Raw genomic sequence first — 55,862 nt, 5'->3', positions numbered from 1 at the left:
TCCTGCGGCCGGAAGAGGCGGTCCAGCTGATGCACCTGCTGGGGCGGCGACAGCACGTAGCCATAATCTCCGGCCTTGAGCGCACCCGCAGCTTCGGGCGTGAGGGTCTGCCGGCCGCGCACCACCATCACCAGCCGCGCCCAGGCGGGCAGCTGCCCCTGCCCCACCGCCGGCGTGCCGTTCATCACCGGATAGGCCACAAGCTCCATGTCGACCTGACCGGGCAGGTCGATCTCGAAGCGCCGCACCCCCGGCGCGGGATCGGAGAGCGCCACGTCGAGCCTGCGGGCGGCAAAGCCCATGGTCCAGCCGTGCAGGATGAGGGAGATGAGCACCACCGCGAAGGCGATGTTGAAATAGACCTCGGCCTGCGGCAGGTGCGCCAGCATGGGAATGGTGGCGAGGAAGATGGAGACCGCGCCGCGCAGACCCGCCCAGGACACGAACAGCTTCTCCTTGGTGGAGAAGCGGAACGGCGCGAGGCACAGGAACACGGCGGCGGGGCGGCCGACGAGGATGAGGAAGGCCGCGACGCCGAGGGCCGGCAGCCCGTACTGCATGATCTTGTCGGGCGAGACGAGGAGGCCGAGCATCACGAACATGACGATCTGGCACAGCCAGGTGAGGGTATCGAGGAACGAGGTGATGGAGGCGATGGCCCGCACCGGCCGGTTCCCCACCACCAGACCCGCGAGATAGACCGCGAGAAAGCCCGAGCCGTGCATGAGCGAGGTGAGGGCGAAAACCAGCACCGCGACGCCCACCACCATCACCGGATGCAGGCCGCCCGGCAGGTCCACCCGGTTCAGCAGCGCCACCAGGGCATAGCCGCCGGCGAGGCCCATGCCCGCGCCCACCAGCAGCTCCCTGAGCGCGCCGAGCACCACCACGAGCCCGGGATCACCCATGTGGCTGGTGAGCATCTCCACCAGCAACACGGTGAGGAACACCGCCGCCGGATCGTTGGTCGCGGATTCGATCTCGATCACCGAGGCGACCCGGCGCCCCAGATGCAGGCCCTGCGCCCGCACCAGGAAGAGCACCGCCGCCGCGTCGGTGGAGGCGACGATGGCACCCACCAGAAGGCTCTCCATGGTCCCGAGCCCGAGCAGCAGCGCGGCCACCAGCGCCACGAGGGCGGCGGTGAAGCCAACGCCCACGGTGGACAGCGCGATGGAGGGCAGGACGGCGCCGCGCATGCTCGCAACCCGCATGCGCAGCCCGCCGTCGAACAGGATCACCGCGAGGGCGGCGGAGCCCACCATGTAGGTGGCCCAATAGTCATCGAAATGGATGCCGCCCGGCCCGGCCTCGCCGGCGGCGACGCCGATGATGAGAAACACCAAAAGGATAGGCGCGCCGAAGCGGGCGGCGAGCAGGCTCGAAAGGGTGCCGACCACCACCAGCGCTGCAACCACGAGCAGGACAAGATTTGAGACAACAACCGAACCCATGAACCGCGAGCGCCTTGATCCGAGAAGCGTCGATGAGAGTCGCGACAATGCAACAGTAGCGCCCGAATGAGCCAAGGCGTAAGGTTCCGATCGTCGCGGTGCCGAGGTGCCGAAGGTGCGCGGCACGGACCGATCCGGGGGCGGAAAGGGACGCGATAATGTCGTTTACCGGCTCTCCTTGCGCATACCTCGTGATGGCGATGGTACGCGAAGGAGGCAGCTTGGTCCTGGAGAGCGAAACGATTTGTTTCGATGAGGACCTGGCGATTTCGATGGCCACCGGCGACGGGGCCCATTGCACTTGGGTCGGGGTCTACGCGCTGGACGCGGAGGGGCGCTCCTTGCAGGACAGCGCCCTGTTCTCCGTTGGCTCGCTGGATCAACGCCGCCCGTCCGGCAGCGTCTATGGACCGGTGCGCGGAGCCGAAAATTGCGCTCCCCCATCCTGAGCCATCGCGCGGCCACTGGCCCCGGCGGACCGGTGATGACGCTGGGGCAGCAGCTGGCGGATGGTTCAGCGCGCCGCAGATGATCCCCGCCCGTTCACGAACGCCACGGCTTCGAACAGCGACTCGAAATTCCGCACGCTGACCCTCCGGCTTCCGCACAGGTCGCAGCGCAGGCGCACGCCTTCACCCTCCGGCCCGGCAAGGACCGGACGGTCGACGGCTGGGCGCTCGGTCATGGGGTCCTTGGCGGAGAGCATGGAACGGCGACCGCATCGGTCGCATTGGGCGCAGATCATCGACGAAGAGAGCACCTCAAAGGCGGTGGGATCAAGGCCCGTGTCCGGAGCGCGCTGCCGGGCGCGTCAGAGCAGCGCTTTGGCGCGAAAGAACAGGCGCACCTGCCGCTCGGCGAAGGCGATGTCCTCCGGACGCCCCGCCTCGGCCGCGCCGATCAGGGCCTTCAGCGCCGAATCCAGCTCTGGCCCGCTCTCCCCTTCCGCGAAAAGCTGAAGCAGGAGGCGGCCGCAGTCGGACAGCGTGACCAGCCACGAGCCGTCGTGGAGCCAGATGGGTTGAGAGAGTTCGCGGGTCCAGTAGCGTGCCATAGTCTTGGATCAACCGCGCCGGCTCATCTTTGTTTCGCGCCGACGCGAGCATCTTGCGTAACGAAAGGTTGGCACAGACAGGCGGTCTTGCCGCATCCGGCGCGACGAAAAGGCCTCCCTTGAGGGAGGCCTCCATCGTGCTGCGCAGAAGCGAGGGTGCCCTCACCGCCGCTCCAGCATCGCCACCGCGAACCAGCCGCGGGAGTCGGTCCACACCGCCCGCTCGTGCCATCCCGCCGCCTGCGCCATGTCGAGGAAGACCGGCACGGCGTATTTGTGGGAGTTCTCGGTGTGGATGGTCTCGCCCGCCGCGAAGGGAAAGCGCTGGCCGCAGACGCGCACCACCTGGGAGCGCCGGCTTTCCAGATGCATCTCGATGCGGCTTGCTTCGGCATTGAAGAAGGCGCGGTGGCCGAAGGCGGCTGGGTCGAAGTCCGCCCCGAGTTCCCGGTTCATCCGCGCGAGCAGATTGAGATTGAATGCCGCCGTCACGCCCTGCCGATCGTCATAGGCCGCTTCCAGCACGGCGCGATCCTTCGGCAGATCGAAGCCCACCACCAGAGCCGAGTCCGGGCCCAGCACCTCGCCCGCATGGGCGAGGAAACTGCCGGCGGCCTCCGGGGAGAAATTGCCGATGGTGGAGCCCGGAAAGAAGCCGAGCCGCCGCCCGCCCTCGAGCGCCGGCAGATGCAGCGGACGGGTGAAATCCGCCTCCACCGGCGTCATGGCGACGTCCGGATAATCCGCCGCGAGCCGCGCGACCGCCGCCCGCATGTGGGGGCCGGAGATGTCGATAGGCACATAGGCGGCGGGCCGCTCAAGGGCGTCGAGCAGGAGGCGCACCTTCACGCTCGAGCCGGAGCCGAACTCGACAAGACTGGCATGGGGGCCGGCAAACGCCGAGATCTCACCCGCCCGCGCCGTCAGGATCTCAAGTTCGCTGCGGGTCGGATAGTATTCCGGCAGACGGCAGATCAGATCGAACAGCCGCGAGCCGGCCTCATCATAGAAATACTTCGGCGAAAGCGCCTTGGGGCTGGACGAGAGGCCTTCGATGACGTCGGCGCGGAAGGCGTCCAGCTCCGGATTTTCCTGATCGGGCGCCACGCAGGCAAGGGCACTCTGAGCCATCACGCGTCCTCCGCGAGCCGCAGGCCGGCGAAGCACCAGCGCTGGTGGGGATAGAAGAAGTTGCGGTAGGTCGACCGGATATGGTCGGCCGGGGTGGCAAAGCAGCCGCCGCGCAACACCATCTGCGACGACATGAACTTGCCGTTGTACTCGCCGAGCGCACCGGGCGCGGGGCGATAGCCGGGATAGGCGACATAGGGGCTCGCCGTCCATTCCCAGACGTCACCATACATCTGCGCCGGCCGCCCCTCGCCCGCCGGCATCGGGCGCAGGGCGCCGGTGTCGAGGAGATTGCCGGCGACGGGCACCTCGCGGGCCGCCACTTCCCATTCCGCCTCGGTGGGCAGGCGCCGCCCGACCCAGCGGGCGAAGGCGTCGGCCTCGTAATAGCTCACATGCACCACCGGCGCGGCCGGGTCGACGGCGCGCAGACCGCCTAGGCCCATGGCCTGCCAGCCCGCGTCGCCATGCTGCCAATAGAGCGGCGCTTCATATTCACCGGACTTCACCCGCGCCCAGCCATCGGCGAGCCACAGCTCGGGGCGGCGGTAGCCGCCGTCCTCCATGAAGTCGATCCACTCGCCATTGGTGACCGCGCGGCTGGCGAGGCGATAGGGGCGCAGCAGCACCTCATGGCGCGGGCTCTCGTTGTCGTAGGAAAAGCCCGAGCCATCGTGCCCGATCTTGAAGATGCCGCCGGGGTGATCGATGAAGTCGAGGGCAGCGGCGGGGCGCGCCTCGTCCATGCGAAACGTGCGATAGGCGGGGTGGAGCGGGTTGGCCGAGAACAGGTTGAGGATGTCCATCAGGATCAGCTCCTGATGCTGCTGCTCGTGATTGATGCCGATCTCCACCAGCGGCGCGAGGCGGGCGAAGGCCTCATCGTCCGCGCCTTCCAACAGCCCGGCCATGGCGTCGGTCACGTGGCGGCGATAGCCCGCCACTTCCTCGACGGTCGGCCGGGTGATGAGGCCGCGGGCGAACCGCGCATGGCGGGGGCCGGCCGCCTCGTAATAGGAATTGAACAGGAACGCGAAGTCGGCGTTCGCGACCTCATAGCCGGGCGCATGGGGCACCAGAAGGAAGGTCTCGAAGAACCACGAGACATGCGCCATGTGCCATTTGGTGGGGCTGCAGTCGGGCATGGACTGCACAGTCTGGTCTTCGGGATGAAGGCCCGCGGCCAATTCCTCGGTCCGCGCGCGCACATCGAGGAAGCGGGTCAGCATTGCGCCGCGCGGGGATTGCGGCGAACGCGTCTTGGGGAATGTACTCATCTCACCTCGCGCCTCGGGAGCGGATCGCGCTCCCGGCATAAACGCCGAAACCCACTGATGGGTTCTACGGCGGGCTTCGTTGGGTGGAAGCAGATCGTTACCGCCGCGGCGCGGATCTGCGCACACGAAGTCGCGAGCTTCTCCCCCGACCTTACGGAACAACAAGCGCCAGCACCGCATCGATGGAACGCCGCGAGGGGCTGGCGGGACGGAACACCGCCATGGTCCGCACCTGCGCCTGATCCGGTGGGAGGGCGCGGGTCGTAACCTCCCCCGCCGAGCGCCACCGCTCCACCGCGGCAGCCGGCAGCAGGGTGCGGCCGAGGCCGGCGGCGACGCAGCCCATGATGCCGTCGAGGGTGCCCATCTCCAGCGCGGGCAGGTCGCCGAAGAGGGATTGCAGGCGCGCGCGATAGCAGCAGCCGGCACGGAACACGATCGCCGCCCCGTCCGGCTCCGCGGCCGGCGGGCGCACCTCCACCAGCGTCTCTTCCCACAGCGGCTGGCAGGAAAAGCGCGCGTCGGCCGCCTCTTCCGCCACGAAGGCGACGTCGATTCCGCCTTTCGCCAGCGCCGCCATCAGCGCGCCGCTGGTGCCGGTGGAAATGTCCAGCCGCAGGCCCGGCAGACGCGTGCGGATGGCCTTGAGCAGCGGCGGCAGGCGCACCGCTGCGGTGGTCTCCATGCTGCCCAGGCGCAGGGGCGGCCACAGGTCCGCCGCGCTTCGCAGGCGATCCTCCGCCTCGGTGCAGAGGCGGACGATGCGCGCGCCATAGTCCAGCGCAAGGGTGCCGGCGGCGGTGGGCACCATGCGGCCGTCCACCCGCTCCACCAGCTTCTGGCCCAGACGGTCCTCCAGCTTGCGCAGCCGCGCCGTGACATTGGACTGCACGCAGCCCAGCCGTGCGGCGGCGCGGGTGACGCTGCCGGTCTCGGCCACCGCCTCAAGGAAGCGGAAATCGCGGATTTCCATCATCAGAAGTGAACTAAATCATCTCAATCTTTCAATTTCAATGATGATGATCGTCGCCATAATGCACCCGCCCCGCCCGTGCCCGAGGAGACCGACAGTGACGCAAACGCCCGATGCCCTCTGGCCCGACCGGCGCATCCTCGACCTCTTCGGCATCACCCATCCCATCCTGCTGGCGCCGATGGCGGGGGCCGGAACGCCGGAGCTTGCCATCGCGGTGGGGTCGGCCGGCGGTCTGGCTTCCCTGCCCTGCGCCATGTACGCGCCGGATGACCTCGAGGCGGCCGCGCGACAGGTGCGCGCCGCCGTGCCGGGCCGTCCGCTGAACCTGAATTTCTTCTGCCATGTTCCGCCGCAGCCCGATCCCGCGCGGGCCATGGCCTGGCGCGCGCGCCTCGCCCCCTATCACGTCGCCGAAGGGCTCGACCCCGCGGCGGCGCCGCCGGCCGGCGGCCGCGCGCCCTTCGACGACGCCTTCTGCGCCAAGGTGGAAGAGCTGCGGCCCGAGGTGGTGAGCTTCCATTTCGGCCTGCCGGAACCGCGTCTGCTGGACCGGGTGAAGGACAGCGGCGCCCGGGTGATCTCATCCGCCACGACGGTGGCGGAGGCGCGCTGGCTGGAGGCGCGGGGGTGCGATGCCATCATCGCCATGGGGCTGGAGGCCGGTGGCCATCGCGGCCTGTTCCTCGGCGACGACGTGACGGGGCAGGACCTCGCCCGTCAGGTCGGCACCTTCGCTCTGGTGCCGCAGGTGGTGGATGCGGTGTCGGTCCCGGTGATCGCCGCCGGCGGCGTCGCCGACGCGCGCGGCATCGTCGCGGCGCTGGCGCTGGGCGCGGCGGCGGTGCAGATCGGAACCGCCTTCCTGTACAGCCCGGAGGCCCGCATCCCCGCCGTGCACCGGGCCGCCCTCGCCGCGGCCACCGACGATGCGACGGCGGTGACCAACATCTTCACCGGCCGGCCGGCGCGGGGCATCATGAACCGGGTCATGCGCGAGGTCGGCCCCATATCGGCCGAGGCGCCCGCCTTCCCTCTGGCCGGCGGCGCCCTCGCGCCGCTGCGCGCCAAGGCCGAGGCGGAGGGGCGCGACGACTTCACCAATCTGTGGAGCGGCCAGGCCGCCGCCCTCGCCCGCCCCCTCGCCAGCGGCCTGCCCGCCGCCGACCTCACCCGCCGGCTGGCGCAGGAGGCGCTGGCCCGCCTCGCCTGACGCTGGGGCATTTCCAGTGACCGGCGGACCCCGCCGGTTGGCCCCGGCCTTGCAACGCTCTTCCGCACAAGCGTTCCGTGCGGATGGAGGATGCGATGTCGGACGAGGCCCTGAGCCCGGTTATCGTGAAGCGCAAGACGATCGAGGCAGAGAATATGGCCTCGTTCGAACTCGTCCCTGCGGAGGGCGATGAGCTCCCCGCCTTCACTCCCGGCTCCCATGTGGACGTGACCCTGCCCGGCGGGCTGGTGCGCCAGTATTCGCTTTGCAACAGCGCTAGCGAGCGCCACCGCTACGTGATCGGCGTGTGGAAGGATGCGAACAGCCGCGGCGGCTCCAAGACCTTGTTCCAGCAGGTGAACGAGGGCGACCGCCTGGCCGTCGGCACGCCGCGCAACCGCTTCGAGGTGCCGCGCGACGTCAAGCGCGCCCTGCTGTTCGCCCGCGGCATCGGCGCGACCCCGGTGCTCAGCATCGCCGACCATCTGAAGGCGAAGGGCATCCCCTTCGAATTCCATTACCTCTTCGCCGGTGGCTCGCCCGGCTCGTTCCGCGCCACCATCGAGGCCTCGGCCTATGCCGAGAACACCTCCTTCTATTTCGAGGCCACCGAGCCGCGCCTCAATGCGGTGTCGCTCCTCGCCGACCGGCCCGACGACACCCACATCTTCGTGTGCGGGGTGGACTGGTGGCTCGATCCCATTCTCATCACGGCCCAGCAGAAGGGCTTCGGCGTCAACCGCATCCATGTGGAGCGCTTCACCGCCAAGGCCGCCGCGCCGCTGCTGGACAAGGTCTTCGACGTGAAGATCGCCAGCACCGGCAAGGTCATCAAGATCCCCGGCGACCGCTCGGTGACCACGGCGCTGGAAGAGGCCGGCGTGAAGGTGCCCACCGCCTGCGAGCAGGGCGCCTGCGGCACCTGCAAGGTGAAGATCCTGGAGGGCGAGGCCGACCATCGCGACAAGCGCCTGAAGCCGGAAGAGAAGGCCCAGGGCTATTTCCTTGCCTGCGTCTCGCGTGCCAAAGGCGACCTGCTGGTGTTGGATTTGTGACAATTCCAGCACGCTTGCAGGGGTCTCTGGCGCAGGGAGGATCGGTCCATGGTTACTGAAGAAGATGTCTGGCGCACCGCCTTCATCATCGCCGAGCAATATGGCCCCGAGGGCGTCGCCTTCGCCCAGCGCATGGCGGAGAGCTTCGAGATCGGCGCAAAGGTGGAGGAGCACCGGGTGTGGGTCTCCATCATGAGCAAGGTCTCCGCCCTCACCCAGGAAGAGGACGACGCCGAGCGTCCGAACTGACGCCCGGCGGGCCTGTGCCGGCAACGGGCTGCGGCCTTTGCCGCGCCCTGTGGCCAATGGCATTCAGCCCCTTGAAATTGCCGATCGTGGCGCGTAGGTTCCGCCCTCTCTTCCGGCGCCCGCGGGCGCCGGAGCCTTGCAGGTGTAGCTCAGTTGGTTAGAGCGCCGGTCTGTGGAACCGGAGGTCGGTGGTTCGAGCCCACCCACCTGTACCATCGCAAATCCCTCAGAAATCCAGGTAATCTATCCTGACACCCGCTCCCGGATGGCGCATCCGGAGCCGTGAGTCGCGACCGAGTCGCCACGCCACCAAATGCCTGAGTCCTCTGCGGATGCGTAACCTATCCGGCTTCGCCTTGAACGCGACGCAATGGTTCCCCCTCCCCTACAGCACCTCTCACACCATTTGAGGTTCTGCGCAGCGAGCGCGGCCTTGTCCTGCGGCAGGAACCGGCCGTAATGGCTCGCGACCATCTCCGGCTGTCCTGAATGGCGTATCTCGCCCGTTCGCAGGAGCCCGTTGCCTTCAAAAAAGAGACGCCAGCATGTCTCGTATGTTGTGCGGCCCATGCGGCAGCAGATCCTTGATGGCCCCGCCCTCGGTAGAGGGGTGGTAGATGCCATAGCGCTGTATCGTCTGTCCTTAACGCTGGTCCATTGATCTCGCCGCCCCTGATTGGATCTGGGGCGTCCTCTTGTCATCCACCGCCGCCGCGCTTGCTATGGATTGAAAATCTTCGCACTCCTCGGTTCCATGACGACCTGACGCCAGCTGGCCCCGACGTGTGGCCGGCGGGAAAATACGGAGCCTGTCTGCGTGCCGGACATTGATGACTTCCGTCTGTTTGTCGCGGTGGCGCAGTCGGGCAGCTTCGCGGCCGGCGCGGAGGCATTGCGGATATCGCCGTCCCTTGCCAGCCGGCGGATCGCGTCGCTCGAAGAGACGATGGGCGCGCGGCTTCTGCGCCGGTCAACGCGAAGGGTGCAACTGACCGATGCGGGCGCGCGGTTCTTTCGGTGGGCTGAGCAGACCATCGCCAGTTACGAGGACATCAGCGGCGAGATCGGCATGCAGGCGCAGGAGCCGGTCGGCACCGTTCGCATCGCCGCGAACGACTATATGGGGCCTCGATATCTGCTCGACGCGGTGACCCGGTTTCGCGAGCAGCATCCCCGGGTCCGGCTCGTGCTCTCCCTCCAGGAGGACCCGATCGCGGCGATCAAGCTGGGATACGACATCGCCATCCATGTCGGTCCGATGCCGGAGGAGACGCTGGTCGGTCGGCGGATCCACACTTATCGCCGGCTCATCTGCGCCGCGCCGGACTATCTCGCGTCACACGGGACGCCGACCTCGCCCGACGACCTGGAACGTCATAACTGCCTCGTGCACAGCCTGAACGACACGCAGCGCTGGACCTTTCGCAATCAGGAGGGGGCGTTCGTCACACGCGACGTGGGTTCTGTGATCGAGACGAACAGCTATCCGGCCCTGCTGAACCTGGCGATACGCCGGCTGGGGCTGATCCGGATCGCCGACATGATGGCGGCACCGGCGATCGCCCGAGGCGATCTGCAGGAGGTGCTTGCCGATTTCAGGAGTGTCGATCCTGATGGCCGGGATCCTGCGGTCTGGCTCACCTATGCGGAGCGGCCGCGCTTGCCGAGTGTGCGCCTCATGGCCGACTACCTGCTCGAAACCCTGAAGGCCCTTTCGGAACCCGCTACGGATTGATGTAAAATCTGCACGCCAGTCCGTAGCCGCGCGGCCTTTTTCGCTTTTCCCCCTTCGCTAGGTTTGGCGAAACAGGAAGGGCGGGATGCGATATCTCATTGCGGCAGACACGGGCGGGACCTTCACGGATCTCGCCGTACACGACACCCAGAACGGCCAGACTCACTTCGGCAAAACGCTCACGAACTACGGCGATCTCGTCGCCGGAGTGCTTGAGGGCCTGTTTGATACGTCCGCGGAGCTCAGCGAGGCACGCCTCGTCAAGCACGGAACGACCCATGTCATCAATGCGCTGATCCAGAGGAGCGGCGCGCGCGTGGCGCTGGTGACCACCGAGGGGTTTCGCGATGTGGTCGAGATGGCGCGCGGAAACAGGCCGATCCCGTTCGAAATCGGCTTCCGCCGCAATCCCCCGCTGGTGGAGCGGTCGCTCTGCTTCGAGGTGCCGGAGCGGATAGATCACAACGGCGCGGTGCTGCTCCCTCTGGATGAGCCGGCGCTGGAGACGGTGGCGGAGGCGATCCGGGCGGCGAACGTGGAGGCGGTGGCCGTCTCCTTCATCAACGCGTATCGCAATTCGGACCACGAGGATCGCGCCGAGGCGGTGCTGGCCCGTCTTCTGCCGGGCGTGTTCGTCACCAGCGGAACGCGCCTCAGCCGGGAATGGTCGGAGTTCGAGCGGGCGACCACCGCAGTCGCCAACGCCTATGTCGGCACCAATATGGACCGCTACATCGCCGATTTCGTTGCGCGGCTGCGGGAGCAGCGGTTCGACGGCCCCCTGTACATGATGGGCTCGAACGGCGGGATCATGTCGACGGCACAGGCGCGCCGGCAGCCCATCGCTCTGCTGGAGTCCGGCCCCATCGGCGGGTGCATCGGGGCCGGTGCCTATGCAACAGCCCTCGGCCTTGACCGCCTGATCGCGTTCGACATGGGCGGCACGACGGCCAAGTGCGCGCTGGTGGAGGATGGCAGCTTCGACGTCCAGAGCACCTATTATGTCGGCGGCTACGAACGGGGCTTCCCGGTGCGCACGCCGGTCCTCGATATCGTGGAGGTGGGCGCCGGCGGTGGGTCGATCGCCTGGATCGATGCGCAAGGCCGCCTCAGGGTCGGCCCCCGCAGCGCGGGGTCTGATCCCGGCCCGATCGCCTTCCGCCGGGGTGGCGTCGAGCCCACCGTCACCGACGCCAACGTCGCGCTCGGCCGCATCGGTCCCGACAGCTTCATGAACGGGCGTCTGCCCCTCGATCTGGATGGAGCCCGGGACGCAATCCGCGATCGCCTCGCCGCGCCCCTCGGCTTCGAGGGTGAGGGCGGCACGGATCGTGTCGCGCAGGGCGTCCTGGACCTCGCGGTTGTCACCATGACCGGCGCCATCAAGGAGATCACCATCGAGCGCGGACGCGATATCCGAGACTATGCGCTGTTCGTCTTCGGTGGCGGCGGCCCGATCTTCGGTAGCGAGCTGGCCCGCGAGTTGGGGATCGGCCTTGTGGTCGTGCCTCCGCAGCCGGGCGCCTTCTCCTCGCTGGGGATGCTGATGGCGGAGGCGCGGCTCGACCTCGCACGCACCATACTCACGCGCCTCAGCGACGCCGGAATGGAGGAGGTCCGCTCCGGCTTCGAGGCACTGACCGCCGAGGCCTCGGACAATGCCGCCGCCGAGTTCGGCGTGGCGGGCGCGACCTTCGAGTACGAAGCGGACATGCGCTATCGCGGCCAGAAGCACACCGTGCGCGTGCGCCTGGAGCAGCCGTTCACCACCGCGTCGGCGCGACGGGCTTTCGAGGCCGGCTACAAGGCCCGCTACGGGCGGCTGAATGACGGCGGCGAAATCGACTTCGTGGTGCTGCGCGTCGGCGCGCTGGTGCCCATCCCGCGCCCGAACCTGTCTGACCTCGTTCCCGAGGTCGGGGCTACTGCGGCACCCGTGCCGCGCTTGCGGCAGGTGCACTTCGAAGCCGTGGGCGGGCGCCTCGTCACGCCGATCTATCGGCGGGCGGAACTGCCGGTGGGATTTGCTGCCGAAGGGCCGGCGGTGATCGAGGAATACAGCGCGACCACCATCGTCGGCCCCCTCGACCGGATCGAAGTGGGCCGGCTCGGTGAACTCCGCATCACCTGCCCGGCGGCTTCCAGGAGATAATCGTGACGACCCTCGCAACGCGCACCACAGGTGCCATGGCGGCCAGGCCGCCGATCGACTCGATCACCCTCGAGATCATCCGCCACCAGCTCGCCGCGATCCCCAACCAGATCGAGCGCAACATCGAGCGCACCGCCTTCAGTCCGCTGGTCTACGAGTACAAGGACTATTCCGTCGGCTTCGTCGATCCTGTCGGCCGCCTCGTCGTGCAGTCGCGCGGCAGCCTGCCGATCTTCGTCGCGAACGCCCTGGGAACGGCCGTCCGCGAGGGGCTGGAGGTTCTGGGACCGGACCAGATCCATGACGGTGACATCGTCATCACCAACAATCCGGCCTGGCTGGGTCAGCATCTCAACAATGTGGTCGCCTACACGCCTGTCAGGGTCGAGGGTGAGCTGATCGGGTTCTTCGCCGTGCTCGTCCATTGGGTCGACGTGGGTGGCTCGGTGCCCGGCTCGTGCGTCGCGAGCAACACGACCGACGTGTGGCAGGAAGGACTGCAGCTGCCGACACTGAAGCTGCTCGAACGCGGCCGCAAGCGGCCGGAGCTGTTCAGGCTCATCGCCGCCAATACCCGCTTTCCGGCCTTTCTGCTCGGCGATGTAGAAGCTCAGATCTCCGGCTGCCAGACTGGCCACGATCTGGTTCAGGAGATCACCGCGCGCCACGGCCTCGAAGCCATCAAATCCGCCATCGTGGCCATGTGGGACGGCGCGGACCACGCGGTGAAGGCTGCCCTCGCGCGGGCCAGGCCCGGAACCTACATCGCGCGCGCGGAACTCGACGACGACGGTGTCACGCCCGGCCGCCGGGTTGCCGTCGACATCTCCGTCACGCTGAGCGCCGAGGAGATCCTCGTCGACTTGTCCGGCCTCGGCCCCCAGACTGCGGGCCCGTTCAATGCCGGTCGCAACGGCGGCGCGATCGCCGCCGCCCGCATCGCCTGCAAGTACTTGTTCTCCCCCGACACGCCGGTGAACGATGGCGATTTCAGGCGCTTGCGGGTCGAGATCCCGGATGGCCGGTTTCTCAGCGCATCGCCCGATGCGGCCATAGGGCATTCGGGATCAACAGTCCCGACTGTCGTCGACGCCATCCTGAACGCTTTCGGTCAGGCTCTCCCAGAGCGGGCAGCGGCGGCACATCACGGCATCTACGGCATCCACGCCTTCGACGGCCGCAATCCCGAAACCGGCGAGCGATTCCAGCACCTCGATACGGTGACGGGCGGCTGGGGCGCGACGGCAGTCGCCGACGGACCAAGCCCGTACCGCTCCAACGGCCACGGCGATGTGCCTGATGTGCCGGTGGAGATGCAGGAGAGCTTCTTTCCCTATCGCATCGAGGCCAAGCGCCTGCGTCCCGACAGCGGCGGTGTGGGCCGGTGCCGCGGTGGACTCGGGGTCGAGAAGGTCTATCGCATCCTCGGTGACTGCCGTCTGGTGGTCGGGTTCGACCGAGTCGCCTGCCCGCCCTGGGGTGTGCATGGGGGCGGCGCCGGCCTGCCCGCGAGCGTGGAGATCCTCCGCGCGAACGGAACGCGCGAAAGCTTCAGCAAGGGCGAACGCCGGCTTAGCGCGGGTGACTTCGCCTATGTCCGCAGCGGCGGCGGCGGCGGGTTCGGCCCCGCGGTCGAACGATCCGTGGAGGACGTCCTGCGCGACGTGCGCCTCGGCTATGTCAGCCGGGAGGGCGCCGAGCGGGACTACGGCGTCGTGCTGAGCGACGACGGCATCGACGAGGCGGCTACCGCGGCACGCCGAAGTACCATGTCGAGCCGATAAAAATTCAAATATAAACTGGGAGGAAACAAAATGAATCTGCGATCCAGATGGGCCGCTCTTGTGCTTTCATTTGCGGCCCTGTCCGCGAATGCGGCCGCTGCGGCCGAGCCGATCAGGATTGGCGTGCTTTCGGACATGAGCGGGGTCTTCTCCGACTTCTCCGGTCCCGGCTCGGTCGTGGCCGCGCAGATGGCGGCGGAAGAGTTCAAGGATCTCGGGCCGATCGAGATCTTGCGGGCCGATCATCTGAACAAGTCGGACGTGGGGGCGGCGATCGCGCGGCGCTGGTTCGACGTGGACAAGGTCGACATCATCGCCGACACCATCGGCTCGGCGGTCGGCCTCGCGGTTGCGGCCGTGGCGCGAGAAAAGGGGAAGGTCGCGATCTTCTCCGGCGCCGGCGCCAACGACCTGTTCGGCGTCGCCTGTTCCAAGGGCGGTTTCGTGTGGGCGTTCAACGCCTATTCCAACGCGCATGTCATTGCGTCTGCCTTGATGGATAAGGGCTTTAAGAGCTGGTACCTGATATCCCAGCAATCGGCCTGGGGCCGATCGACCGAGGAGACGATGCTCGCGGACCTCAACAGCCGCGATGCACGGGTCGCAGGCGTGGTCCGCATTCCCATCCTCACCGAGGACTTCACCTCGTTCCTGACGACCGCCCAGGCCTCCCGCGCAGATGTGGTTGCGATCCTGGGCGGGGTCGTCGCCAACCAGGTGAAGCAGGCGACCGAGTTCGGCGTTCGCCAGGGAGGCCAGCAGCTCACCAATCCCATGATCTGGGAGCATCAGGTGTTCGGCGCCGGACTTGAGAACGCGCAGGGAATGTACGTCGCGGCGCCCACCTATTGGGACCTCGACGAGGGCACGCGGGAATGGGCCAAGGCGTTCAGCAAGCGGACGGGCTACGCGCCATCCATGACGCACATGGGGACCTATAGCGGCGTCCGACATTTCCTGCAGGCGGTGCGCAAGACGGGCAGCCGCGACCTGTCCGTGGTGACCGAGGAGATGCGGCGCACGCCGGTCGAGGACGCGACAACCCATGGCACTATCCGCCCCGACGGTCTGGTTTCGCGTGACTACTACCTGTTCCAGGTAAAGTCCCCTGCGGAATCCAAGCAGCCCTGGGACATCTACAAGGTAATCAAGAAGATCTCCGCAGCCGACGCCATGCCGCCCCTCAAGGGCAGTGCCTGCCCGCTGGTCCACGACTGAGACGCCGAAAGGACGCATCATGAAGCTTGCCACCTATCTGACGGACAACGGACAAAGGCTAGGCGTCGTCGACACGGAACGCTCGATCATCTTGGATCCCTACGCCGCCACCAGCGCGCAGGCGGGCGGGCGGGATGAGCGGCTGCGCACCATGGAGGCGCTGATAACGGCCGGACCGGATGCCCTCGCCGACCTGCGACGGCTGGTGGCCGCCGGCACGTCGCAGGGCGACTTCACCACCCCCCTTTCGGAGGTCCGCCTTCTCGCGCCATTGCCGGTTCCGGCGCAGTTCCGCGACTGCTCCGTCTTCGAGCGGCACATCCGCGACGGCGCCGCCGGCATGGCGCGCGTCTCCGCGAGGCTCCAGGGGCGGTCGCCGCCCGAGCCGGCAGGTGGAGACGGCGTCCCCGCCGTCTATCGGCAACTGCCGGTCTACTATATCAGCAACCGCTTCAATGTCGTCGGGCCCGACGTTGAGATCGTCTGGCCGGGCTACAGCAAGATCATGGACTTCGAGCTGGAAATCGCCGCGGTGATCGGCCAGGGTGGGCGCAATATCGACGCATCGCAGGCGGCTGGACACATCTTTGGATACACGATCTTCAACGACTTCTCGGCCCGCGACCGGCAAAGCGTAGAGATGACCGGCTGGCTGGGTCCGGCCAAGGGCAAGAGCTTTGACGGCGGCAATGCCTTCGGGCCGTGGATCGTCACCCCGGACGAACTCGGCGACTACCGCGATCTCAAGGTCTGCGTGAAGGTCAACGGCGAGGAGTGGATCCGCACGGACATGCGCGGAATGCTGCACGGCTTCGAGGACATAATCGCCTACATCTCCTGTGACGAGACCTTGCATCCCGCAGAAATCATCGCGTCTGGCACGGTCGGCGGTTGCTGCGGGCTTGAACTCGACCGCTTTCTCGCGGATGGAGACGTCATCGAACTGGACGTCGACCGGATCGGCATCCTGCGCAACACCGTGCGGATGAGCCGGGACAACGCAAGCCATAGGGCAACCTAGGCTGCATCGTTGGCCGCAAATCACCCTGGCAGATCCCCGTCAACGCGTAGGCGGGGGTTCCGGCAAGGAGGAGGCCAGAGCCTATATGCGCCATTCACAAGGCGAGCTGGTGCTCGAAGGAGGATGTTCCGCGGCCAAGCCCTAATCCAACGCCGGCTTCGGTTGTGGCATGGCAGTTATTTGCCACGCGCGCCCGATTGCCGGCGCAGATGGCGCAGAGGCCTGGCTGCGTCTCTCCGAGAAGTACGGGTGTCCAGGAGAGGCTAGGCTCCCCGGAATTTGTGCCAACGCACCGGGTGTGGTCGTCTTGGTCGTCAAGAAACCCCTGGCGCGTTCGCATGTCAGCCAAGTTCAAGACTGAATGGCGCCTCGCCCGCCGTCTCAAAGGTTCTGCTCGGCCGGCTGCATCAGTATGGCGGCTTCGTTGGCGAGTTCCTGTGTGATGAAATCTGCTGTGATGCGCACCCGCGCGATGTTCTTCTGCTCCTCATGCACGATGATCCACCATGAGCGCACGAGGCGTACCGCTTCAGGCAGCACCAGCTTTAGGTCCGGACAGCCGGACGCGAGGAAGTAGGGCAGGATGCAGACACCGAGTCCAGCCCGCGCCGCATGCATCTGGGCAAAGAGGTTCGAGCTCTGGAAGGCTGCATCGATACCGGTGGCGACTTCGCCGAGATAGTCCAGTTCGCGGGTGAAGATGAGGTCGTCGATATAGCTGATGAAGCGATGGCGGCGCAGGTCCTCCACGCTGCGGATCGCGGGATTGGCTGCGAGATAGGCGGCGCTGGCGAACACGCCGAGGCCGTAGGTCGCCATCTTGCGGGTCACGAGGCGCCCGCGTTCCGGCATGGTCAGGGCAATGGCGATGTCCGCCTCGCGCTTGGTGAGGTTGAAGGAGCGCGGCGTGGCGACGAGCTGCACCTTCAGCGCCGGGTTTTGGTCCAATAGGCGGGTGAGGCGCGGTGACAGGAAATAGGCGCCGAAGGCATCCGGCGCACCGATGCGCACCGTTCCGGAGATGGACACGTCGCGCCCCGCTATCTCGTCCTGCGCGGTCTGGGCCTGAAGCTCCATGGCCTCGGCCGCCTCCAGCAGGCGCAGGCCTGCGTCGGTGAGCGTCAGACCGCCCGGCGCGCGCACCACGAGGCGGGTGCGGATGTCCGCCTCCAGGTCCGCGAGATGGCGGCTGACCGTGGAATGCTTCACCCCCAGAGTCTTCGCCGCAGCTGAAAGCGTGCCACCTCGCGCCACTGCGATGAGCGCCCGCAGATACTCCCAGTTCATGCCACGCCCCGCTGCCCATTTCTGCACAACTATGGCGGAAACATAAGCAGCGCCTGTCCATGAAGGAACAGCTAATCCTCGTTGCCGCACATTCGCGCACCGCTCTTCAAGGCATCGGCCGCGCGAGAAGGGGAATTTTCGGCGTGGCACATATCGTCTTCATCGGCCTCGGCAACATGGGCCGTCCCATGGCGGCCAACCTCCAGAAGGCCGGGCATTCGGTCACCGGTTTCGACCTGTCGGCCGAGGCGCGCACGGCGGCTACCGGGGCGGGGCTGAAGGTGGCGTCGTCGCAGGATGGCCTGTTCAACGGCGCGGACGTGGTCATCACCATGCTGCCGAGCGGCGCGGCGGTGCGCGAGGTCTGGGCGCGGGTGGTGCCGCAGATGGCGCCGGGAGCGCTGATGATCGATTCTTCCACCATAGATGTGGCGAGCTCCCGCGCGGCCCATGATCTGGCGGCGTCCGCGGAACTGCTCTCCCTCGATGCGCCGGTCTCCGGCGGCACAGAGGGCGCGACGGCAGGCACGCTGACCTTCATGGCGGGCGGCACGGACGAGGCCTTCGCCGTCGGCCAGCCTCTGCTTGCGGCCATGGGGCGGCGCATCGTGCATTGCGGCGGGCCCGGCAACGGCGAGGTGGCCAAAATCTGCAACAACATGATCCTCGGCGTCTCGATGATCGCCGTCAGCGAGGCGTTCAACCTCGCCGAGTCCCTCGGCCTCTCCCATCAGGCCCTGTTCGAGGTGGCTTCCACCTCCTCGGGCCAGTGTTACGCCCTCACCACCCATTGCCCGGTGCCGGGCCCCGTGCCCACCGCCTCGGCCAATCGCGGCTATACGCCGGGGTTCGCCACCGAGCTGATGGCGAAGGACCTTCGCCTCTCGCAGGAAGCCGCCGACGCCAGCGGCTCCCGCACCCCCCTCGGCGCAGCGGCGGAGGACATCTTCGGGCGCTACGCGGCCAATGGCGGGCGCGGTCGGGACTATTCCGCGGTCATCTCCTATCTGAAAACCCTCTGAACTTCGGCGCCAAACGAAGTTCACGGACATAACGGGGAAGCCGCAAGCAGAACGAACAAAAACAATGGAGGAAACAAGATGAAATCACGCATCCTTATGGGACTTGCCATTCTTCTCGCCGCAACGACAGCAGCGGGCGCGCAAGCCCCGACGACGGTGAAGATCGGCGTCCTCAACGACCAGTCCGGCGCCTATGCCGACATGGGCGGTGTCGGTTCCGTCGTCGCCGCGCAGCTCGCCATCGAGGATTCCGGCCTGAAGCAGAAGGGCTGGACCATCGACGTGGTCTCCGCCGACCACCAGAACAAGGCCGACATTGCCGCGAACGTTGCCCGCGGCTGGTTCGACGTGGACGGCGTCGACATGATCACCGACGTCACGAATTCGGCGGCGGCCCTCGCGGTCAACCAGATCACGCGGGACAAGAACAAGGTGATGCTGGCCTCCGGCCCCGCCACCTCGGATCTCACCGGCAAGGCCTGCTCGCCCAATACCGTGCACTGGACCTCCGACACCTGGGCCTTCGCCCATGGCACCGGACAGGCCATCGTCAAGACCGGCGGGGACACCTGGTTCTTCCTCACCGCCGACTATGCCTTCGGCCAGGCGCTGGAGCGCGATACGGCTGACGTGGTGGAGACGAACGGCGGCAAGGTGATCGGCCGCGTGCGCGTTCCGCTCGGCACGTCCGACTTCTCTTCTTTCCTCGTGCAGGCGCAGGGATCGAAGGCAAAGATTGTCGGACTCGCCAATTCAGGAGCGGACACCACCAACTCCATCAAGCAGGCAGCTGAATTCGGCATCGTGGCCGGCGGCCAGAACCTCGCCGGGTTGCTCATCTACATTTCCGATGTGCACTCCATGGGCCTTCCCGTCGCGCAGGGGCTGATCCTCACCTCGCCCTTCTACTGGGACATGAACGACAAGACCCGCGCCTTCTCCCAGCGCTTCGCCGAGAAGATGCGCGGCGCCAAGCCGACGATGGTGCAGGCCGGCGTCTATTCCGCGACCCTCAACTATCTGAAGACGGTGGCGGAGTTGGGCGATGCCAAGGACGGCCGCAAGGTGGTGGACGCCATGAAGGCCAAGCCCATCAAGGACCCCCTGTTCGGCGAGGGCCGCATCCGCGCGGACGGGCGCAAGATCCACGACATGTATCTATTCGAGGTGAAGAAGCCCGCCGAGTCCAAGGCGCCGTGGGACTACTACAAGCTGCGCGCCACCATTCCCGCCGAGGACGCCTTCCGGCCGCTCTCCCAGAGCGAATGCGCCCTGCTGAAGAGCTGACCGAGGTTTCGCCCGTCATCCAAGTCCGAAGGAAATGTCATGTCATTGCTGAAGGTGCGCAAGCTCGTGGTGCAGGTGGAAGAGACCCATGAGGAAATGGGCCGCGCGGTTTCCCCGCCCAGCCGCAAGGTCACGGTGGCGGCTGTCATCGCCAATCCCTATGCAGGAAAGTATGTGGATGATCTGACCCCGCTTTACGATCTCGGCGCGGAAGTGGGCGGCCTGCTGGCGACCCGTGGCGTGGCGGCACTGGGGATCGCGCCGGATGAGGTGGTGAGCTACGGCAAGGGCGCCGTGGTCGGGGTCAACGGAGAGCTGGAACACTCGGCCGCCCTGCTGCATCCGCGATTCGGCGCACCGGTCCGGGCCGCGGTCGGCACCGGCAAGGACATCATCCCCGGCACCAAGAAGATGGGCGGGCCGGGCGCGCCGCTCCTCATGCCGCTGACCAACAAGAACAACATCTGGAGCTTCGACGACATGGATTCGACGGAGATCGCCATCCCCGACGCGCCGCGGCCGGACGAAATTCTCATCGCCCTGTGCCTCGGCGTGGGCGGGCGCCCGCTCCACCGCATCGGCAAATAGCTCTTCGATGGTTGCGGCGGCGTCGGCGATGGGGAGGCGGTTCCCCACCCTTCCAGACGTCCCTGGCGCCCCCGCTCAGCCGGGGCCTGCGCGCGATTGCTCGCGCGCAGGCCCGGGTTTTCGCTTTTGGGGCCAGTTGCGTGGCGACGTACCGTACCTCGCTCCGCCGAGGCTTTTGCGCCCCAGTCCATTCTCGCTTTTCGCATTTTCGTACGAGGCGGTAGCAGGCAGGACAGCCGCGACCACCGGCTGCCCTCAGGCCGCGCCGCCTCGATATCGCGCACCGAACAAGCGGCCATACTCCCGCGTGAACTGGGGCACGCTCTCGTAGCCGACGTCGAAAGCTGCCGAGCTCGCGCTCATGCCCTCCCAAAGCATGAGGCCTGCGGATGTCCCGGGCGTGCGCCGGCGAGAGTGCGGCCGATGCCTTCATCGTGGGGGACACCGACCCGAGGCGACGCCCCCACGTCGCCTCCGGCTCAGGCGGGCACCGTCTCCATCGGGCGGCGGCCGCGGCGCAGGATCAGGGCGAAGGCGAGGCCTGCGAGGGCGGTGGCCGCGCCGGCCAGCGACACTGCCGGATAGCCGAGCCCCGCGTCGATCACCGCCCCGCCCAGCGCCGCGCCGAGGGCGTTGCCCAGGTTGAAGGCGCCGATGTTCATGGCGGACGCGAGATGGGGCGCCTCGGCGGCTTCGTGCACCACCCGCATCTGCAGCGGCGGCACCAATGCGAAGCTGGCAATGCCCCACAGGAAGACCAGCGGCACGGAGGCGACCTTGGAGTCCATGCCGATGGCAAACAGGGTCAGCAGCACCACCACGGCCACCAGCGACCCGATGAGCGTGCCGTCCGGCCAGCGGTCGGCGAAGCGCCCGCCCATCCAGTTGCCCACTGCGAGCCCCAGACCGTAGATGACGAGCATGGCGGTGACGAAGGCGGAGGCGGCTCCCGTCTCCAGGCGCAGGATGGGCGCGATATAAGTGAAGACGGTGAACATGGCGCTCGCGCTCACCACGGTGAGCAGCAGCGCCGCGAGCACCGGCCCGCGCGCCAGCACCCGCAGTTCCGAGCGCATGTCGGTTTCCCCGTCGGTCTTCAGCGGCGGCAGGGAGAAGCGCAGGGCCAGCATGGCCACGGCGCCGATGAGGGCGATGCCGAAGAAGGCGGTGCGCCAGCCCACCGCCTCGCCCACCCACGCCGCGAGCGGCACGCCGCCGATGGTCGCGATGGTGAGGCCGGAGAACATGGCGGCCACCGCGCCCGCCCGCTTCTCGGGCGGCACGATGTTCGCCGCCACCACCGCTCCGACGCCGAAGAAGGCGCCGTGGTTGAACGAGGTGACGATGCGGCCCGCCAGCAGCGTCCAATAGCCGTCGGCAAAGGCGGAGATGAGGTTGCCGACGGTGAAGATGGCCATGGACAGGATGAGGAGCCGGCGGCGCGGCATGCTGGCGAAGGTGAGCGTCATGATGGGGGCGCCCACCAGCACGCCGAAGGCGTAGGCGCTCACCAGCAGGCCCGCCGCGGGGATGGAGACGCCAAGGTCGTCGGCGATCACCGGCAGCATGCCCATGGGCGCGAACTCGGTGACGCCGATGCCGAACGCGCCGATGGCGAGCGCCAGCAGGGGGAGATTGATCTTCATGGCCGAAAAGCTCCGCCGAATTGTTCCATGGCGGTATATGATCCACCCTGCGGTGGCGCAGTAGAGCCCCGTCCGGTCAAGCATCTTTGCGTCGGAGTCACGAATGGAGCGTGCCGATCGCGCGGGCGAGATGGCCATCTTCCTCAAGGTGGCGTGCGCCGGCAGCCTCTCCGGCGCGGCGCGGGAGCTCTCCCTCACCCCCTCGGCGGTGAGCCGCATCGTCGCCCGCATCGAGGCGCGGCTCGGGGTGCGCCTCATGGTGCGCACCACCCGCCAGCTGCGCCTCACCGCCGAAGGGGAGGCCTATGCGCGGGCGGCGCGGCGCATCCTCGCCGATCTCGACGAGACCGAGAGCGCCCTCGCCGACCGGGCCCGGCCGCGCGGCCGCATCCGCGTCAGCGCCGCCATGGCCCATGGCCGCCTCGTCATCGTGCCGCTGCTGGGCGCGTTCGTGGCGCGCTACCCGGACATCGCGGTGGAAATGGAGATCAGCGACGAGGTGGCGGACGTGATCGGCGGGCGGGTGGACGTCGCCATCCGCTTCGGGCCGCTGCTGGACAGCCCCTTGACCGCGCGGCGCCTGGGCGAGACCGGACGCACGGTGATCGCCTCGCCCGACTATCTCGCCCGCCACGGCACGCCGCGGGTGCCCGCCGACCTTGCCGATCACAACTGCCTCGACTTCAGCTTCCGTCGCATCGAGCCGGGTTGGCCCTTCCGCGAGAACGGACGCGACTACATGCTGGCGGTGAAGGGCAACATTACCGCCAACAATGGCGAGACGCTGGTGCAGCTCGCCGCCCAGGGCGTCGGTATCACCCGGGTGGGCAATTTCCACATCGACGAGGCGAGCGCCCGGGGGGAGTTTGCCGAGGGCGCGCTGGTGCCGTTGCTGGAGGACTTCAACCCGCAGGATCGCGAAAGCATCCACGCCGTCTTCGTCGGAGGCCCGAATACACCGGCGCGGGTGCGGGTGTTCGTGGATTTTCTTTCCGAGCATCTGCGCGGTGGCAATGGCGATCCGGCCTGACCCCCGCAGCGCGAGCGGCTAGATGCGCTCGCGCAGGCGGGTGATGCCGGCCTCGATCTGCTCCTCGGAGAGCGAGGCATAGCCCATCAGCAACCAGTCGTTGCTCACGTCTGCGGTGCCGTATTCGTGGCCGCCGCCGGTCTGGATGGTATAGACGCCGACGTTCCGGCTCTTGGCCAGCGCCGCCATCTGGTGGGCGCGCGGCAGGCCGGGCGGGATCTTCCACGCGAGATGGGTGCCGGCCTCGGTGCCGCGCACCTCCACCCGGCCGAACTGGCCGCGCAGGGCGGAGAGCAGCGCGTCGCGCCGCTGCTGGTAGCGCAGCCGCACCCGCCGCAGATGGCGCACGAAGCCGCCGGTGAGCAGGAATTCCGCGAGCGCCGCCTGCTCCAGCCACACCTGGCCGTTGTCCAGCAGCGCCTTGGCGGCGGCGGCCGCCGGCGCCAGATGCTCGGGGAAGATGGCAAAGCCCGTGCGCAGCCCCGCCCCGAGGGATTTGGAGAAGGTGCCGAGATAGATCACGTTTTCCGGGCTCATGGCCTTGAGCGCCGGCAGAAGCATGCCGCCGAAATGGAATTCGTTGTCGTAATCGTCCTCGATCAGATAGGCGCCGGTGCGGTCGGCCCAGCTCAGGAGCTCGCGCCGGCGCTCCAGCGAAAGCACGCCGCCCATGGGATACTGGTGGGACGGCATGACATAGGCGAGCTGCGCCTCCACCCCTGCGAGCCGGCGGGTGTCGATGCCGTGCTCGTCGGTGTCGATCGGGGCGAGGCGCATGTTTACGCTCTCGAACAGATAGGCCGCGCCCTGGCTGCACGGGTTCTCCACCACGATGGCGTCGCCCTCCCGCGACAGCACTCGGAGGGCGAGGTTGAGGGCGAGCTGCGCGCCGGCGACGATCACCACCTGCTCGGGCCGCACATGGATGTCGCGCAGCACCGCCACATGGTCGGCGATGGCGCTGCGCAGCGCCATGAGCCCGCACGGATCGCCGTATTCGGTGAGGTTGTGCCCGGCCACCGCGAGGGAATGCAGGATGAGCCGGCGCCATGTCTTCAGCGGAAAGGCGCGCGGATCGGTGCGCTGGGGCCAGAAGTCGATGGGGATGCGGCTGTTGTTGAGGATCGAGTGGGGCCGGCCGGTGAAGGCGGCGGGGGCGAGGCGCTCCGGCGAGCGCCGCTCGGCGGCTGGCACGGCATCGGGCATCGCCGCCACGCCCGACGCACCCCCGACGGTGCTCATGGCCTGCTCGGGGAGCACGGTCGCCACATAGGTCCCCACCATCGGGCGGGTGATGAGATAGCCCTCGTTGATGAGCCGCTCGTAGGCGAACGTCACCGAATTGCGGGAGATGCCAAGCTGCTGGGCGAGGTGGCGCGAAGACGGCACCGCCGCCTCCGCCTTCAGCCGTCCGTCCAGGATCTGCTGGCGGATCTGCTCGAAGAGCTGCTCCTGGAGGCTCTGGGCGGAAGTTCGGTCGAGGGAGATCAGCACGTCGCGCCCCGGCTGGTTGGACCACCCGAAATCCTAGAGCGTGATGGGGCCAGTTTCGAGAGGGCCAGTCGATGACGGCCTTTTGGGGCCACGCCTTCCCCTTGCTTGACTTGCCGCAGGCCGGGAAACCATTTTTCCCAAGATAAGAGCGTGCTTCCCGCGAAGCCCTTCCGCACCAAGATGCCGCTCTCCGACGTTGCCGCTCAATAACACTGCCGCTCCAAGGACAAGGCCACGCGTATGCCGGACACCGCCCTGCTCGCCGCGGATGAAACCCTCTTCCCCCCTGCCCTGCTGGACCTCGCGGCCGAGGTGCTCGCCGCCGCCCGCGCCCGCGGCATCCGCCTCGCGGCGGCCGAGACGGTCACGTCCGGCCTCGTCAGCGCCTGCCTGACCTCGGTCTCGGGCGCCTCGGAGATCTTCGAGCGGGGCTATGTGCTCTATCATTCCTCCGCCAAGGCCACCGGCCTCGACGTGCCGGAAGCGGTCTCGGCGGCCCACGGTGCGGTCAGCGCGGAAGTCACGCGCGGGCTCGCTCTCGGCCTCCTCGACCATTCCCAGGCCGGCGCCACTGTGGCCATCACCGGCTATGCGGGGCCGGGCGGTGGCAATGCCATCAATCCGGTCGGCACCATCTTCGTCGCCGCGGCGACCCGCGACGGCGGCCTGGCCGAAGAGCGGCACGTCTTTCCCGGCAGCCGCGACAACGTGCGGCTGGAGGCGGTGCGCGCCGCCCTCACCCTGCTGAAGGGCCAGCTTTCGGCATGAGCGACATACCGGTCGTCCTGCTCTCCGGCTTCCTCGGCGCCGGCAAGACGACCCTGCTCAACGACCTGCTGAAGCGCCCCGAATTCCGCGATACCGCGGTCATCGTCAACGAGGCGGGCGACGCCGGCATCGACCACGCCTTGCTCGAGACCGGCAGCGACGACGTGCTGCTGCTGGAAGGCGGCTGCATCTGCTGCCGCATGAAGGGCAGCCTCAACACCACCCTCAACGGCCTGTTGCGCCGCCGCGCCCTCGACGGCCTGAGCTTCGCCCGCGTGGTGGTGGAGGCGAGCGGCCTCGCCGATCCGGCGCCCATCCTCCATGCGCTGATCGCCGATCCGCTGTTCAACCGGCATTTTTCCATCGCCGGCGTGACCACCGTGGTGGACGCCGCCAACTTTCCCACAACCCTCGCCCACCACGCCGAGGGCGTGACGCAGGTGGCGCTCGCCGACCGCATCCTCGTAACCAAGACGGATCTGGCCAGCGCCGACCAGATCGCCCTGGTGGAGACCGAGGTCGCGGCCCTCAACCCGCTGGCGGAGCGGCATCTTCTGTCCGGCGCGACGCGCGACGGCTCGCTGATCTGGATCGACCCGCGCGAGGCGCCGCGGCCGCTGCGCCGGCGGTTCATGGCGAGCGCCGTGACCCATGCCGTTACCACCTCCTCCCTGGTGTTTCCCGGCCGCCTGACGCAGGACGACGTGGACGCCTGGCTCGACCGCGTCGGCGATTTGTTTGGCGGCGCTCTGCTGCGCCTGAAAGGCATCCTGCTGCTGGAGGAAGTGGCGGAGCCCGTGGTGCTGCACGGCGTGCAGGGCCTCGTCTATTCGCCCGGCACGCTGCCGGATGCGGCGCGCGCCACGGCGGGCGAGAACCGCATGGTCCTCATCGGCCGCGATCTCGAGGAGCAGGACCTCGTCGATGCCCTGACGCTGCTCGCCTCCATGGCCCGCGCTCCGGGCTGAGGCGCGCTGCGGCGGGCGGCGGACTGGTCCCACGGCGCTGCGATCCGCCACTGGCTCCATAAGCCCGACATTCACAGGCGCTACCTCGCCGCACGGACCCCGCCTAGCGTCCGATCGCAGGATGAAAAGCCGCGAGGAACCAATGGCCAAGGCATTTTCCGGCAGGGTGGGACTGGTCCCCGCCCTCGACATCGAGACCCAGGAGCGCTTCGACGCGGTGGTGAAGGCCACGTCCGGCGTGGAAGGCGTCGCCGGCTACAAGCTCGGGCTCACCAGCGTGATGCGCCACGGCCTCAAGGAAGCCATGCGGCGGGTGCGCGACCTCACCGACCTGCCGATCCTGTACGACCACCAGAAGGCCGGGCCGGACATGCCCGACATGGCGAAGAAGTTCACCGCCCTGTGCGCCGAGGCCGAGGTGGATGGCCTGATCCTGTTTCCCGTCGCCGGCCCCACGGCGGTGGACGGCTTCGTCGGCGAAGCGCTGAAGGCCGGCATCGCGCCGGTGGTGGGTGGCGAGATCCCGGTCGCCGATTACGGCGTCTCTGGCGGCGGCTACCTGCTCGACGACGCGCTGGACCGTATCCTCGCCCGCTCGGCCGCTGCCGGGGCGGACCATTTCGTGCTGCCGGCCCACGACATCGCCAAGGTGACGCGCTGGTCGCAGTGGATCGCCGGCAATGTGAAGGATCCGCTGGTCTTCCTCACCGGCTTCGGCTCCCTCGGCGGCACCATCGCGGGCGCGTTCGCCGCGGCCCAGGCCTGCCCGCGCCGCTTCGCCATCGTCGGCCGCCTCATCACCGACGCGCCGGACCCGGCCGCTGCCGCCGCCAAGCTCTATGCCCAGATGCAGGAGCAGGAACGGGTGGCCTCGTGAGCCGGACGGCCTCCCTGCCGCGCGACCTGCCGTCGACGCCCTTCGTCGACGGCGCCTTCGCCCCGGCAGCGGGCGGCGGCGAGACCCTCGTGTCGCCCTGGACCGGACGGCCCCTGGCGCAGGTGGTCATGGCCGGCGCGGCCGAGAGCGAGGCCGCCATCGGCGCGGCCCGCCGGGCCTTCGACGCCACCGACTGGCCCCATCTGCCTCCGGCCGACCGTGGCGCCATCCTCCACCGCATCGCCGCCGGCATCCTTGCCCGCGCGGACGACTTCGCCGCCGTGGAAGCGCTCAACGGCGGCAAGCCGGTGTCCGGCGCCATGCGCGAGGTGGAGGGCGCGGCCCGTGTCTTCACCTACTACGCCGGCGCCATGGACAAGGTGTTCGGCGACACCATCCCGCTCGGGCGGGACCTGCTGGATTTCACCCTGCGCGAGCCGCTCGGCGTGGTCGCGCAGATCGTGCCGTGGAATTTTCCGCTGCTCGGCGCCTCCTGGAAGCTTGCCCCGGCGCTCGCGGCAGGCTGCACGGCCATCCTCAAGCCGGCGCCGCTCACCCCGCTCAGCGCGCTGCTGCTCGCCGAGGTGTGCCGCGCCGCAGGCGTGCCCAACGGCGTGGTGAACATCCTGCCCGGCGGCGCGGACGTGGGGCGGATCCTCGCGGAGGATCCGCGCATCGACGGCATTTCCTTCACCGGTTCGACGGCGGTCGGCGCCGAGGTGATGCGCCTCGCGGCCACCTCCATCAAGCGCGTGGCGCTGGAACTGGGCGGCAAGAATGCCGCCGTGGTCTTCGCCGACGCGGACATCGCCAAGGCCGCCGCGAGCGCGGTGGCATCGGGCTTCGGCAATGCCGGGCAGTCCTGCTCGGCGCGCTCGCGCCTGCTGGTGGAGCGTGCGGCGATTCCCGCCTTCTCTGCCGCCTTCGCCGCAGCGGCGGAAAAGCTGCGGACCGGCGAGCCCCTCGACCCCGGAACGAGCCTGGGCCCGCTGATCTCCGCCGGCCACCGGGAGGCCGTGGACCGCAGCGTGACGCTCGCCCGCGACGCCGGCGCCAAACTGGTCACCGGGGGCGCGATGCCCGCGGGCGACGGCTTCTTCTATCCGCCGACCATTCTCGGCGAGGTGGGGCCGGACAATCCGGCATTCCGCACTGAGATGTTCGGCCCGGTCTGCTCCATCACACCCTTCGAGACGGAGGCGGAGGCGATCGCCCTCGCCAACGACAGCGAATATGGCCTCAACGGCTCGGTCTGGTCCCGCGACATCGGCCGGGCGCTCAGGGTGGCGCGGGGGGTGCGGACGGGCATGGTGGCGGTCAACGGGCTGCCCAGTGCGTCCAAGACCTCGGTGTTCGCGCCTTTCGGTGGCTACAAGCGCTCCGGCATCGGCCGCGAGCTGGGCCTCAGCGCGCTCGATTTCTACTGCGAGATCAAGAACGTGGTGGTGGACCTCACGTAGCGTGAACGAAATGGGGCCACAAACTTGGCCCTGGACCCATCGATGCGACGGCCGCTGGCTCTCAATGCCCAGCAAGTCGCCTTGCTAGCTTTTTAACCAGACCAGAGAGGCTCAGAGCGTATGGCCATCGCAATTGTCGGCGGGACCATGATCGACGGCACCGGGGCGGACCCGGTGCGGGACGCCGTGCTGGTGATCGAGGACGGCCGCATCACTGCCGCCGGCCCGTCGAGCCAGGTGCGGCTCCCGGCCGATGCCACGCGGCTCGACGCGGCGGGCCGCACGGTGCTCCCCGGCTTCATCGACACCCACGTCCATGGCACCTACCGGGCGCGCGACATGCGCCAGCATCTGCTCAACACGCCCACCTACAATGTGCTGAAGTCCATCGAGGTGTTCCGCGAGACGCTGGCCTGCGGCATCACCACCGCGCGCGACATGGGCGGCGCGGATGCCGGCTTCCGCCAGGCCATCGAGGAAGGCGTCATCGACGGGCCGCGCCTGCTGATCTCCCTCGGCATGGTCTCCCAGACCGGCGGCCACGGCGACTACTGGCTCCCCGCCGGCATGCGCATCCAGAAGCGCGCCTGGCTCCCCCACATGGTCGCCGACGGCGTGGAGGAGATCCGCCGCCTGGTGCGCGAGCTGCTCATGCGCGGCGCCGACTTCATCAAGATCTGCGCCACCGGCGGCATCACCTCGGTGACCGACAGCTGGGACGAGCCGCAGTTCACCATCGATGAGATCTCCACCGCGGTGCGCGAGGCGGCAGCCAAGGGCAAGAAGGTGGCTGTCCACGCGGAAGGCCTCGCCGGCATCCGCAACGCGGTGCGCTCCGGCATCCATTCACTGGAGCACGGCTGGTTCATGGATGAGGAATCCGTAGACCTGATGATCAAGGGCGGGATCTGGTGGGTGCCGACATTGGCGCTCGTGCCGCTCTCCATCGAGCACCGCCGCAAGAATTCCGCCTGGGCGAGCCACCAGCTCGGGCAGGAGGACGTGAAGGACGCGCAGATCTACTCGCTCATGCAGACCCAGATCCCCCTGTGGAAGGAGGCGGTGAAGCGCGGCGTGAAGGTGGCCATGGGCACCGACCAGTCCCACCGCCTGCTGGTAGGCGAGAACATGGTCGAGCTCGGCTTCATGGTGGACTGGCTCGGCATGTCGCCCATGGAGGTGATTGTCGCCTCCACAACCAAGGCGGCCGAATGCATCGAGCAGGGCGGCGTCGGGGCGCTGAAGGCCGGCATGCACGCGGACGTGCTGGTGGTCGATGGCGATCCGCTCACGGACATTCGCATCCTCGAAGAGCGCGAGCGCCTTCATCTGGTCATGAAGGGCGGCAAGGCCTTTACCAACCGCCTCGCCGCGTGAGGGGGCCGTCCCCAAATAAATGTACTAACTCAATTGAGTTAGTTGAAATTGAGTGCTAGGCCGTAACCAAGACCGGGCCGCAAGATGCCCGAGGAGCCCGCGCGATGAAGTTGAACCGCTTTATGATCCGTCCGCTCATCGAGATGGGCCTGCGCGAGGAGCTCAGCTCCGGCGACACGACCGGCGGGTTCCTGGTGGGCGAGGATCCGATCCAGACGGCGAACATCTATGCCAAGGGCAAGGGCATCGTCTGCGGCATGCTGTTCGCCGACGAGACCATCCGCTCCATCGAGCCCGAGGCGCGCATCGAATACCTCGTCGAGGACGGCGATGCGGTCGAGCCCGGCACCGTGCTGATGCGGGTGCAGGCCCGCGCCTCCACCTTCTTCGTCATCGAGCGCTCCGCCCTCGACTGGCTCCAGCAGATGAGCGGCATCGCCACCAAGACCCGCCGCTACGCGGATCTGGTAAAGCACACCGGCGTTCGCATCACCGACACCCGCAAGGGCTGGCCGGGCCTGCGCATGGTGCAGAAGTATGCCGTGCGCGTGGGCGGCGCCCACAACCACATCTTCAACCTCGCCAACTGCGTGCTGGTGAAAGACAACCACATCAAGATCGCCGGCTCCATCACCGAGGCGGTGAAGATCCTGCGCGCCACCGCCCAGCACACCTTCAAGTTCGAGGTGGAATGCGAGAGCCTGGAGATGGTGCAGGAGGCGCTCGACGCCGGCGTCGAGATCATCATGTTCGACAACATGGACCTCGACGAGATGCGCGACGGCCTGAAGCTCACCAAGGGCCGGGCCATGACCGAGGCGTCCGGCGGCATCAACGAGACCACCATCGTCCCCATCGCCGAGCTCGGGGTGGACGTGATCTCCATCGGCGACCTCACCCACACGGTGAAGGCGCTCGACATCAGCCTGGACGTGAAGGACATCAAGCCAAGCGCCCACCGCACCATCGACCGCCTGAAGCAGATGTCCACCTGATGGCGGCAGAAGCGCGGCGGCACGTGCGGCGAGGAGCGCGGGGATGAACGTGGCGATGGGTGGACCGGCACTTGCGGCCGCAGTGGAAGGCGCGGACAGCGCGACCTTCCGCCTGCGTCCGGGCACGGACACCTTCGTCTTCGACCTCGACGACACGCTCTATCCCCGCGCGGCGGGTCTCTATGCCCAGATGCTGGCCCGGGTCGTCCTGTACATCCAGGAGCTGACCGGCTGCGAGCGGGACGCCGCGGTGGCCCTGCACGCGCGCTATTATGAGGACTACGGCACCTCGCTCGTCGGCCTGACCCGCCATCACGGCGTGAAGCCCCAGGACTTCCTCGCTTTCGTCCACACCATCGATCTGTCGGCGCTCGACGTCAGCGCCGAGCTGTCGGCCGCGCTGGCGGCCCTGCCGGGTCGGCGCATCGTCTTCACCAACGGGTCCGCCGCCCATGCCGAGCGCGTGCTCGGGCGCCTCGGCATCGCCGACCTGTTCGAGGGCGTGTGCGACATCGCCGCCTGCGGCTACGTGGGCAAGCCCGAGCGCGCCGCCTACGAGACCCTGCTGGAGCGCCACGGCATCGTTCCCGAACGCTCCGTGATGTTCGACGACCGGGCGGTGAACCTCCTCATCCCCCACGCGCTCGGCATGCAGACGGTGCTGATCGGCGACCACGGCCTGCCCGAGCCGGCGGATGCCGCCCATGTCCACTTCCGTGCCGACAGCCTCATGCCCCTGCTCGCCCTCGCCGGCGGGCTCGCGGTCCCGAACGACCAAAAAATAAACCTTCCTCAGGAGTAACGATCATGCACACGCGCCTTACGCGCCTTCTCGTCGCCGTCTCCGCCTGCGCCCTCGCCACCTCCGCTCTCGCGGAAGACGTGAAGCTGGGCGTGGTCCAGTCCACCTCCGGCGGCTCGGCCGCCCTCTATGGCACCATGCAGAAGAACGGCGCGGAGCTCGCCGCTGCGGAGATCAACGCCTCGGGCAAGCTCGGCGACATCAAGCTGGTGCCGGTGCACCAGGACGATGCCGGCGATCGCGGCCAGACGGTCAACATCTTCCAGCGCCTCATCAACCAGGACAAGGTGAAGGTCATCTTCGGACCCACCCTGACCACCTCGGCCTTCGCCGCCGATCCCATCGCCAACGCCGCCAAGGTGCCGGTGATCGCTTCGTCCAACACCGCGCCCGGCGTACCGGCCATTGGCGAGTACATCTTCCGCACCAGCGCCCCCGAGGCGGCTGTGTTCCCCGGCGTCCTGGCCTATGCCCAGAAGCGCTATTCGCCCAAGACCGCGGCGCAGATCTACGGCATCGACGACGTGCTGATGAAGGCGGCCTACGGCGTGCACAAGGCCGCCCTCGACAAGGCCGGCATCAAGGTGGTCGCCACCGAGACCTTCCAGAAGGGCGACGTGGACTATTCGGCCCAGCTCACCAAGATCAAGGCGGCCAACCCCGACATCATCGTCGTCGGCGGCCTCGCCGAGGAGACCGCGAACATCGTTCGGCAGGCGCGCCAGCTGGGCATTCCCCAGACCACCGTCTTCCTCGGCGCCAACGCGGCCATCTCCACCAAGCTCGCCGACCTCGCCGGCCCCGCCGCCGAGGGCTTCCTCGTGGGCTCCGGCTGGTTCATCGACTTCGACAGCCCGCTGAACAAGGCGTTCGTGGAGGCCTACAAGGCCAAGTACGGCTCCTCGCCCGACACCTTCGCGGCGCAGGCCCATGCGGCCGTCACCATCTTCGCCGATGCGGTGAAGCGCGCCGGCGGCGTCTCCGATCCGGCGAAGCTGCGCACCGCCATCGCCGACACCAAGGACCTCGACACCGTGCTCGGCCCCTTCTCCTTCGACAATGACCGCGAGCCGGTGCTCGCCGCCAAGGTGCTGGAGCTGAAGGACGGCAAGTTCCAGCTCGCCCCCGTGAAGTGACCTTCCGCACCGGCCGGGAGACCCGCGGATGACCACCTTCCTCCAGCAGGTCGTGAACGGGCTTTCGCTCGGCTCGATCTACGCTGTGTTCGCGATCGGCTGCACCCTGATCTTCGGCGTGCTCAACATCGTGAACCTCGCGCAGGGCGCCTTCTTCATGGTCGGCGCCTATCTGGGGCTGGAGGTGGCGCTCCTCGGCCTGCCGCTGCCGCTGGCGCTCGCCGTCGCCCTGGTGGGCGGCGGCCTTCTCGGCATGGCGTCGGAGCTTCTGGTCTTCCGCGTGCTGCGCATGCGCGGCGGACACAAATGGATGGGGCTGGTGGCGAGCCTCGCGCTGGCGCGGCTCCTCGTCGGCCTCGCCCAGGAAATCTTCGGCACCGCCGTCCATGGCTATCCACCGAGTTCCCTCACCGCGATGGTGTGGGAGGTCGGCGGCGTCCGGGTGCAACTGCTCCAGGTCATCGTGGTGGTGACGGCCGTGGTGCTCATGGCCATCCTCGGCTTCACGTTGCAGAAGACCTCCATGGGGCGGGCCATCCGCACCGTCGCCTTCTCCGAGGACGTCGCCCGCATCGTCGGCGTGGAGGTGGGCCGCACCATCCTCGCCACCTTCTTCATCGCCGGGGCGCTGGCCGGCGCGGCCGGCGTGCTGCTTGGCCTGCTGTTCAACGTGGTGTCGCCCTTCATGGGCGAGCACATGCTGGTGAAGGGCCTCACCGTCATCATCCTCGGCGGCCTCGGCAACATTCCCGGCGCGGTGGCCGGCGGCTTCCTCCTGGGCCTCGTCGAGGTGTTCTCGGTGGCCTATGTCTCGTCCGCCTTCCGCGACGCCATCGGCTTCGGACTGATCTTCCTGATCCTCCTGGTGAAGCCCACGGGCCTGTTCTCCGGCTTCGAGGAGCGCCGCGCATGATGGCCGTCCTCGACAACTTCATGGCGAGCTACGGCAACCTGGTGAACCTGTGCCTGCTCAACACCCTGCTCGCCTACGGGGTGTGGCTGGCGCTGTCCGCCAACATGTTCACGCTGGGCACCGGCGGCTTCATGGCGGCCGGCGCCTATTGCAGCGTCTTCCTCACCATGCAAGTGGGCGTCCCCTTCGCCTTTGCCGTTCTGGCGGGCGGCGTGTTGGCGGCGGCCATCGCGCTCGTCATCGGCGCGCCGGTGCTGAAGCTGCGGGGCGACTACTTCATGCTCGCCACCTTCGCCTTCACCGAGGTGGTGCGCGTCATCGCCCTGAACTGGGACGCGGTGACGGGCGGGGCCATCGGCATCTACGGCATCCCGCGCCACACCGAGACGTGGCAGCTGGTGGTGCTGGTGCTGATCGCCATCTACTTCGTGTTCGCGCTGCGCCGCTCGTATTTCGGCCGCTCCATCGCCGCCATCCGGCAGGACGACGTGATGAGCCAGGCCATGGGCGTCAACGTCTTCGCCCAGCGCCTGTCCCTCTTCATCGCCTCCGGCTTCGTCAGCGGCGGCGTGGGCGGGCTCGCGGCGCACATGAACTTCTTCATCGGCCCGTCGGACTTCGGCCTGATCCGCAGCGTCGACGCCCTCGCCTACCCCATCCTCGGCGGCGTGAACGCGCTGCTCGGCCCGCTGGTGGGCGCCATCTTCACCACCATCCTGCCCGAGCTGCTGCGCTTCTCCAGCCAGTGGCGCGAGATCCTCATGGGCCTCCTGATCCTCGCCGTGGTGCTGTTCCTGCCCGGCGGGGCCATGTCCCTCCTCCGGTTCCGGCCGCGCCCGCGCGCGGCCAAGCCGGCGGGCACCGCCGTGCGGCAGGGAGCGGAATGATGGCAGCGACCCTCGAACTCTGGCAGGTTGCCAAGCGCTTCCAGGGCGTGGTGGCGGTGGACAGCGTCTCGCTTACCGCCGCCCGCGGGCGGGTGACGGGTCTGATCGGGCCGAACGGCTCGGGCAAGACCACCACCATGAACATGATCACCGGCCTCTACCCCACCGATGCCGGCCACATAAAGCTCGACGGCGTGGACATCGCCCGCTACGCGCCGCACCGGGTGGCGGCGCTGGGCGTGGCGCGGACGTTCCAGAACATCCGCCTGCTGTCCAGCGAGACGACCCTCCACAACGTGCTGCTTGGCGCCCACCGCCACCAGTCGGCGGGGCTGATCGACGTGCTCTTCTCCTTGCCGGGGCTGAAGCGCAGCGAGCAGCGCGAGACCGAGCGCTGCGCCGCGCTCATCGACCTCGTCGGGATCTCCCATCTCAGGGACGTGCCCGTTGGCGGGCTCTCCTACGGCGACCGGCGGCGGGTGGAGATCGCCCGCGCCCTCGCCACCAAGCCGCGCCTGTTGCTGCTGGACGAGCCGGCGGCGGGCATGAATTTCGCCGAGAAGCGGGCCCTCGCCGACCTCGTCATCGCCATCCGCGACATGGGCGTCACCGTGCTCCTCATCGAGCACGACATCGAGTTCGTGGCGCGGGTCAGCGACCATATCGTGGTGCTGAACTTCGGCCGCGAGATCGCCGCAGGCACGCCGGAGGAGGTCCGCCGCATGCCAAGCGTGATCGAGGCCTATCTGGGGACCGAGGATGCTTGAGCTCGCCAAGGTCACCTCCGGCTACGGCGCCGTCGCGGCGGTGGAGGACATCGACATCACCGTGCCGGCGGGCGCCTGCGTCTGCCTCATTGGCGCCAACGGCGCGGGCAAGACGACGACGCTCCTCACCATCTGCGGCCTGGTGCGGGCCTTCTCCGGCGCGGTGCGCATCGACGGGCGCGACATGACGCGCAGCCCCGCCGACAAGATCGTGCGGGCCGGCGTCTCCCTCGTTCCGGAAGGGCGGCGGGTGGTGGCCTCCATGTCGGTGGAGGACAATCTGAAGGTCGGCGCCTATGTGCGCGGCAACGACCCCGCCATCGCCGAGGACATGGAGCGCATCTACGCCCGCTTTCCCCGGCTCAAGGAGCGGCGCTTCCAGTATGCCGGCTCGCTGTCCGGCGGCGAGCAGCAGATGCTGGCCATGGGACGCGCGCTGATGGCCCGGCCCAAGGTGCTGCTGCTCGATGAGCCCTCCATGGGCCTCGCGCCGCACGTGGTGAACGACATCTTCGCCACCATCGCCGACATCAACGCCCAGGGCACCACCGTGCTGCTGGTGGAGCAGAACGCCCGCAAGGCGCTCGGCGTCGCCGACTACGGCTACGTCATGGAGCACGGCCGCATCCTCTTCGGCGATACGGCCGAGGCGCTGTCGAGCGATCCGCGGGTCATCGCCGCCTATCTCGGCATGCGGGCCAGCGAGTCCGCGGCGGGGTGAAGCCGTCAGCGCTTCGCGGGGCGGCGCAGAAGGCGCATCTGCACCCGGGCGAGGACGCCGCCGGCGAGGCCCTGAAGGCGGGCGATGGCGGCAAGGTCCGCCGTCGGCGCCGACAGGAATCCACCGCGCTCGGCGGTTCGGATCATGTGGGCCGCGACCCTGTCCGGCGACAGGGGCGTGCCGGCTCCCGCGAAGGGGGCGATGGCGGCGGGCCGCAGCCTCGACTCATAGGCGAGCTGGGGCGTGTCCGTATCGGGCGGCACGGCGACGGTCACGCTCACGCCCGTGCGCGCCAGCTCGATGCGCAGCACCTCGGCGAAGCCCCGCACAGCGAATTTCGACGCGCAATAGCCGGAATAGCCCGCCACCCCGAACAGGCCGGCCGACGAGGCCACCATCACCACATGGCCCCGCCCCGCCGCCACCATGGGCGGGACGCCGGCGTGGACCAGGTTCAAGGTGCCGTGGAAGTTGGTGTCCATCTGCGCGGCGGCGAGGGCCGGATCCTGCTCCAGGAAGAATCCCGGCTCGACGATGCCAGCGCTGGTCACCAGCCAGAGCGGCGCCCCATGTTCCGCACACAGGTTCGAGACGACGTCGGCGCAGGTGGCGCGATCGCGCACGTCGAGCGCCTGCACCACCACCTCGATCCCTTCGGCCGCCATCGCATGCTGGGCCTGCGCCAGCTTGTGGGCATCGCGGCTGAGCAGGGCGACGCGGCACCCGGCCCGGCCGAGACGCAGGGCCGCTGCCAGGCCGATGCCGCTGCCGCCGCCACTGATGATGGCCAGGGGGCGAGATGCGACCGTATCCACAGGCGGCGCGGGTCCGCGCCTCACGGCAGCGCTTCCGACAAAACGATACCTCCTGTTCACCACCATCTCGCATTGCAGCAAACGAAGCGTTAAGACATCTATACGTGTTGCAGCACCGCAACGCTCCCTTAAACGTTGTATGGCTAGGTCGCTCTCACCCGCCGCGGGTTGTATAACAGCGGCGCCAACTGCGGCGGACACGAAGCGGTATTCATGCGATTGATCACCCGAGCCCTGGCCCTGTTCCTGTTTCTCGGGGCGATCTCCGGCTGCACGGTGCTACCTTCGTCGGGCCCGTCGCGCACCGAGATCGAGATGGCGCAGCCGGCGGACGACCAGCGCTACTTGCTGGTGGACGTGGACGACCGCACCCTCGCTCTGCTCGCCCAGGAGCGCGCGCCCACCTTCGGCACCCGTTTCGGCGATTATCGGCCGCCCACCCGCTACGTGGTGGGCGTGGGCGATTCCCTGACCGTCACCATCTGGGAGGCCGCGGCAGGCGGCCTGTTCTCCGGCCCGGTCATCGACCGGCTGGGAACCGGTTCGCGCAGCGCGGTCATTCCCGAGCAGCAGGTGGCGCAGGACGGCTCCATCACCGTGCCCTACGCCGGGCGCATCGCGGTAGCAGGCAAGACCCCGGCGCAGATCGAGGCGACCATCGTGGACCGGCTCAACGGCAAAGCCATCGAGCCGCAGGTGGTGGTCGTCGTGTCGCGCAGCGTGAGCAATGCCGCCACCGTGCTCGGCGAGGTGACGAGCGGGGCGATCATTCCCCTCTCGCCGCGCGGCGACCGCGTGCTGGACGTGATCGCCTCCGCCGGCGGCATCAAGGTGCCCGCCCACGAGGTGTTCGTCCGCCTCAGCCGCGGCGGCTCCACCGTGACGGTGCCCATGCAGGCGCTGATGAATGACCCCAAGGAGGACGTCTACGTCCGCCCGCTGGACAAGATCGTCCTCATCCGCGACCCGCAGACCTTCACCGTGTTCGGCGCTGCCGGAAACCCCACGGTCGTCCCGTTCGATGCCCTGGGCATCACGCTGGAAGAGGCGATCGCGCGGGTCGGCGGCCTGCTCGACTTCCGTGCCGATCCGTCGGGCGTCTATCTCATGCGGGTCGAGCCGGTCCGGTTTGCCGCGCGGCTGCGGCCGGACGAGCAGCCGCTCCAGAGCAACGGCTACGTTCGCGTCATCTATCGCCTCAACATGCGCGATCCGAACTTCATCTTCCTCGCCCGCGGCTTCCAGCTGCGCAGCAAGGATGCGATCTACATCGCCAATGCGCCGCTCGCCGACCTGCAGAAGATCACCTCGCTGTTCAATTCCGTCGCGCAACCCGTGGTAAGCACGGCGGCGGTGGCGCAATAGCGGGCGGCCCGGCATGATCTCACCGGCACCGGCGAACGAGATCAGCAAGGCCAGCGACCCGCCCGCCGCAGCACCGGCGGCCGCCGGCGTCACTGTGTCTCGCAGACTCCAGCGCTTCCTGCCCCGCCTCCATTCGCTGCGCATCCCCGGCGGCACCCTCGCCCGCCGGCGCAATGATGTCTCGGCCAAGGTCGAGCTCGCTGCCGGACGCCGGGCACGCCTGACCCGCGCCGAGCTTGCCGCCGCGAGCTTCGCCCTCTGCGTGCTGCTGCCGACGGTGGCGGTGTTCGTCTATCTCGCCACCCTGGCGGCGCCGCAGTTCCGATCGGAGACGCGCTTCGTGGTGCGCGGCAATCTTGAGACCGTCTCCAACACGGGCGCGGCAGTGTCCAGCAGCAACGTGCCCCAGGTGGCCAACACGCAGGAGGCGCGGGTCATCGTCGATTATCTGCGCAGCCGCGCCATGGTGGATGCCCTGCAGGAGCAGCTGAACCTTAAAAGGGTGTTCGGCATCGGCGCGCGCGACCCGGTGTTCGCCCTCTCGGGCTCGGCGAGCACCGAGGATCTGGTGGCCTACTGGAACCGCCAGGTCAGCGTCAGCCTGGAGCAGCTCTCGGGCGTCATCCGCGTGCAGGTCAGCGCCTTCAGTCCCGAGAGCGCGGCGCTGCTGGCGGCGGCCGTGGTGCGCCAGGCCGAGGCCGTGGCCAACGACCTCACGGCGCGCAATCGCGGCGATCGGGTGCTGGAGGCGGAGGCGGAGGAGCGCGCCGCCTTCACCGAGCTCGCCGTGGTGCGCACGTCCCTGGAGGCGTTCCGCAACACCCAGGGCACGCTGGACCCCACCCGCACGGCCAGCGACGCCTTCGCCGTGATCTCGAAGCTGCGCGACCAGCGCTCGGCCCTCAACACCGACCTCACCGCCGCCCGCGCCCGGCTCGCCGAAGAGTCCCCGGTGGTGCGGGCGCTGAAGGAGCGGCTGCGCTCGCTCGACGAGAAGATCGCCGGCCTGGACGGTGCGCTGCTTGGCGGCAGCGGCGGGCAGGAGGGATCGAGCGGGAATCTGGTCGCGGGCGCCGAGCTGGAAGCCCGCCGGCGCCTCGCCGAGCAGCGCCTGAAGCAGGCGGAGGCCGAACTCGCCGATGCCCGGATGGAACGGGCGCGCCAGCAGGTCTACATCCTCGCCTTCATGGCGCCGACCCTGCCCCATGAAAAAGCGTTCCCCACCCCGCCGCTGCAAGCCGGCGCCGTGTTCGCCATCCTGTTCGCCGCTTGGTCGGTGGTGGCGCTCTACGTGGCGAGCGTCTACGCCCGCACGCGTTGAGCGGCGGGCGAAGGGCGCGCCAATCGCCGTTCGGTAAGGAATAGGGAGCCGCGCAATCGGCGCTCCGCCCCCCGCCCCATCAACACCGCCACCGTTGGTGTCAGCGCCGCAGCGACACGACGTTGTGCAACGGCGATTCCGCGGCGGCGCAGCACACCTTGTTGCGGCCCGTGCGCTTGGCTTCGTAGAGCGCCGCGTCCGCCCGCTCGATGCTGGCCTGGAGGCTCGCGTCCCGGCGGAGCTCGGCAACGCCGGCGCTGACCGTCAACCGCGGGATACCCGCTTCGTCCTGGCCGAGGGTGGCAAGGCGGATGGCCTCCGCCTGAAGCCGCCCCATCTCCAGGGAGGCCCGTTCCAGAAGCACCGCAAACTCTTCGCCGCCAAGCCGCCCCACGAGGGCGGACTGGGGCACGGTGCGCTGGAGCATGTCGGCGAAGGCGCGGATCGTCCGGTCGCCCACCGCATGGCCGTAGGTGTCGTTGACGCCCTTGAAATGGTCGATGTCCATGAGCAGCAGCACGGTCGGCGTTCCGCGCTTCTCGTCCTGCGCCGCCGCGCGGGCGGCTCGCTGCTCGAAACCGCGGCGGTTGAGCAGGCCGGACAGGGAGTCCGTCTCCGCCACCACCTCGCTTTCGCGGACCAGCTCGAGCACGGCAACCACCAGGAGCGTCAGCCCGGTCGCCATCATGAGGATGCCGGTGGTGAGCTGCGATACCACCGCATAGGCGGAGTCCAGATAATTGATCTGATGCGGCCCCGTCCCCAGGCTGACGGCCAGCGTCGCCTTCAGCGGGACCTGAAGGCACAAAAGCCCGTAGAGGCCGGCGAGCAGCAGGTCGCGCAGGCGTCGCGAACTGTGGCTGAGCACCACCCAGGCGCAGGCGCCGGTCGCGAGGGTGAAGGGCAGCTGATAGAAGAACACGCGCAGGAACGTATTCTCGCGCGCATCAAGGATCACCGTCGCCGACAGGAAGGTGATGGCGCTGAGGCCCACGACCATGGGCCAGGGAATCGGCTGGCGGTAGAGCCCGGCCAGGCCCGGCACCATCAGGATCAGGCTTGCCGCGAACGGCAGGTAGATCACGGGCGCGAGGACCATGCTCCAGCCGGTGTAGGATTGCACCAGCATGGCGAGGGGTGCGAGAGCGACGATGCCGAAGCTGGCGGCGAACCAGACGGGGGAGCGCGAGCCGCGGTGCATCACCGCAAGCGCCAAGAAGCCCAGTGCGAGCAGCATCGCAAGGGCAACGTTCATGACCGCGGGGAAGAGCCCGACGTGCATCCGCTAGCGACCGCGTTGGCTTAAGCGTGGCGGACAGAAGGGCCCAGATTCTCCCGTCGCGCAAGCCCTTTGCGAGCGGTTTGCGGGGTTGCGACGGATAAATGTAACCAGATGGTCTGGTCGCGCGCGAGGCCGCGTCACTCCACGGTAACGGATTTTGCAAGGTTCCGTGGCTGGTCCACGTCCGTCCCCATGATGACCGCCGTGTGGTAGGCGATGAGCTGCACGGGAATGGAATAGACCATGGGGCACACCGTTGCCGGCATCTCCGGCAGGATGAGCTTCTGCACGGCCTCGACGGGGGCGGCCTCGGCGCCCTTGGGGTCGGTGACGAGGATGATCCGGCCGCCGCGCGCCGCCACCTCCTCCATGTTGGAGACGGTCTTGTCGAAGATGCGGTCATGGGGGGCGATGACCACCACCGGCATCTTCTCGTCGATCAGCGCGATGGGGCCGTGCTTCAGTTCGCCGCCGGCGTAGCCCTCGGCGTGGATGTAGGAAATTTCCTTCAGCTTCAGCGCGCCTTCGAGCGCCAGCGGATAATTGGTGCCGCGGCCGAGGTAGAGCACGTCGCGCGCCTTGGCGAGGGTGCGGGCAAGCACCTCGATCTCGGGCGAGAGCTTGAGCGCCTCCGTCATCAACCGCGGCACCTCCATGAAGGCCCGCACCAGCTTGTGCTCGTCGTCCTCGCCCAGCACGCCCTTGGCCCGGCCAAAGGCGACGGACAGGCAAGCCAGCGTCGCCAGCTGGCAGGTGAAGGCCTTGGTGGAGGCGACGCCGATCTCCGGCCCGGCGAGGATGGGAAGCACCACGTCCGCCTCCCGCGCGATGGTGGAGGTGGGCACGTTCACCACCGCCACCACCTTCTGCCCGCACTCCTTGGCGTAGCGCAGGGAGGCCAGCGTGTCCGCCGTCTCGCCCGACTGGGAAATGACGATGGTCACCCCGCCCGGCGCCAGCGGCGTCTCCCGGTAGCGGAACTCGGAGGCGATGTCGGTGGAGACCGGCACGCGGCCGAACCGCTCGAACCAGTATTCGGCCACCGCGCCGGCGTAGAGCGCGGTGCCGCACGCGGTGATGGAGATGTGCTGGACCTCTTTCGGGTCGAACGGGAAGTCGGGCAGGCAGACCGTCTCGGCGGCGAGGTCGAGATAATGGCCGAACGTGTGGGAGATCACCTCGGGCTGCTCGTAGATCTCCTTCGCCATGAAATGGCGGTGGTTGCCCTTGTCCACGAGCAGCGCGCCGGCCGGCACCTTCTGCACCGGACGCTCGACGATGCGGCCCTCCTCGTCGCGGATTTCCACGCCCTCGCGGGTGAGGACGGCCCAGTCGCCTTCCTCCAGATAGGAGATGCGGTTGGTGAAGGGTCCAAGGGCGATGGCGTCGGAGCCGAGGAACATCTCGCCCTGGCCGTAGCCGATGGCCAGCGGTGAGCCGCGGCGCGCGGCAATCATGAGGTCGGTCTTGCCGTCGAACAGGAAGGCCAAAGCGAAGGCGCCCTTGAGGCGCGGCAGGACCGCCGCCACTGCCGCCACCGGGTCCTTGCCGGCCAGCATCTCGCGATCAACCAGCTGCGCCACCACCTCGGTGTCGGTATCGCTGCGGAAGGCGACGCCCTCGGCCGCCAGCCCCTGCTTCAGCTCGCGGAAGTTCTCGATGATGCCGTTGTGCACCACCGCCACCCGGCGGGTGGCGTGGGGATGGGCGTTGCGCTCGGAGGGCTTGCCGTGGGTGGCCCAGCGGGTATGGCCGATGCCGGAATGGCCCTTGGGCGGGTGCTTGTCGAGCTTGATCTCGAGATTGCGCAGCTTGCCCTCGGCGCGGCAGACCTCCAGGTGGCCACTCTCCAGCGTCGCGATGCCGGCGGAATCGTAGCCGCGGTATTCGAGCCGCCGCAGCGATTCCACCACCTTGTCCGCGACGGCGCTCTTGCCGAGAATGCCGACGATCCCGCACATGCGCAAAAGCTCCGATGGTTATGGGGGCCGCGCTCCGCGCCCGCCGCTGCGAGGCTCAAGGTGCGCCGCAAAAGCTGAATGGACCGTTCCTAGCCCGCCTCGCGCAAGGCGCGCAATCACATCGCCTTTCCGATGGTGTCAGCCGCCCTCAGGCCTTGTCGTCCTTCTTCGCCCGCGCGGCGCGGAAGGCGCTGGCCCAGCCCTCCTTCACCACCTGCCGGCTGCGGGCGAGGGCGAGGGCGTTGGCCGGCACGTCCGAGGTGATGACCGCGCCGGTGCCCACATAGGCCCCCGCGCCGATGGTCACCGGCGCCACCAAGGCGGAATTGACGCCGATGAAGGCGCCGGCGCCCACCTCGGTGCGGTATTTGGCGAACCCGTCGTAATTGCAGGTGATGGTGCCGGCGCCGAGATTGGCGCCCGCGCCCACATGGGCGTCCCCCACGTAGGACAGATGGTTCACCTTGGCGCCGCTCTCGATATGGGCGGCCTTGGTCTCCACGAAATTGCCGATGCGCACCCCGGCATCGAGCCGCGTGCCCGGCCGCAGCCGCGCATAGGGACCGATGGAGACGCCGGCCTCCAGATGCGCCCCTTCCAGATGGCAGAAGGCGTGGATGATCACATCGTCGCCGACGCTGACGCCGGGGCCGAACACCACGTTGGGCTCCACGATCACGTCGCGGCCGAGCTGCGTGTCGGCGGAGAAGAACACCGTCTCGGGGGCAATCAGCGTCGCGCCGCCCGCCATGGCGGCGAGGCGCAGGCGCTTCTGCAGGATGGCTTCGGCCTCGGCCAGCTGGATGCGGCTGTTGACGCCAGCCACCTCCTCGGTGTCGGCCCGGGCCGCCACCGCCGGCAGGCCGTCCGCCCGCGCGATCTCCACCGCGTCGGTCAGATAATATTCGCCCTTCGCGTTGGCGTTGCCGATGCGGTCGAGGATCGAGAGGGCGTGGGCGCCGGACAGGGCCATCAGCCCGGCGTTGCAGAAGCCGATGGCCTTCTCCTCGGGGCTCGCATCCTTCTCCTCGCGGATGGCGAGGAGCGCGTCGCCGGACGTGACGAGGCGGCCGTAGCCTGTGGGGTCGTCCGGGGTGAAGCCGAGGGCAGCCACCGCCGCGCCGTCTGCGAGGGGCGCGCGCAAGGCGGCGAGGGTCTCGGGCCGCACCAAAGGCGTGTCGGCGTAGAGCACCAGCACGTCGTCTGCCCCCTGCTCCAGCGCCGCGCGGGCGGCCAGCACCGCATGGGCGGTGCCGAGCCGGTCCGTCTGCACGAAGACCTCGGCCTCCGGCACGATGCGCATCGCTTCGGCCGCCACGTCCTCGCGGCCGGGACCGACGACGACGGCGGTGCGGGTGGCCCCCGCCGCGCGGGTAGCCTCCAGCACGTGATGCAGCATGGAGCGTCCGGCGACTTTGTGGAGCACCTTGGGCAGGCGCGACTTCATGCGCGTGCCCTCCCCTGCGGCGAGCACCACCACGAGAAGGCTCCGGTCACGCATCGAGAATCCTCCGCAGCGCGCAAAATCCCGTCCCCCTTAGCCTGCCGCCGTCGCGAGCGGAAGCGGGGTCGGGCGCCCGGCGGGGGCGGAGGCCGAACGGCGAAAGCGCATCGGCCCACGCCGAAGTGCGGCGCAGGCCCATGGGCCGCCTTGTACGGAACGGGTCCGTCCCCTCCCCCGCCTGCGGCGGCGGGGGGTCGGGGACGGGGCCGATCAGGCGCCCTTGGTCCAGCGAAGGGCGGCCTCGGCGACGCGGCGGCCGAGGTGGCTCGCGGTCTTGCGGTCGCTCGCCGGGGGCACCACGTCGGGGCCCTGGTCCGCATTGGACTGGGCATAGGCGCCGGCGAAGCTGCCGAGGCGGTTCATGTCCTCGATGGAAGCCTGGGAGCTGTTGTTGCCGGGGAGCAGGCCGAGCCCCACCCAGATCATGCCGTGCTGCTGCGACAGACCGAACAAGGCGAGCATGCCCTGGTGCTTGTCGCCATTCTGCGAGGCGGAATTGACGAAGCCGGCGGCGAGCTTGTTGACCCACTTGCGCTCGTACCAGCGCTTGGAGGTCTTCTCGGCGAAGGCCTGGAAGGCGGCGGAGACGTTGCCCATGTAGATGGGCGTGCCGAAGATGATGGCGGCGGCGCCGTCCAGCGCCTCCCACTTCTCCTCCACCTCGTCCACGGGAACGAGCACGCCCTCGACGGCCTCCACCTCCTGGATGCCGGCGAGCACGGCTTCCGCCTGAACCTTGGTGTGGCCGAATCCGGAGTGATAGACGATGGCGACGACAGGCTTGGACATGGAAACGTCTCCCGGTTGGGTTCGGCCATCGGTTTAGACGTGCATGGATGCTCATGGCCAGACGACAATGTGCAAGGCAGTATTGCATTATTGCAATATTCGACCGCGGGCCGGGTTCGGGTCGCAGCGCGCGCGACGAGCCTACGGCAGGCAGGCTGGTCGCCGTCATGCTCCGGCTCGACCGGAGCACCCATTTCACCGCCAGAGGGATCTGCGTCCGCCGCGCACGGTCTCACGGCACGATGGGCCCTCCGATCAAGCCGGAGGGCGACGTGGAAATAAACCACCGTCATGCTCCGGCTCGACCGGAGCATCCATCTCACCGCCAGAGGAATCTCCGTCTGCCGCGCACGGTCCCGCGGCACGATGGGCCCTCCGGTCAAGCCGGAGGGCGACGTGGAAATTAAACCACCGTCATGCTCCGGCTCGACCGGAGCATCCATCTCTCCGCCAAAGGGATCTCCGTCCGACTCGCACGGTCGCACGGCGCGATGGGCCCTCCGGTCAAGCCGGAGGGCGACGGGGAAATTAAACCACCGTCATGCTCCGGCTCGACCGGAGCATCCATCTCACCGCCAGAGGAATCTCCGTCTGCCGCGCACGGTCCCGCGGCACGATGGGCCCTCCGGTCAAGCCGGAGGGCGACGTGGAAATAAACCACCGTCATGCTCCGGCTCGACCGGAGCATCCATCTCACCGCCACAGGGATATCCGTCCGCCGCGCACGGTCCCGCGGCACGATGGGCCCTCCGGTCAAGCCGGAGGGCGACGGGGAAACTAAACCACCGTCATGCTCCGGCTCGACCGGAGCACCCATTTCACCGCCACAGGGATCTCCGTCGCACTTGCACGGTCTGACGGCGCGATGGGCCCTCCGGTCAAGCCGGAGGGCGACGGGGGTGGGCTTGGCGTCGGCCAAGCGGAAGAGACGGCGGGAGTGAGCCTGCAGGCGGGGCACCGCGGGATACTCTGTTGGGGCCGGTCACCGGCAGAGCTCCCTCTCCCATCGGGAGAGGGCTGGGGTGAGGGGCGGCGCCCTCACGGGTCGTGAGACCCGACGTCCTTTCCCCTAACCCTCTCCCCGGGGGAGAGGGGACGCATCGCCCCCCAGGGGCGGTAGGGGACGCATCACGCGCGGAGCAAGGTCGCTCAGCCGCCCTTGGGGAATTCCAGCCCCATCTCGCGATAGCGCTCGGGGTCGTCCGCCCAGCTCTCGCGCACCTTGACGAAGAGGAAGAGGTGAACCGGCGCCTCGATGATCTCCGAGATCTCGGCGCGCGATTCCGAGGAGATGGTCTTGATGGTGCTGCCGCCCTTGCCCAGCACGATCTTGCGCTGGCTTTCGCGCTCCACATAGATCGTCTGCTCGATGCGGACCGAGCCGTTGCGCAATTCCTTCCAGCTCTCGGTTTCCACCGTCGAACGGTAGGGTAACTCATCGTGCAGGCGCAGGAACATCTTTTCCCGCGTGATCTCCGCCGCCAGCATGCGCATGGGCGCGTCCGAGACCTGATCCTCGGGATAGAGCCAGGGGCCGGGCGGCACCGTCTCGGCGAACCAGCGGCGCACGTCCTCCACGCCGTCTCCAGTCAGAGCGGAGACCATGAAGACCCGGTCGAACGGCAGGATCGCGTTGATCTGCGCCGCGAGTGCCAGCAGCGTGTCGCGGCGGATCAGGTCGATCTTGTTGAGGATGAGCGCGCGGGGCTTCCTGATGTCTTTCAGCGGCACCAGCAAGGCCTCGATGTCGGCGTCGAGGCCGCGCTTGGCGTCCACCAGCAGGGCAATGACATCGGCGTCGGCCGCATGGGTCCAGGCGCTCGTCACCATGGCCCGCTCCAGCCGCCGCTTGGGCGAGAAGATGCCGGGCGTATCCACCAGCACGATCTGGGACGGCCCGTCGAGGGCGATGCCGCGCACGATGGCCCGCGTGGTCTGCACCTTGTGGGAGACGATGGAGACCTTGGTGCCCACCAGCGCATTGGTGAGCGTGGACTTGCCCGCATTGGGCGCGCCGAGCAAGGCGACGAAGCCGCAGCGGGTCGGCCCGCTCAGCGGCGGCGGGGCGGGACGCGGGCCGGCGTCCTCCTCGCCTTCGTCGTCGTCAGCCTCGTCGTCCTCATCTTCGAAACCGTCCTCGGCGAAATCCTCTTCACCGAGATCCTCCTCGCCGAGATCGGGGTCGGTGACGGCGCCTTCGGATCCGAGTTCCGCGTCAGTGATGATTTCTGCCTCGCCCGCCGCCTCGGCTGCGGCCAGGTCGGAGGCCTCGGCGTTCGCCGGAGGCGTCTCGCCCTTCTTCTTTCGGGGTGCCATCAGGCCTCGTCCTTCTCCCAGACGCCCTCGCGGACGAGGAAGGCGGCGGCTGCCGCCTTCTGCGCATTCTGCTTCGATGCCCCTTCCGCCTGGGCGGAGGGAAGACCCGGCAAATCCACCACCACGGTAAACCGCGGCGCGTGATCCGGGCCGGAGCGCATCACCTCGCGATAGACCGGCGGCGGCAGGCCGCGGGCCTGGGCCCATTCCTGGAGCACGGTCTTGGCGTCGCGCAGCGGACGGCGCGGCGCCTCCAGCCGCGGGCGCCAGAAGCGCTCCACCAGCGCGTGGGCGGCGTCGTAGCCGCCATCGAGGAACACCGCCGCCACCACCCCTTCGGCGACATCCGCCAGGATCGCCCGGCGCTTGTGGGCGCCCGACTGGCTCTCGCCGGGGCCGAGGCGGATGAAGGGGCCAAGGTCCATGTCCTCGGCCACCTCGGCGCAGGCCTCCTCGCGCACAAGCTCCGCCAGCCGGCGCGACAATTCCCCCTCCTCCCCTTCCGGGAAGGCGAGATACAGCATGTGGGACACCACCGAGCCGAGCACATGGTCGCCGAGGAATTCCATCCTCTGGTACGACCTCAGGCGCGGCGCCTCGCCCTTGACGGCGCTGATGTGCGAGAGGGCGAGCGCCAGCGTGTCGCGATCGCGGAAGCGGTAGCCGATCCGCTCCTCGAGTACGGCAAGGTCAGTCCCCACGCCGTTCAATGCACCCGTGTGAACAGCCGATCCCATCGCACCGTCCAAGGCCACGTCCAAACCTGCCACGCGGAAGCGCCTTCGTCGATGGAGAAGAAGATCAGCTGCGCCTTGCCGATGAGATTTTCGAACGGCACATACCCCACCTGGCTCAGCACGCGGCTGTCCGCCGAGTTGTCGCGATTGTCGCCCATCATGAAATAGTGCCCCTGCGGCACCTCATAAACCGGCGTGTTGTCGTAGAAGCCGTTGTCCACGAGATCGAGGGTCTCGAAGGAGACGCCGTTGGGCAGCGTCTCGCGCCAGCGCTTCACCGGCACCTTGCGGCCGCTGCCGTCATCCTCGGTGACGTCGGACAGCCGCTCGCGCTTCACCGGCGTGCCGTTGATGTTGAGGACGCCGCTGATCATCTGGATCTTGTCGCCCGGCATGCCGATGACGCGCTTGATGTAGTCGGTCTCGTTGTCCCGCGGCAGCTTGAACACCACCACGTCGCCGCGTGTCGGCTCCGAGCCGAACAGACGGCCGGCGAACAGGTTGGGCGAGAAGGGAATGGAGAAGCGCGAATAGCCGTAGCTGTACTTGGAGACGAAGAGATAGTCGCCGATTAGCAGCGTGTCCTTCATCGAACCGGACGGAATGTTGAAGGGCTGGAACAGCAGCGTGCGGATCACCAGCGCGATCAGCAGCGCATGGACGATCACCCGCACGGTTTCGAGGAAGCCGCCGTCCTTCTTGGAATCGCTGGTCGCGGTCATCGGGTGTCCAGGTTTCAAAAATGAGGCGCAGCGTAAGACAAACTGCGCCGAAACTGAGGAGGTGTCGCCCCGGGGCGCCCCGCCTCCACGAGGTCAGCGTGCCCCTATAGAGGCTTCCCCGCCCGCGGGCAACGCGCGGCCGGAGCCTCCTCCAGCGTCAGGCGGCGGTACGGGGCACCGCCGAGATGATGACATGGGCCGCTGTCAGCGGTCCCTCGTCGGTCAGCGAGAGGTGGATGCGCGGCTCGTAGCCCTCGGGGACGAGGGAGGCGAGACGCCGGGCCGCGCCGCCGGTGAGCACCAGGGTCGGCTGGCCGGTGGGCAGGTTCACCACGCCCATGTCGCGCCAGAACACGCCGTGGCTGAGCCCGGTGCCCAGCGCCTTGGCGCAGGCCTCCTTGGCGGCGAAGCGCTTGGCGTAGGTCTCGGCGCGCAGCTTGCGCCGATCCGCCTTGGCGCGCTCCAGCGGCGTGAACACCCGGTCGAGGAAGCGGTCGCCGAAGCGCTCGATGGCGCGGGCGATGCGCCGGGCGTCCGAGAAGTCCGAGCCGATGCCGAGGATCATGCGGCGGCACCCCCGCTGGCGGCTTTCCGGCCCGCCGCGATGGCCGCCCGCATGGTGTCGATGGCCGCCTCCAGCCCGATAAAGATGGCCTCGCCGACGAGGAAATGACCGATGTTGAGCTCCACGATCTCGGGGAAGGCGGCGATCTGCGCGGCGGTCTCGAAATCGAGCCCGTGCCCGGCATGGACTTCGAGGCCGAGGCCCGCGGCCTGTCGCGCACCGGCCTGAAGCCGGGCGAACTCGGCGTCTGCGGCCCCCTGCCGGCCCTCGGCGACGGCGTCGCACCAGGCGCCGGTGTGCAGCTCCACGATGTCGGCGCCGAGCGCCCGGGCCGCCGCGATCTGGCGCTCCTCGGCGGCGATGAAGAGCGAGACGCGGATGCCCGCGGCCTTGAGCCGGGCGATGCGCGGCGCGAGCTCACCCGCCTGCCCGGCGGCGTCGAGCCCACCCTCGGTGGTGCGCTCCTCGCGCCGCTCGGGCACGAGGCAGCAGGCATTCGGGCGGATCGTCTCGGCGATGGCCACCATCTCGTCGGTGGCCGCCATCTCGAAATTCAGCGGCAGATCCACCTCCGCCTTCAGCCGCGCCATGTCGGCATCGCGGATGTGGCGGCGATCTTCGCGCAGGTGCGCGGTGATGCCGTCGGCCCCGGCGGCACGGGCAAGGGCGGCGGCGCGCACCGGGTCGGGATGGATGCCGCCGCGCGCGTTCCGCACGGTGGCCACATGGTCCACGTTCACCCCGAGCCGCACCGGCTTGATCCCCGCCATGCTGTCCGCTCCTCTCGCGCCGGCCTCAGCCGTTGACGCGCTCCACCTGCGAGACCACGTCGCGGCCCTTGAGGTCCGCCATGATGTTGTTGAGGTGACGCAGGTCGAACACCTCGATGTCGATCACCATCTCGTGGAAATCGGCCGAGCGGGCGTGCATCTGCAGCCCCTCGATGTTGCCGCCCCGATCGCCGATGGCGCTCGCCACCTGCGCCAGCGAGCCGGGGGCGTTGCGGGCGGTGACGGTGATGCGCGCCGGGAAGCGGCCTTCGGACAGTTCGTCCACGTCCCAGCGCACGTCGAGCCAGCGCTCGGGCGCGTCCTCGAAATTCTGCAGCGAGGCGGACTGGATCGGGTAGATGGTGATGCCCTCGCCGGGGGTGAGGATGCCGACGATGCGGTCGCCCGGCACCGCCCCGCCCTCGGGGGCGAAGCGCACCGGCAGATCGCCATTGATGCCGCGGATGGGGATGGCGTCCAGCCGCTCCGGCCGCGCGCCTTCCGGAATCTTGAACTTCAGGTTATGGCCGCGCTTCAGCTCGAACCAGCCTTCGCCGTTGGTGGGCCGCTCGCGCTCCTCGGGGCGCGGCGGCACCCAGTCGGGATGGATGGCGCGGATGACGTCGTCGGTCTTGATCTCGCCGCGGCCGATGGCGGCGAAGACGTCCTCCGCCGAGGTGCGGGCGAGCCTTGGCGTCGCCTTCACCACCGCCTCCTCGGAGAAGGGCCAGCCGGCGCGCTTGAAGGCGCGCTCGGTGATCTTGCGGCCGAGGCCGGCATATTGCGCACGCACCGCGGCGCGGGTGGCACGGCGCACGGCGGCCCGCGCCTTGCCGGTGACGGCGATGGTCTCCCACGCCCCCGGCGGGGTCTGGGCCTTGGAGGTGATGATCTCCACCTCGTCACCGTTCTTCAGCTCCGACACCAAAGGCGCGATGGAGCCGTTGATCTTGCAGCCCACAGCGGTGTTGCCCACGTCGGTGTGGACGGCATAGGCGAAGTCGATGGGCGTCGCCTTGCGCGGCAGGGCGATGAGCCGGCCCTTGGGGGTGAAGCAGAAGACCTGGTCGTGGAACAGCTCGAGCTTGGTGTGCTCCAGGAACTCCTCGGGCGAGAGGCCCTGGGACAGGTTCTCGATGGTCTTGCGCAGCCAGGCGTAGGCGCTGCTCTCGTGGGAGAGCATCTCCCCCGGCGCGCCGGAGGCGTCCTTGTAGAGAGCATGGGCGGCGATGCCGTATTCGGCGATCTCCTCCATGTCGCGGGTGCGGATCTGCATTTCGACCCGCTGGCGGCGCGGTCCCACCACGGTGGTGTGCAGCGAGCGGTAGTCGTTGGGCTTGGGGGTCGAGATGTAGTCCTTGAAGCGACCTGGCACGATGGCCCACTTGGTGTGGATGACGCCGAGCGCGCGGTAGCAGTCCTCCACCGAGGAGACGATGACGCGGAAGCCGTAGAGATCGGACAATTGCTCGAAGCCGATGGCCTTGCGCTCCATCTTGCCCCAGATGGAATAGATCCGCTTCTCGCGCCCCTTCACGTCGGCGCTGATGCCGCGCCGCTGGAGCTCCTCGGCGAGTTCGCGCTCGATCTCCTGCACCAGCGGGCCGTTGCCCTGCCGCAGCTCCGACACGCGGGTGGCGATGCTCTCGTAGGCCTCCGGCGACAGCTGGCGGAAGGACAGGTCCTCCAGTTCCTCGCGCATGTCCTGCATGCCCATCCGGCCCGCGAGGGGGGCGTAGATGTCGAGGGTTTCCTGGGCGACGCGGTCGCGTTTCTCCGGCGGCACCCACTTCAGGGTTCGCATGTTGTGGAGGCGGTCGGCGAGCTTCACCAGCAGCACGCGCACGTCGTCGGCGATGGCGAGGAGGAGCTTGCGAAGGTTCTCCGCCTGCTTGGCCTGCTTGGAGACGAGGTCGAGCTTCTTGATCTTGGTGAGGCCCTCCACCAGCGTCGCGATCTGCTTACCGAACAGGCGCTCGATCTCCGCGCGGGTGGCGCTGGTGTCCTCGATGGTGTCGTGCAGCAGCGCCGCGACGATGGTGGAATCGTCGAGCTTGAGGTCGGTCAGGATGGCCGCGACTTCGAGCGGGTGGGAGAAATACGGGTCGCCGGACGCGCGCAGCTGGCTGCCATGCGCGCGCATGGCATACACATAGGCGCGGTCGAGCAGCGCCTCGTCGGTGTTGGGATTATACCGTCGAACGCGCTCGACGAGTTCGTATTGGCGCATCATGGCCGGAACGATCCGTCGCAGCACGGCGAAGCAGGCCCGGGGCGCCCGCTCCATCCTTGTTGTTGGGTAGATATCATGCCGGAGGGCGGGTTGCGCAAGCCATGGTCGCCGGCGCCCCTCCCCCATAGAGCGGCCCTGCTCCCTCTCCCGACGGCGAGGGCTCGGGGGTTCAGGGCAGCAGGAGGGTGGTGCCGGTGGTGCCGCGGCCTTCAAGGTCGCGATGCGCCTTCTGCACGTCCTTCAGGGCGTAGGTCTGGTGGATGGGGATCTTCACCGCCCCGGTCAGCACCGCCTCGAACAGGTCGTTGGCGGTGGCGACGAGGTCAGCCCGCTTGGCCACGAAGGTGCCAAGGGTGGGGCGCGTGGCGAACAGCGAGCCCTTCTGCGACAGCAGCAGAAGGTCGAAATTCTTGATGGCGCCCGAGGCGTTGCCGAAGCTCACCCACAGGCCGAGGGGCTTCAGGCAATCGAGGGAGGCGGGATAGGTCGCCTGCCCAACGCCGTCATAGACCACGTCGCACAGCTTGCCGGAGGTGATCTCCTTCACCCGGTGCACGAAATCCTCGTCGCGGTAGAGGATGACCTCGTCGCAGCCGTGGGAGAGGGCGAGCTCCGCCTTGTCCTTGGAGCCCACCGTGCCGATGACGGTGGCGCCGAGATGCTTCGCCCACTGGCACAGGATGAGCCCGACGCCGCCGGCCGCCGCCTGCACGAGGATGGTGTCGCCCGGCTTGATGTGGTGGGTGCGGCGCACGAGATACTGCGCCGTCATGCCCTTCAGCATCATCGCCGCGGCGGTGCGCTCGTCGATGGAGGCCGGGAGGTGCAGCAGCACGGCGGCCGGCACGTTGCGCACCTCGGCATAGGCGCCGATGGCCATGGCATAGGCCACCCGGTCGCCGGGGTGGAAGTCGTTCACGTCGGGGCCCACCGCCTCAACCACGCCGGCACCCTCGTTGCCGGGGATGAAGGGCGAGCCGGCGGCCTTGTAGAGCCCGGTGCGGAAATAGACGTCGATGAAATTGAGACCGATGGCCGTCTGGCGGACCTGCACCTGCCCCGGCCCCGGCGCCGGGACCTGGACCTCTTCATAGGTCAGCACCTCGGGACCGCCCGTCTGATGCACCTGAACCGCGTGGACCATCTGTCGCCACCCTGTTGCGTCCCTCGTTGCGGCGATCATAGGGCGCGGCCCCCGCCCCGCAAGCGCGCTCAGCGCCCGCCGGACACCTTGAGCACCGCGCCGGCGGTATAGCTCGCCGCCTCGGAGAGCAGGAACAGCACCGCCTGCGCCACCTCCTCCGCCGTGCCCGCGCGGCCCGCCGGGACGGTGGGGGCGAGGCGCTCCAGGCGTCCCGCCACGCCGCTCGCATCGTGGATGTCGGTGGCGATGAGGCCCGGGGCCACCGCATTGACGCGGATGCCGTCGCGCGCCACCTCGCGGCCAAGGCCGAGGGTGAAGCTGTCGATGGCGCCCTTGCTCGCGGCGTACCACACATATTCACCGGGCGAGCCCAGCGCCGCCGCCATGGACGAGATGTTGACGATGGCGCCCCCAGCCCCGCCGCGGCTCTTCGCCATGCGCCGCACCGCCTGCTGCGCGACGCGAATCGCGCCGGTGACGTTGAGGTCGATGACGCGCGCCATCTCCGCCGGATCGGCGTCGGCGAACGGCCCGGCAAGGCCGGTGATGCCGGCGTTGTTGACGAGATGGGTAAGTGGACCGAACCGGGCGTCGGTCTCCGCGAACAGGCGGGCGATGTCGGCCTCGACCGCCATGTCGCCCTGCACCACCAGCACCTGTGCGCCCAGCGCGCCGGCCTCCGCCGCGACCTGGTCGGCGGCAGCCTTGTCGCGGGTGTAGTTGATGACGATGCGGCCATAGCCCGCCGCTGCCGCCCGCCGGACGCACGCCGCGCCGATGCCCCGGCTGCCGCCGGTGACCACGAGCACACTGTCCTTGAATGCGTCGTCCTTGAATGTCCCGTCCGTCATCAACCGCCTCCCCGCCGCGTCGCTTCGACCCGGCGCCGGCGGCGGCCGGCGGCGGCGACATTCAGAACCTCCACCATCACCGAGAAGGCCATGGCGGCATAGATGTAGCCCTTGGAGATGTGCGCGCCGAAGCCGTCGGCCACCAGCGTCACGCCGATCAGCACCAGGAAGGCGAGCGCCAGCATCTTGGTGGTGGGATGGGCGGCGATGAAGGCCGAGAGCGGCCCCGAGGCCACGAACATGATGCACACGGCGATGATGACCGCCAGTACCATGATGGCGAGGTGCTCGGCCATGCCGATGGCCGTGAGGATCGAATCCACCGAGAAGACGAGGTCGAGCAGTATCACCTGCGCCACGATGGACATGAAGGCCTTCTGGCCGAGGCCCCCGGCGCCATCGTCGGCGCCGGCCTCGTCCTCGCCTTCCAGCGCGCCGTGCATCTCCCGCGTCGCCTTGGCGATGAGGAAGGCGCCGCCGCCGATGAGGATGATGTCGCGCCAGGAGAAGTCGTGCCCGAAGGCGCTGAACAACGACTGCTGGAGGCCGATGAGCCAGCTGAGGGCGAAGAGGAGCGCGATTCGCAGGCCGAGGGCGGCGGAAAGGCCCACCTGCCGCGCTCGCAGCGCCTGCGCCGGCGGCAGGCGCTGCACCACCAGCGAGATGAACACCACATTGTCGATGCCGAGCACGATCTCCATGGCGGTCAGGGTGACCAGAGCGGCCCAGGCCTCGGGCGAGGCAATCCAGTCGAACATTCCGAACGTCTCCCAGCAATCGGCCGAAGAATGAGCAAATCCGGTGAAGCCGCAACCCGGCCCATGGCCGGCGGCGGGGAAACGGAGCGGGCGTGCCGGCGTTGCAACATCACGATCGGGCGCGACAGGGCGCGGCACCGGTGCGCTTTCCCGGGCCGGCTGCAGGCTCTAGTGTCCGCGGTGCGCACGAGGCGAGGAGAAGGCGATGGAGCACGACGGCTTGCATGAGGTGGTCGTGGTGGGCGCAGGTCCCGCCGGCCTTGCCACCGCCATCGCTCTCGCCGGCCGGGGCGTGTCGACCGCCCTCGTCACCGGCCCCGACCGCGGCGCCGACCACCGCACCACGGCGCTGCTGGAAGGCTCGGTGCGCATCCTGGAAGGCTTCGGC

Annotated in this window: 51 protein-coding genes, 1 tRNA gene and 1 pseudogene (2 of these 53 only partly in view); 29 read left to right on the top strand and 24 right to left on the bottom strand. The window is 68.5% G+C overall.

The features are described from left to right. A protein-coding gene (locus tag ABLE93_RS05880; protein WP_348838618.1) for a potassium/proton antiporter crosses the window boundary here: on the bottom strand, positions 1–1,454 show its 5' portion. The gene continues 325 nt to the left of window position 1, outside the view; only the first 1,454 of its 1,779 coding nucleotides appear in the window; it begins with the start codon at positions 1,452–1,454; its stop codon lies off the left edge, out of view. Positions 1,455–1,675: 221 nt separating this feature from the next. Here ABLE93_RS05880 and ABLE93_RS05875 point away from each other — a divergent pair, with 221 nt between their 5' ends. Beyond that, entirely contained in the window at positions 1,676–1,903 is a 228-nt protein-coding gene (locus tag ABLE93_RS05875) for a hypothetical protein (RefSeq protein ID WP_348838617.1), read from the top strand. 65 nt (positions 1,904–1,968) lie between these two features. On the opposite strand, the gene ABLE93_RS05870 is transcribed toward ABLE93_RS05875, so the two are convergent. The 5 genes from ABLE93_RS05870 to ABLE93_RS05850 form a co-directional block, all read right to left on the bottom strand. Then, positions 1,969–2,139, bottom strand: a complete 171-nt coding sequence (locus ABLE93_RS05870) for a hypothetical protein (RefSeq protein WP_348838616.1) — start codon at positions 2,137–2,139, stop codon at positions 1,969–1,971. A gap of 126 nt (positions 2,140–2,265) precedes the next feature. Then, positions 2,266–2,508, bottom strand: coding sequence for a hypothetical protein (locus ABLE93_RS05865; RefSeq protein ID WP_348838615.1), 243 nt, complete (start codon positions 2,506–2,508; stop codon positions 2,266–2,268). Between the two features lie 162 nt (positions 2,509–2,670). Beyond that, positions 2,671–3,639, bottom strand: coding sequence for an L-histidine N(alpha)-methyltransferase (egtD, locus tag ABLE93_RS05860; protein ID WP_348838614.1), 969 nt, complete (start codon positions 3,637–3,639; stop codon positions 2,671–2,673). Further along, positions 3,639–4,916 (bottom strand): ergothioneine biosynthesis protein EgtB, encoded by a 1,278-nt coding sequence (gene egtB / locus ABLE93_RS05855; RefSeq protein ID WP_348838613.1) that lies wholly within the window; start codon positions 4,914–4,916, stop codon positions 3,639–3,641. Before egtB ends, egtD begins: the two co-directional genes overlap by 1 nt. 151 nt (positions 4,917–5,067) lie before the next feature. Further along, complete coding sequence (locus ABLE93_RS05850; protein ID WP_348838612.1) at positions 5,068–5,892, bottom strand: LysR family transcriptional regulator; 825 nt, start codon at positions 5,890–5,892, stop codon at positions 5,068–5,070. A 94-nt stretch (positions 5,893–5,986) separates the two neighbouring features. On the opposite strand from ABLE93_RS05850, the gene ABLE93_RS05845 reads away from it, so the two are divergent. The 4 genes from ABLE93_RS05845 (at position 5,987) to ABLE93_RS05830 (ending at position 8,621) form a co-directional block, all read left to right on the top strand. After that, positions 5,987–7,102, top strand: coding sequence for an NAD(P)H-dependent flavin oxidoreductase (locus ABLE93_RS05845; RefSeq protein WP_348838610.1), 1,116 nt, complete (start codon positions 5,987–5,989; stop codon positions 7,100–7,102). Positions 7,103–7,197: 95 nt separating this feature from the next. Further along, positions 7,198–8,157, top strand: a complete 960-nt coding sequence (locus ABLE93_RS05840) for a PDR/VanB family oxidoreductase (RefSeq protein ID WP_348838609.1) — start codon at positions 7,198–7,200, stop codon at positions 8,155–8,157. 48 nt (positions 8,158–8,205) lie between these two features. Continuing rightward, positions 8,206–8,406, top strand: a complete 201-nt coding sequence (locus tag ABLE93_RS05835) for a hypothetical protein (protein ID WP_348838607.1) — start codon at positions 8,206–8,208, stop codon at positions 8,404–8,406. 138 nt (positions 8,407–8,544) lie between these two features. Continuing rightward, positions 8,545–8,621 (top strand) — tRNA-His (locus ABLE93_RS05830). A 193-nt stretch (positions 8,622–8,814) separates the two neighbouring features. On the opposite strand, the pseudogene ABLE93_RS05825 reads toward ABLE93_RS05830, so the two are convergent. Beyond that, positions 8,815–9,040: pseudogene (locus tag ABLE93_RS05825) on the bottom strand (hypothetical protein); the annotation flags it as partial. Between the two features lie 183 nt (positions 9,041–9,223). Between ABLE93_RS05825 and ABLE93_RS05820 the strand changes: the two are divergent. The 5 genes from ABLE93_RS05820 (at position 9,224) to ABLE93_RS05800 (ending at position 16,316) form a co-directional block, all read left to right on the top strand. Continuing rightward, entirely contained in the window at positions 9,224–10,141 is a 918-nt protein-coding gene (locus tag ABLE93_RS05820) for a LysR family transcriptional regulator (protein ID WP_348838606.1), read from the top strand. An 85-nt stretch (positions 10,142–10,226) separates the two neighbouring features. Continuing rightward, entirely contained in the window at positions 10,227–12,293 is a 2,067-nt protein-coding gene (locus ABLE93_RS05815; protein ID WP_348838605.1) for a hydantoinase/oxoprolinase family protein, read from the top strand. 2 nt (positions 12,294–12,295) lie between these two features. After that, positions 12,296–14,077, top strand: a complete 1,782-nt coding sequence (locus ABLE93_RS05810; protein ID WP_348838603.1) for a hydantoinase B/oxoprolinase family protein — start codon at positions 12,296–12,298, stop codon at positions 14,075–14,077. A gap of 30 nt (positions 14,078–14,107) precedes the next feature. Continuing rightward, positions 14,108–15,295, top strand: coding sequence for an ABC transporter substrate-binding protein (locus ABLE93_RS05805; protein ID WP_348838602.1), 1,188 nt, complete (start codon positions 14,108–14,110; stop codon positions 15,293–15,295). A gap of 19 nt (positions 15,296–15,314) precedes the next feature. Further along, positions 15,315–16,316 (top strand): fumarylacetoacetate hydrolase family protein, encoded by a 1,002-nt coding sequence (locus ABLE93_RS05800; RefSeq protein WP_348838599.1) that lies wholly within the window; start codon positions 15,315–15,317, stop codon positions 16,314–16,316. Between the two features lie 381 nt (positions 16,317–16,697). On the opposite strand, the gene ABLE93_RS05795 is transcribed toward ABLE93_RS05800, so the two are convergent. After that, positions 16,698–17,603 (bottom strand): LysR family transcriptional regulator, encoded by a 906-nt coding sequence (locus ABLE93_RS05795; protein WP_348838598.1) that lies wholly within the window; start codon positions 17,601–17,603, stop codon positions 16,698–16,700. A gap of 143 nt (positions 17,604–17,746) precedes the next feature. On the opposite strand from ABLE93_RS05795, the gene mmsB reads away from it, so the two are divergent. From mmsB to ABLE93_RS05780, 3 genes are all read left to right on the top strand, one after another. Next, positions 17,747–18,625 carry a 3-hydroxyisobutyrate dehydrogenase gene (mmsB, locus tag ABLE93_RS05790; protein WP_348838596.1) on the top strand — a complete coding sequence of 293 codons (879 nt, stop codon included), beginning with the start codon at positions 17,747–17,749 and terminating at the stop codon, positions 18,623–18,625. A 78-nt stretch (positions 18,626–18,703) separates the two neighbouring features. Continuing rightward, on the top strand, positions 18,704–19,912 hold the full coding sequence (locus ABLE93_RS05785) for an ABC transporter substrate-binding protein (protein WP_348838594.1): 1,209 nt from the start codon (positions 18,704–18,706) through the stop codon (positions 19,910–19,912). 39 nt (positions 19,913–19,951) lie between these two features. Beyond that, a complete protein-coding gene (locus ABLE93_RS05780) occupies positions 19,952–20,500 on the top strand; it encodes an amino acid synthesis family protein (RefSeq protein WP_348838592.1) in 549 nt (182 codons plus the stop codon). A gap of 479 nt (positions 20,501–20,979) precedes the next feature. On the opposite strand, the gene ABLE93_RS05775 is transcribed toward ABLE93_RS05780, so the two are convergent. Further along, a complete protein-coding gene (locus ABLE93_RS05775) occupies positions 20,980–22,146 on the bottom strand; it encodes an MFS transporter (protein ID WP_348838591.1) in 1,167 nt (388 codons plus the stop codon). 103 nt (positions 22,147–22,249) lie between these two features. On the opposite strand from ABLE93_RS05775, the gene ABLE93_RS05770 reads away from it, so the two are divergent. Beyond that, positions 22,250–23,176: a LysR family transcriptional regulator gene (locus ABLE93_RS05770; RefSeq protein WP_348838589.1), complete on the top strand. Its 927-nt coding sequence runs from the start codon at positions 22,250–22,252 to the stop codon at positions 23,174–23,176. Between the two features lie 18 nt (positions 23,177–23,194). Here the strand turns inward: ABLE93_RS05770 and pdxR are convergent, their stop codons facing one another. Next, a complete protein-coding gene (gene pdxR / locus ABLE93_RS05765; RefSeq protein WP_348838588.1) occupies positions 23,195–24,670 on the bottom strand; it encodes a MocR-like pyridoxine biosynthesis transcription factor PdxR in 1,476 nt (491 codons plus the stop codon). Positions 24,671–24,910: 240 nt separating this feature from the next. On the opposite strand from pdxR, the gene ABLE93_RS05760 reads away from it, so the two are divergent. From ABLE93_RS05760 to ABLE93_RS05705, 12 genes are all read left to right on the top strand, one after another. Beyond that, on the top strand, positions 24,911–25,438 hold the full coding sequence (locus ABLE93_RS05760; protein ID WP_348838587.1) for a CinA family protein: 528 nt from the start codon (positions 24,911–24,913) through the stop codon (positions 25,436–25,438). Next, positions 25,435–26,406 (top strand): CobW family GTP-binding protein, encoded by a 972-nt coding sequence (locus tag ABLE93_RS05755; RefSeq protein ID WP_348838585.1) that lies wholly within the window; start codon positions 25,435–25,437, stop codon positions 26,404–26,406. Before ABLE93_RS05760 ends, ABLE93_RS05755 begins: the two co-directional genes overlap by 4 nt. 142 nt (positions 26,407–26,548) lie before the next feature. Beyond that, entirely contained in the window at positions 26,549–27,283 is a 735-nt protein-coding gene (locus tag ABLE93_RS05750; protein ID WP_348838584.1) for an orotidine 5'-phosphate decarboxylase / HUMPS family protein, read from the top strand. Then, positions 27,280–28,743, top strand: coding sequence for an aldehyde dehydrogenase family protein (locus ABLE93_RS05745; protein ID WP_348838581.1), 1,464 nt, complete (start codon positions 27,280–27,282; stop codon positions 28,741–28,743). The genes ABLE93_RS05750 and ABLE93_RS05745 overlap by 4 nt, the downstream gene beginning before the upstream one ends. Before the next feature lie 120 nt (positions 28,744–28,863). Then, positions 28,864–30,120 (top strand): amidohydrolase family protein, encoded by a 1,257-nt coding sequence (locus ABLE93_RS05740; RefSeq protein ID WP_348838580.1) that lies wholly within the window; start codon positions 28,864–28,866, stop codon positions 30,118–30,120. 104 nt (positions 30,121–30,224) lie between these two features. Next, positions 30,225–31,115: a carboxylating nicotinate-nucleotide diphosphorylase gene (gene nadC / locus ABLE93_RS05735; protein ID WP_348838579.1), complete on the top strand. Its 891-nt coding sequence runs from the start codon at positions 30,225–30,227 to the stop codon at positions 31,113–31,115. Between the two features lie 43 nt (positions 31,116–31,158). After that, on the top strand, positions 31,159–31,917 hold the full coding sequence (locus ABLE93_RS05730; protein ID WP_348838577.1) for a pyrimidine 5'-nucleotidase: 759 nt from the start codon (positions 31,159–31,161) through the stop codon (positions 31,915–31,917). Positions 31,918–31,922: 5 nt separating this feature from the next. After that, positions 31,923–33,053, top strand: a complete 1,131-nt coding sequence (locus ABLE93_RS05725) for an ABC transporter substrate-binding protein (RefSeq protein ID WP_348838576.1) — start codon at positions 31,923–31,925, stop codon at positions 33,051–33,053. Between the two features lie 28 nt (positions 33,054–33,081). After that, complete coding sequence (locus ABLE93_RS05720; protein WP_348838575.1) at positions 33,082–33,966, top strand: branched-chain amino acid ABC transporter permease; 885 nt, start codon at positions 33,082–33,084, stop codon at positions 33,964–33,966. Beyond that, the gene (locus ABLE93_RS05715) at positions 33,963–34,853 is read left to right on the top strand and encodes a branched-chain amino acid ABC transporter permease (protein WP_348838574.1); all 891 of its coding nucleotides are present in this window, start codon (positions 33,963–33,965) and stop codon (positions 34,851–34,853) included. Before ABLE93_RS05720 ends, ABLE93_RS05715 begins: the two co-directional genes overlap by 4 nt. After that, on the top strand, positions 34,853–35,620 hold the full coding sequence (locus tag ABLE93_RS05710) for an ABC transporter ATP-binding protein (RefSeq protein WP_348838572.1): 768 nt from the start codon (positions 34,853–34,855) through the stop codon (positions 35,618–35,620). The genes ABLE93_RS05715 and ABLE93_RS05710 overlap by 1 nt, the downstream gene beginning before the upstream one ends. Continuing rightward, positions 35,613–36,341 carry an ABC transporter ATP-binding protein gene (locus ABLE93_RS05705; protein WP_348838570.1) on the top strand — a complete coding sequence of 243 codons (729 nt, stop codon included), beginning with the start codon at positions 35,613–35,615 and terminating at the stop codon, positions 36,339–36,341. Before ABLE93_RS05710 ends, ABLE93_RS05705 begins: the two co-directional genes overlap by 8 nt. Positions 36,342–36,346: 5 nt before the next feature. Here the strand turns inward: ABLE93_RS05705 and ABLE93_RS05700 are convergent, their stop codons facing one another. Next, positions 36,347–37,180 (bottom strand): SDR family NAD(P)-dependent oxidoreductase, encoded by an 834-nt coding sequence (locus ABLE93_RS05700; RefSeq protein WP_348838568.1) that lies wholly within the window; start codon positions 37,178–37,180, stop codon positions 36,347–36,349. A 189-nt stretch (positions 37,181–37,369) separates the two neighbouring features. Here ABLE93_RS05700 and ABLE93_RS05695 point away from each other — a divergent pair, with 189 nt between their 5' ends. Continuing rightward, entirely contained in the window at positions 37,370–38,521 is a 1,152-nt protein-coding gene (locus ABLE93_RS05695) for a polysaccharide biosynthesis/export family protein (protein ID WP_348838566.1), read from the top strand. A gap of 13 nt (positions 38,522–38,534) precedes the next feature. Continuing rightward, on the top strand, positions 38,535–39,842 hold the full coding sequence (locus ABLE93_RS05690; protein WP_348838564.1) for a KpsE/RkpR family capsule polysaccharide export protein: 1,308 nt from the start codon (positions 38,535–38,537) through the stop codon (positions 39,840–39,842). A 100-nt stretch (positions 39,843–39,942) separates the two neighbouring features. On the opposite strand, the gene ABLE93_RS05685 is transcribed toward ABLE93_RS05690, so the two are convergent. The 13 genes from ABLE93_RS05685 to ABLE93_RS05625 form a co-directional block, all read right to left on the bottom strand. Continuing rightward, the gene (locus tag ABLE93_RS05685) at positions 39,943–41,097 is read right to left on the bottom strand and encodes a GGDEF domain-containing protein (RefSeq protein ID WP_348838563.1); all 1,155 of its coding nucleotides are present in this window, start codon (positions 41,095–41,097) and stop codon (positions 39,943–39,945) included. A 164-nt stretch (positions 41,098–41,261) separates the two neighbouring features. Beyond that, positions 41,262–43,085: a glutamine--fructose-6-phosphate transaminase (isomerizing) gene (gene glmS, locus ABLE93_RS05680; RefSeq protein ID WP_348838562.1), complete on the bottom strand. Its 1,824-nt coding sequence runs from the start codon at positions 43,083–43,085 to the stop codon at positions 41,262–41,264. Between the two features lie 148 nt (positions 43,086–43,233). Continuing rightward, complete coding sequence (gene glmU, locus ABLE93_RS05675; RefSeq protein WP_348838559.1) at positions 43,234–44,586, bottom strand: bifunctional UDP-N-acetylglucosamine diphosphorylase/glucosamine-1-phosphate N-acetyltransferase GlmU; 1,353 nt, start codon at positions 44,584–44,586, stop codon at positions 43,234–43,236. A gap of 213 nt (positions 44,587–44,799) precedes the next feature. Next, entirely contained in the window at positions 44,800–45,378 is a 579-nt protein-coding gene (locus ABLE93_RS05670; RefSeq protein WP_348838558.1) for a flavodoxin family protein, read from the bottom strand. 1,149 nt (positions 45,379–46,527) lie between these two features. Next, a complete protein-coding gene (gene era / locus ABLE93_RS05665; protein WP_348838557.1) occupies positions 46,528–47,694 on the bottom strand; it encodes a GTPase Era in 1,167 nt (388 codons plus the stop codon). Further along, a complete protein-coding gene (gene rnc, locus ABLE93_RS05660) occupies positions 47,694–48,395 on the bottom strand; it encodes a ribonuclease III (RefSeq protein WP_348838556.1) in 702 nt (233 codons plus the stop codon). The genes era and rnc overlap by 1 nt, the downstream gene beginning before the upstream one ends. A 5-nt stretch (positions 48,396–48,400) precedes the next feature. Beyond that, positions 48,401–49,153, bottom strand: a complete 753-nt coding sequence (gene lepB, locus ABLE93_RS05655; protein ID WP_348838554.1) for a signal peptidase I — start codon at positions 49,151–49,153, stop codon at positions 48,401–48,403. 157 nt (positions 49,154–49,310) lie between these two features. Then, entirely contained in the window at positions 49,311–49,718 is a 408-nt protein-coding gene (gene acpS / locus ABLE93_RS05650; protein WP_348838552.1) for a holo-ACP synthase, read from the bottom strand. Next, positions 49,715–50,488: a pyridoxine 5'-phosphate synthase gene (locus ABLE93_RS05645; protein WP_348838551.1), complete on the bottom strand. Its 774-nt coding sequence runs from the start codon at positions 50,486–50,488 to the stop codon at positions 49,715–49,717. Before ABLE93_RS05645 ends, acpS begins: the two co-directional genes overlap by 4 nt. Positions 50,489–50,513: 25 nt before the next feature. After that, positions 50,514–52,721, bottom strand: a complete 2,208-nt coding sequence (locus ABLE93_RS05640) for a RelA/SpoT family protein (RefSeq protein WP_348838550.1) — start codon at positions 52,719–52,721, stop codon at positions 50,514–50,516. Positions 52,722–52,890: 169 nt separating this feature from the next. Next, positions 52,891–53,865 (bottom strand): quinone oxidoreductase family protein, encoded by a 975-nt coding sequence (locus ABLE93_RS05635; protein ID WP_348838549.1) that lies wholly within the window; start codon positions 53,863–53,865, stop codon positions 52,891–52,893. 68 nt (positions 53,866–53,933) lie between these two features. Next, positions 53,934–54,716, bottom strand: a complete 783-nt coding sequence (locus tag ABLE93_RS05630; protein WP_348838546.1) for an SDR family oxidoreductase — start codon at positions 54,714–54,716, stop codon at positions 53,934–53,936. Beyond that, positions 54,716–55,474, bottom strand: coding sequence for a TerC family protein (locus tag ABLE93_RS05625; RefSeq protein ID WP_348838544.1), 759 nt, complete (start codon positions 55,472–55,474; stop codon positions 54,716–54,718). The genes ABLE93_RS05630 and ABLE93_RS05625 overlap by 1 nt, the downstream gene beginning before the upstream one ends. Before the next feature lie 205 nt (positions 55,475–55,679). Here ABLE93_RS05625 and ABLE93_RS05620 point away from each other — a divergent pair, with 205 nt between their 5' ends. After that, a protein-coding gene (locus tag ABLE93_RS05620; protein ID WP_348838542.1) for a UbiH/UbiF family hydroxylase crosses the window boundary here: on the top strand, positions 55,680–55,862 show its 5' portion. The gene runs 996 nt beyond the window's last position; 183 of the gene's 1,179 nt are visible here — the first part of the coding sequence; its start codon is at positions 55,680–55,682; its stop codon lies beyond the right edge, outside the window.

Origin of the sequence: Xanthobacter pollutisoli, assembly GCF_040044995.1 — a bacterium.
Taxonomy (GTDB): domain Bacteria; phylum Pseudomonadota; class Alphaproteobacteria; order Rhizobiales; family Xanthobacteraceae; genus Xanthobacter.
The sequence above is the reverse complement of the archived record's forward strand: the minus strand, read 5'-3'. Positions and strand labels throughout refer to the sequence as shown.

Excerpts from the sequence above, each read along its gene's own strand:
- ABLE93_RS05685 (WP_348838563.1), bottom strand. The coding sequence starts at position 41,097 with ATGAACGTTGCCCTTGCGATGCTGCTCGCACTGGGCTTCTTGGCGCTT.
- ABLE93_RS05750 (WP_348838584.1), top strand. The coding sequence starts at position 26,549 with ATGGCCAAGGCATTTTCCGGCAGGGTGGGACTGGTCCCCGCCCTCGAC.
- ABLE93_RS05815 (WP_348838605.1), top strand. The coding sequence starts at position 10,227 with ATGCGATATCTCATTGCGGCAGACACGGGCGGGACCTTCACGGATCTC.
- ABLE93_RS05835 (WP_348838607.1), top strand. The coding sequence starts at position 8,206 with ATGGTTACTGAAGAAGATGTCTGGCGCACCGCCTTCATCATCGCCGAG.
- ABLE93_RS05725 (WP_348838576.1), top strand. The coding sequence starts at position 31,923 with ATGCACACGCGCCTTACGCGCCTTCTCGTCGCCGTCTCCGCCTGCGCC.
- ABLE93_RS05775 (WP_348838591.1), bottom strand. The coding sequence starts at position 22,146 with ATGAAGATCAATCTCCCCCTGCTGGCGCTCGCCATCGGCGCGTTCGGC.
- ABLE93_RS05670 (WP_348838558.1), bottom strand. The coding sequence starts at position 45,378 with ATGTCCAAGCCTGTCGTCGCCATCGTCTATCACTCCGGATTCGGCCAC.
- acpS (WP_348838552.1), bottom strand. The coding sequence starts at position 49,718 with ATGATCCTCGGCATCGGCTCGGACTTCTCGGACGCCCGGCGCATCGCC.
- ABLE93_RS05705 (WP_348838570.1), top strand. The coding sequence starts at position 35,613 with ATGCTTGAGCTCGCCAAGGTCACCTCCGGCTACGGCGCCGTCGCGGCG.
- ABLE93_RS05710 (WP_348838572.1), top strand. The coding sequence starts at position 34,853 with ATGGCAGCGACCCTCGAACTCTGGCAGGTTGCCAAGCGCTTCCAGGGC.
- ABLE93_RS05770 (WP_348838589.1), top strand. The coding sequence starts at position 22,250 with ATGGAGCGTGCCGATCGCGCGGGCGAGATGGCCATCTTCCTCAAGGTG.
- era (WP_348838557.1), bottom strand. The coding sequence starts at position 47,694 with ATGGCACCCCGAAAGAAGAAGGGCGAGACGCCTCCGGCGAACGCCGAG.
- ABLE93_RS05785 (WP_348838594.1), top strand. The coding sequence starts at position 18,704 with ATGAAATCACGCATCCTTATGGGACTTGCCATTCTTCTCGCCGCAACG.
- ABLE93_RS05795 (WP_348838598.1), bottom strand. The coding sequence starts at position 17,603 with ATGAACTGGGAGTATCTGCGGGCGCTCATCGCAGTGGCGCGAGGTGGC.
- ABLE93_RS05640 (WP_348838550.1), bottom strand. The coding sequence starts at position 52,721 with ATGATGCGCCAATACGAACTCGTCGAGCGCGTTCGACGGTATAATCCC.
- ABLE93_RS05635 (WP_348838549.1), bottom strand. The coding sequence starts at position 53,865 with ATGGTCCACGCGGTTCAGGTGCATCAGACGGGCGGTCCCGAGGTGCTG.
- ABLE93_RS05780 (WP_348838592.1), top strand. The coding sequence starts at position 19,952 with ATGTCATTGCTGAAGGTGCGCAAGCTCGTGGTGCAGGTGGAAGAGACC.
- ABLE93_RS05755 (WP_348838585.1), top strand. The coding sequence starts at position 25,435 with ATGAGCGACATACCGGTCGTCCTGCTCTCCGGCTTCCTCGGCGCCGGC.
- ABLE93_RS05715 (WP_348838574.1), top strand. The coding sequence starts at position 33,963 with ATGATGGCCGTCCTCGACAACTTCATGGCGAGCTACGGCAACCTGGTG.
- ABLE93_RS05695 (WP_348838566.1), top strand. The coding sequence starts at position 37,370 with ATGCGATTGATCACCCGAGCCCTGGCCCTGTTCCTGTTTCTCGGGGCG.
- ABLE93_RS05625 (WP_348838544.1), bottom strand. The coding sequence starts at position 55,474 with ATGTTCGACTGGATTGCCTCGCCCGAGGCCTGGGCCGCTCTGGTCACC.
- ABLE93_RS05630 (WP_348838546.1), bottom strand. The coding sequence starts at position 54,716 with ATGACGGACGGGACATTCAAGGACGACGCATTCAAGGACAGTGTGCTC.
- ABLE93_RS05645 (WP_348838551.1), bottom strand. The coding sequence starts at position 50,488 with ATGGCGGGGATCAAGCCGGTGCGGCTCGGGGTGAACGTGGACCATGTG.
- ABLE93_RS05760 (WP_348838587.1), top strand. The coding sequence starts at position 24,911 with ATGCCGGACACCGCCCTGCTCGCCGCGGATGAAACCCTCTTCCCCCCT.
- glmU (WP_348838559.1), bottom strand. The coding sequence starts at position 44,586 with ATGCGTGACCGGAGCCTTCTCGTGGTGGTGCTCGCCGCAGGGGAGGGC.
- ABLE93_RS05720 (WP_348838575.1), top strand. The coding sequence starts at position 33,082 with ATGACCACCTTCCTCCAGCAGGTCGTGAACGGGCTTTCGCTCGGCTCG.
- ABLE93_RS05690 (WP_348838564.1), top strand. The coding sequence starts at position 38,535 with ATGATCTCACCGGCACCGGCGAACGAGATCAGCAAGGCCAGCGACCCG.
- ABLE93_RS05865 (WP_348838615.1), bottom strand. The coding sequence starts at position 2,508 with ATGGCACGCTACTGGACCCGCGAACTCTCTCAACCCATCTGGCTCCAC.
- egtB (WP_348838613.1), bottom strand. The coding sequence starts at position 4,916 with ATGAGTACATTCCCCAAGACGCGTTCGCCGCAATCCCCGCGCGGCGCA.
- ABLE93_RS05800 (WP_348838599.1), top strand. The coding sequence starts at position 15,315 with ATGAAGCTTGCCACCTATCTGACGGACAACGGACAAAGGCTAGGCGTC.
- ABLE93_RS05850 (WP_348838612.1), bottom strand. The coding sequence starts at position 5,892 with ATGATGGAAATCCGCGATTTCCGCTTCCTTGAGGCGGTGGCCGAGACC.
- nadC (WP_348838579.1), top strand. The coding sequence starts at position 30,225 with ATGAAGTTGAACCGCTTTATGATCCGTCCGCTCATCGAGATGGGCCTG.
- ABLE93_RS05730 (WP_348838577.1), top strand. The coding sequence starts at position 31,159 with ATGAACGTGGCGATGGGTGGACCGGCACTTGCGGCCGCAGTGGAAGGC.
- egtD (WP_348838614.1), bottom strand. The coding sequence starts at position 3,639 with ATGGCTCAGAGTGCCCTTGCCTGCGTGGCGCCCGATCAGGAAAATCCG.
- glmS (WP_348838562.1), bottom strand. The coding sequence starts at position 43,085 with ATGTGCGGGATCGTCGGCATTCTCGGCAAGAGCGCCGTCGCGGACAAG.
- ABLE93_RS05805 (WP_348838602.1), top strand. The coding sequence starts at position 14,108 with ATGAATCTGCGATCCAGATGGGCCGCTCTTGTGCTTTCATTTGCGGCC.
- ABLE93_RS05840 (WP_348838609.1), top strand. The coding sequence starts at position 7,198 with ATGTCGGACGAGGCCCTGAGCCCGGTTATCGTGAAGCGCAAGACGATC.
- lepB (WP_348838554.1), bottom strand. The coding sequence starts at position 49,153 with ATGACCGCGACCAGCGATTCCAAGAAGGACGGCGGCTTCCTCGAAACC.
- ABLE93_RS05740 (WP_348838580.1), top strand. The coding sequence starts at position 28,864 with ATGGCCATCGCAATTGTCGGCGGGACCATGATCGACGGCACCGGGGCG.
- ABLE93_RS05870 (WP_348838616.1), bottom strand. The coding sequence starts at position 2,139 with ATGACCGAGCGCCCAGCCGTCGACCGTCCGGTCCTTGCCGGGCCGGAG.